Source organism: Streptomyces sp. WMMB303, from assembly GCF_029351045.1.
GTDB lineage: Bacteria > Actinomycetota > Actinomycetes > Streptomycetales > Streptomycetaceae > Streptomyces.
The window spans coordinates 111740-168371 of the sequence record NZ_JARKIN010000001.1; the positions used below are offsets into that span (position 1 = coordinate 111740).

The window sequence follows — 56632 nt, forward strand, 5'->3', positions numbered from 1 at the left end:
AGCTCCGCTCCGGGTCCGCTGCCCGGCTCGGCCCCCGGACGACCGCGGAACTGGCCCGCACCCTGGCCCTGGCGGGCAGCGACGCGCTCGTCCTCTCGCGGCGCGACCGGCTCGCAGCCGCCAAGGCCGCCGAGCGGACGGGGGACGCCGAACTGACCGCCCGGGTCGTCGGCGCCTACGACGTGCCCTCGATCTGGAGCCGTGCCGACGACCCAGAACAGTGCCGCTGCGTCGTGGCGCTCGCCGAGCGCACGCTCCGGGCGCTGGGGCCCGACGGCCCGCCGGCGCTGCGGGCGCGGCTGCTGGCCACCGTCGCCGTCGAGAGCCGCAGCGGCGACCTGCGCGGGGCCGCGTTGCGGGCCGGGTACGAGGCCGCGCACCGGGCCGAGGCGCTCGCACGGGACCTGGACGATCCCGCGCTGCTGGCCTTCGCGCTCAACGGCGTCTTCCTCCAGTCCTTCGGGCGCCCGGGGCTCGCGGCGCGGCGGGATGCCATCGGCGCCGAACTCGTCGCGCTGGCCGCGCGGCACGAGCTGCCGACCTTCGCCATCCTGGGCCGGCTCATCCGTATGCAGTCCGACTCGGCCGTCGGTGACCTGGCCGGCGCCACCGGGCACGCGGCCGCCGCCGAAGAGGTCGCCGCCGTCCACGAGGCCCCGCTGGTCCCCGTCCTCACCGCCTGGTTCCGGGCCCGGGTCGCCGCAGAGCGGAGCACCGCACCCGACGGGCCGACCGCCGCGGCCGCCGCGGGCGCCTACCGCGCAGCCGACAACGCCCTCCGCACGGCAGGGATGCCGGGGCTGCACCGCGGCCTGCTGCCGCTCGCGCTGCTGGGTCTGCGCCTGCTGCACGGCCGCCCAGCGCCCACCGACCCGCGGCTCGCCTGGGGCCCCTACCTGCCCTGGGCTGCGCCGCTCCTGCTCCTCGCCCGGGACCGCCCCGCGGAGGCCCGAGCGGCCCTCACCACCGTCCCGGAGCCGCCGTACGACCACCTCCAGGAAGCGCTCTGGTGCCTGACAGCGCACGCCGCCGTCCGCCTGGAGGCGCCCGACGCCGCCGAGCGCGCAGCGGCGGCGCTGCGCGGCGCCCGCACCGAACAGGCGGGCGCGGCCAGCGGCATGCTCACCCTCGGCCCGGTCGAGCGCTACCTCGCGGAGGCCGAAGCGTGCGCGGGCCGTGCCGGATGAGGCTCTGCAGGAAGTCGCCCAGCACTCCACCGCTCCCGGCGCCCAACGGCGGTGACCGGGCCAGGAGCCGGTCCACCTGGTCAGCTGCCAGGGGGGGCATGGCCCGGGGTATGTGCACGTGACCACATGCGCCGTACCGGACGCGGCGGTCCGCCGGGTCCGGCAGTCATAGGGGTGGCTCGTGCTGTGGAGGGCGAACTGCCCGGACGCACGGTCGCGGACACGATCACGACAAGTCGGGGGCACGGCCGTGTCGTCTCGGCCACACGGAGAACGGATGGCGCGCAGCAGGGCCTGTCGCCCGACCGGGCCGGGCCCCGGACCGCGGCCCGGGGTCAGTTGCCCGTGCCGAGGCCGGCCATGAGTGCGGACGGGTACCGGTCTCCGCGGGCGGCGCCCGGCGGTACGGCGCGCTCGACGGCGGCGAGGTCCTCCGTGGTCAGGGTCAGTTCCGTCGCGGGGAGCGCTTCGGCGAGCCGCTCGCGGGTGCGGGCGCCGGCCAGGGGCACGATGTCCTCGCCCCGGGCGGCCACCCAGGCGATGGCCAACTGCGCGACGCTGCATCCCTTGGCCTCGGCGACCCGGCGCAGCGCCTCCACCAGGGTGAGGTTGTGTTCCACGTTGCCTGTGGAGAACCGGGGACTGAAGCCGCGCATGTCGCCGGGGCCCGCGGTGCGGCCGGGGGACCAGTGTCCGGAGATGAGTCCGCGGCTGAGGACGCCGTAGGCGGTCAGGCCGATGCCGAGCTCTCGCAGGGTGGGCAGGATGTCCGCCTCCACCGCGCGGGAGATCAGCGAGTACTCGATCTGCAGGTCGGCGATGGGATGCACGGCCTGAGCCCGGCGGACCGTCGCCGCGTCGACCTCCGAGAGACCGATGTGCCGTACGTATCCGGCGTCGACCATGTCCTTGATCGCGCCCACTGTCTCCTCGATCGGTACGGAGGGGTCCAGCCGGGCCGGGCGGTAGAGGTCGATGTGGTCGGTGCCCAGCCGGGTGAGTGAGTAGGCCAGGAAGTTCTTCACCGCCTCCGGCCGGGCGTCGCATCCGCCGAAGCCCGCGCCGGGCCCGCGCAGCATGCCGAATTTGACGCTCAGTGTGTAGGTGTCCCGGTCCCGGCCGCGCAGCGCCTCGGCGAGCAGCAGTTCGTTGTGTCCCATGCCGTAGAAGTCGCCGGTGTCGATCAGTGTGACCCCTGCGTCCAGCGCGGCGTGCACGGTGGCGATGCTCTCCTCCCTGTCGGCCGCACCGTAGGCGCCCGACATGCCCATGGCCCCCAGGCCCAGCGTGGAAACGGTCGGGCCGGTACTGCCCAGGGTTCGTGTCTGCATCGGGCTTCCCCTTCGTCGCCTTCGACGTGTCCGTCGCGTGTTCTCGTGTTCGTCGTCGATCGGCTTTCCACTGTGCTCCGGCAGCGCGGCTCGCGGGAGCGGAGCGTGCATCCTGGGAGCGGCGCTCCCTGGATCGGCGCATCCGCCGAGAGGACCATGGAGCCATGCAACGCGAACAGCTCGCCGCCTTCCTGCGCCACCGTCGCGCGACGATCGATCCGGCCGAGGTCGGCATCGCTGTCGGGCCCCGGCGCCGTACCACTGGTCTGCGCCGGGAAGAGGTGGCCGGACTCGCCGGGATGTCGGTGGACTATGTGATCCGCCTCGAGCAGGGACGCAGCAGTCAGCCCTCGGCCGGGCTGTTGGAGGCGCTGGCCCGGGCGCTGCGCCTGTCCGACGACGAGCGCGAGTACCTCTTCCATCTGGCCGGGCACCAGCCCGCGCCCGCCGACAGGGCGGCCAGGCAGGCCCGGGCCGGCCTGGTGCGGATGCTCGGCCTGCTCGGCAGCACCCCGGCACTGGTGCTGTCCGATCTGGGTGAGGTCCTGGCCCAGAACCGGGCAGCCGTCCTGTTGACGGGCGATCACACTCGCCACTCCGGTGACAGCCGCTACCTCGTGCACCGCTGGTTCACCGATCCCGCCGTGCGTGCGGTCCATCCGCCCGAGGAGCACGAACACCACTCCCGTCAGCTCGTGGCGGACCTGCGCGCGTCCGTCGGCCGCCGGTCCGGGGACCCCGCGGTGACCGGCCTGGTCGATCGGCTGCGGGAGGCGAGCGACCACTTCCGGCGGCTGTGGGCGGAGCACGAGGTCGCGGTCCGGCGCGCCGACCGCAAGACCCTGCTCCATCCGCGGGTGGGCCGGCTGCTGATGGACTGCGAGACCCTGGTCACCCCCGACCGGCTGCAGCAGTTGCTGGTGCTCACCCCGGCGGACGCGGAGACCCGCGAGCGGATGGAACTGCTGTCGGTGCTCGGTACGGAGACGTTCCCCGCCCAGGCCGAGGGCTCCTCACTCCGGTGAGACGGACGCCCGCGCACCGGGCGGGCATCCGGAATCCCCAACACCACTGCCCCAGCAAGGTGTTGTCCACGCGCCCGCCGCGGGCGAGCGGCCCGGGCGGGGGTCGACACCGGGGGGAAAGCGCTCCAGGATGGACGGCCGACGGCGTGATCACGGGGGAGGACCGATGAGTGACGCGGACAGCGGCGCGGTGGCGGTCGTCGGCATGGCGGGGCGGTTCCCGAAGGCTCCGGACACGGAGGCGTTCTGGGAGCTGCTGATAGGCGGCGGCGACGCGGTGGGGCCGGTGCCGCCCGAACGCTGGGATCCGGCAGAGGTGTTCGACGCGACCCGGGAGATCCAGCGGGTCGGCGCGTTCCTGGAGGACATCGACGCGTTCGACCCGGCCTTCTTCACGATCTCACCGCGCGAGGCCGAAGTGCTGGACCCACAGCAGCGGTTGATGCTGGAGACGACCTGGCGGGCGCTGGAGGACGCCGGTGCGCCGGCGGCCGGGCTGCGCGGCTCCCGCACCGGTGTCTACGTCGGCGGGCTCTGGCACGACTACGAGCTGCTGCGCAAGGACCGGGGCGCCGCGGTGACCCAGCACAGCATCGTCGGGAACTCGCTGGACATCGTCTCCTCCCGGGTCTCGTACCACCTCGGGCTGACCGGCCCCAGCCTGACGCTCATGAGCAGCTGCTCGTCCTCGCTGGTCGCCGTGCACCAGGCCTGCCAGGCGCTGCGCTCCGGCGAGATCGAGGGAGCCCTGGTCGGCGGCTCCAATCTGATGCTCACCCCCGAGGTGACGGTCGGCCTCAGCCACTTCGGTGGCCTGTCCCCCACCGGCCGCTGCCACGCCTTCGGCGCCGACGCGGACGGGTTCGTCCGCGGCGAGGGCGTCGCCGTCGTCTACCTCAAGCGGCTGGCGGACGCCCTCCGCGCGGGCGACCGGATCCGCGCGGTGGTGGCGGCCAGCGCCGTCAACAACGACGGCGGCGGCGAGAGCCTGGTCACTCCGCATCCGGCCGCGCAGCGCGACCTGCTGCGCCGCGTCTACGCACCGGGCCGCGTCCCGACGGACCGGCTCGCCTACGTCGAGGCGCACGGCACCGGCACCGCACGCGGCGACACGGCCGAGGCGCAGGCGCTCGGCGAGGTGCTGGGAGCGGCCCGGCACGGCCGTGTACTGCACATCGGCTCGGTGAAGACCAACATCGGGCATCTGGAGCCGGCGGCCGGACTCGCCGGGCTCGTCAAGGCCGTCCTGGCCCTGGAGCACGGCACCGTTCCGCCCAGCCTGCACGCGCGGGTGCCCAATCCGGCCATCGACTTCGCCGGGCTGAACCTCGCCGTCGCCCGGGACCCGCTGCCGCTGGAGCCCGGCAGCTTCCTCGGCGTCAACTCCTTCGGCTGGGGCGGCACCAACGCCCACGCCGTCGTCACCACGCTGCGGGCCGCGACCGCGCGGCCGCCCGCCCGGGCCGCGAAACCCCCCGCCCGGGCGCGGGAGCAGGAGCCACGCACCGTACGGGAGGAACCCGGGGCGGCGGAGCGGCAGAAGGCCGGTGAGCCGTTCCTGCTGCCGGTCAGCGGGCACACCCCCGGGGCGCTGGAGGAACGCACCCGCGGCCTCCGCGAGCGGCTGGCCGCGGGTACGTCCGCACCGGACCTGGCGCAGGCCATGGCCTGGCACCGGGACCACTTCGCCGAGCGGTGCGCCCTGCTGGGCCCCGGGCTGGCGGAGGTCGCGCGGGGCCGGGCCGGGCGGCGGGGCAAGGTCGCCTTCGTCTTCCCCGGCCAGGGCGCGCAGTGGGCGGGCATGGGCGCCGGCCTCTACGGGCGCGACGCCGCGTTCACCCGGGCCATGGACCGCTGTGCACAGGCGCTGGCCCCGCACGCACCGCGCGACGTACGTGAGATGGTCACAGGCGGCCCGGCGCCGCGGGACGTGGCGGAGGTGCAACCCGCGCTGTGGGCGATGTCGGTGTCGCTCGCCGCGGCCTGGCGGGCGGCCGGAGTGGAGCCGGACGTCGTGGTCGGGCACAGCCAGGGCGAGATCGCCGCCGCCACGGTCGCCGGGGTGCTCACGCCGGAGGACGGGGCGCTGGTGGTCTGCCGCCGCAGCGACCTGCTGCGCGAGATCGCAGGCGGCGGGCGGATGCTGGCCGTGGACCTGGATCCGGAGGCGGCCCGGCAGGCCGTCGCGGGCTTCGAGGGGCTGGTCGAACCCGCGGTGTACAACGGGCCGCGCTCCTGCGTGCTGTCCGGGGACGCCGACTCGGTCCTGCTGCTGCGGGAGATCCTGGAGGCCGACGGGGTGTTCTGCCGACTGGTCGATGTCGACTACGGCTCGCACAGCCCGCAGGTCGATCCCCTCCTCGGGCGTATCCGCGAGGCGCTCGCAGCCGTCGCGCCGGGCCCGGCGGACACGCCGCTGCTCTCCACGGTCGACCTCACCTGGCTGGACGGGCCGGGGGCCGACGCCCGCTACTGGGCCGGGAACCTGCGCCGCCCGGTGCGGTTCGCCGAGGCGGTGGACACGCTGATCGACGAGGATGTCACCCACCTGGTGGAAGTCAGCCCGCATCCGGGACTCGGTGCGGCACTGCGGCAGCTCGCGCAGGAGCGGCCGGAGCCCCCGGTGGTGCTGGGCACGTTGCGCCGCGACGAGGGCGAACACACCGACCTGCTGCGCGCGTTCGCAGAGGCCTACGTCTCGGGGCTGCCCGCGCTCGGTCCGCGCCCGGCTCGGCGGCCGGACGCCGTTCCGCCGCCCTACCCCTTCCAGCGGGAGCGCTACTGGGTCGCGCCGGGGCGGCACAGCGGCGTCCGCAGCGGGCGGCTGGCCCTGACCGAGGTCCCCTCGACCGCGGCCGGCGTGTGGGAGGGCGCCGTCGAACTGGACACCGGCACCCACCCGTGGCTGGCCGACCACCGGGTGCACGGCACGGTGCTGTTCCCGGCGGGCGGCTTTCTGGCGCTGCTCCACCAGGCCCTGCACGGCGGAGCCCCCGACTCCGGATCCGCCGGGCACGGGACGCCCGTGCTGCGGGATGTGCAGCTGACGGGCGCGCTGGCGGTGGGCGAGGACCCGGTCCGCACCGCCCTCGTCTGGCGGCCCGGCCCCGGGGACTCGGGCGTGTTGGAGGTGCGGTCCCGGGAGGAAGGCGCGACCGGGTCCGCACCCGGTCCGGAGGCGGGCGCGGGCGCCCGGACGCGGCACTGCCGTGCGACGGCCTCCCGCGGCGGCGCTCCGCCGACCGGCGGGTTCCCCGGACATCTGCTGGGTGCCGCGCCCCTGGACGCGGACGGCTTCTACCGGGACTGCGCGGCGAAGGGCCTCGACTACGGACCCGCCTTCCGGCCCGTGACGGGCGGCCACGTCGCCGAAGCCGCTTCGGGAGGCGGGCGGGATGCGCTGGTCCGGCTCCGGCTGCCATCCGGCAGCCGCTCCGGTGCGCTGTCCGGGACGCCGCACCCGGTGCTGTGGGACGGCGTGCTGCAGGCCGCGCTGGTCGTGTGCGACGGTCCGGTCCTGCCCCGCCGGGTCCGGCGGGCGGCAGTCGCGGTGACCGAAGCGGACGAGGTGTGGGTGCACGCCCGGCCGGGCGCGGACGGCGAGGTCGACCTGGCGCTCTTCGATGCCGGACAGCGCCCGCTGGGACGGCTGGAGGGCGTGCTGCTGGCCGCGCTTCCCGGCGGCGACGGCGACTCCTTGGAGACCGGGCGGCTCACCTATCGGATGCGCTTCGTGCCCCGGCAGCGGCCCGCCACCCCCGCTGCGGAGCCGGGCGGCGCGGCCGGGGGCGGCGGACTGCCGGGCAGGGTGGTGTCCCGCGGGCGCCCCGGGGTGCTCCCGGACGCGGCCGGGGAGGATCTGGCCGGTGCCGACACCGTGGTGTTCGTCGCGCCTCAGGACGGCCGTACCGGGCTGCTGGAGCTGGCGGAACTGGTCAGCCGCTGCGCCGAGGAGAACCCGTCCGTGCGGCTCGCGGTCGTGGTCCGCCGGGACGACCCGGAGGCCGGGCTGTACCCGGGGTTCGTGGCGGTCGTACAGGCGGAGTACCCCCAGTTCGGGACGCGGCTGATCGAGACCGACACGTTCGGCGCCGAGCTGATGGCGGAGCTCGGTGCCGCGGAGGACCGGGTCGTGCTGTCCGGCGGCGAGCGGCTGGTCGGTGAGCGGGTGAGCGGAGGTTCGCCCGCCGCCGGCCCGCCGTGGCGGTCCGGCACCGGCGCCCGGTCCTTCCGGCTGGGCACTCCGCGGCCCGGCGACCTGGCGGCGCTGTGCGCCCGTCCGCTGGAGCGGCCCCGGCCGGGGCCCGGACAGGTCGAGGTGGCCGTCGAGGCCGCGTCGCTGAACTTCATCGACGTGATGAAGGCGATGGGCGTCTACCCGGACGACTCCCCCGACCGGGAACTGCTCGGCCTGGACTGCGCGGGCACGGTGACCGCGGTCGGTCCGGGGGTCGACACCGTGGCGGTCGGGGAGCGGGTGGCGGCCTGCGGCTTCGGAGTCCTCGCCTCGCACGCGCTGGTCGAGGCCCGGCACACCGCCCGCATCCCGAGCGAGTTGACCGCGACGCAGGCTGCCGCACTGCCGATGGTGCTCGTCACCGCCTGGCATGCGCTGATGGAGGTGGCCCGGCTGGAGCCGGGCGAGACCGTGCTCGTCCACTCGGCCACCGGCGGGCTCGGACTCGCCGCGCTGCACGTGGCCCGGCTCGTGGGAGCCGAGGTGCTCGCGACGGCCGGAACCGAGGAGAAGCGAGAGCAGCTGCGCACGTGGGGTGTCGAGCATGTCTTCGACTCCCGCACCCTGGAATGGGCCGAGGGGGTGCGGGCCGCGACGCGGGGGCGCGGGGTCGACGTGGTGCTCAACTCCCTGCCCGGTGCGGCGATTCCACTGGGCCTGGAGGCGCTGGCCGAGGACGGGCGGTTCGTGGAGGCCGGGAAGCGCGACATCCATCAGGACACGTCCGTCGAACTCGGTGCCTTCCGCAAGGCGGTGTCCTTCACCGCCGTGGACATCGCCGGGCTGCTCCGCCGCCGCCCCGAACGGTTCGCCTCGCTCCTGGCCACCGTGTGGGCTCGGGTCACGGGCGGGGAACTGCGCCCGCTGCCGGTGCGCGAGATGCCCTTCTCCGAGGCGCAGGAGGCCTTCCGCACGCTCTCCCGCGGGCGGCACACCGGCAAGCTCGTGCTCACCGAGCCGACCGGAGGCGGCACGGTCGCCGTCGCCCCGCAGCCGCTGCCCGAGGGACGGTTCCGGGCCGGGGGCGCCTACCTGATCACCGGCGGACTCGGGGCGCTCGGCATGTCGCTCGCCGAGTACCTGGCCGCCTCCGGAGCCGGGGCCCTGGCCCTGGTCGGGCGCTCGGCGCCCGGGGACCCGGCGCGGGTCGAGGCGCTGCGCGAGCGCGGCGTCCGGGTCGGGGTGTGGTCGGCGGACGTGGCGGACGCGGCGCGGATGCGCACGGTGCTGGCGGAGGTGCGCGCGCAACTGCCGCCGCTGTGCGGAGTCTTCCACGCCGCGGGGGTGCTGGCGGACGCGACCGTGGCGAACCTGGACGGCGCGCTGCTGACGCGGGTGCTGCGGCCCAAGGCCGACGGCGCACGCGTTCTGCACGAGTTGACCGAGGGGGATGCGCTGGACATGTTCGTCCTGTTCTCCTCGGCGGCCGTGTTCGTGGGCTCGGCCGGGCAGGCCGCCTACGCGGCGGCGAACAGTTCGCTGGACGCGTTGGCGGCGGAGCGGCGGGCGGCGGGGCTGCCGGCGCTGAGCGTGCAGTGGGGGCCGGTCGCCGGAACCGGACTGGCCGCCGGCACCGGGCGCGGGGACCGGCTCGCCGCCCGCGGGCTGGGCAGTCTCCCGCCCGAGGTGTGCTGGCGGGCGCTGCGGCACTACCTCGAGGCGGACGAGGCGCAGGTGGCCTGCCTCGACCTCGATCCGCGGCGCTGGCTGGAGTCCTACCCGGCGGCGGCCGCGCTGGCGAGCTGGCAGCCGCTCGCAGCGGCCGGCGGGACGGTCGCGCCGACGGAGCTGCGGAGCATCCCGGCGGCGCGGCGGCGCGAGGCGGTGGAGGCGGAGGTGCGCCGTACGGCCGCGGCGGTGCTGCGCCTGGCGCCGGAGAAGCTGCCGTCCGAGGTGCCGCTGCGCGCCCTCGGGCTGGACTCGCTGATGTCGCTGGAACTGCGCAACAGGCTCGAGGCGTTCCTGGGGGTGCGGCTGAGTCCGACGCTGCTGTGGAAGTACGGCACTCTGGCCCGGCTCGGCCCGGCGCTGTCCGCGCTGGTGGAGGCCGATCCGGAGCCGGAACCGGTGCCGGAAGGGGGGCCGGACGCGGGGGCGGGACCGGAGGCCGGACCGGGACCCCGCCCCTCGGCCGCCCCGGCTCCGCACGGGGCGGAGGCCCGTGGGTGACCGGCCGGTCCTCGGGCCGGCGGAGATCCGGGAACTGATCGCCGAATACCTGCCCGACCCGCCGGGGGTCGATCTCCTCGATGTCGGGCCCGGCGGGCTGGTGTTCACCGCCGACCCGGCGGGGCTCGCGGTGCGGCCCGGTGGCACCGTCTCCGGGCCCGCCCTGTTCGCGTTCGCGGACGTGGCGGGCTATCTGGCGGTCAACGCCTATCTGGGCAGGACACCGTCGGCGATGCTCACCTCCAGCAGCATCAGCTTCCTGGAGGCCACCGAGCCGGAGCGGCTGCACGCACGGGTCGCACCCGAGCGGATCGGCCGGCGTACGGCGGTCGTCTCGGCACGGGTCGAGAGCGTGGACGGGACTCCCGTCGCCCTGGCCACGCTGCACTTCTCGTTTCCGGGCAGGAGGAACCGGCCCGGCGCGGGCGCGCGCTGAGGGCGGAGGCGTACGTCCGCGCGGCGGTTGCAGAGCAGTTGCGCGGTGGGGCGGCGGCCGTTCAGCGGCTGGAGTAGGTCGTCCGCTCCCACGGGTAGCCCGGCAGCGCGGTCATGCTCGCGCGGGCCGGACGGTCCTGGGCGGTGCCGTCGACGCCGCCCCGTGCGGGGTGTTCGGAGGTCTCCAGCATCCGCACCCGCGGGTGGTCCCGGCCCGCCGCGAGGGCGCGCAGCGCGTCCGCGGCCTCCTCGGCGCCCGCCGCGGTGACCCAGGCGGCCCGCCGCAGGCGGGTGCGCCCGTGGTGCGCGGTCGCGGCGAAGGCGGCGTATCCGTCCCCGGCGGACGCGGCGTCCGCGGGCTCGGCCAGCCGTTGCGCGTACCTGCCTGCCAGGGTGCGCAGGGCCGCTTCGGTGTGCGCGTACACCGGGAACCCGCCGGCCGGTGCGGGAGCCGGTGCGGGCTCGGCGGTGGGGCGGGAGAGGACGACGTGCGCGTTGGTGCCGCTCATCCCGAAGGAGCTGACGGCCGCGCACCGGCCCGCCGACGGCTCCCAGGGCCGGGTCGCGGCCGGTACCGTCAGGCCGCTGCCGTCCAGGCGGATCCGGGGGTTGAGCGTCTCGAAGTGGGCCTGCCGCGGGATCTGCCGCCGCTCCAGACAGAGCAGCGCCTTGATCAGGCCGAGAATCCCGGCGGCGGCCTCGGCATGACCGAGGTTCGCCTTGACCGATCCGACATGCCAAGTGCGCCCCGGCGAGTCCAGGGCGGTCCTGGCGGCCTCGATCTCGATCGGGTCGCCCAGCGGGGTGCCGGTGCCGTGCGCCTCCAGGTAGCCGATGGCGGCAGCGGTGAGGCCGGCCGTGGTGAGGACTCCCTCGATCAGGGTCTGCTGGGCCAGCACGTTGGGGGCGGTGAATCCGGAGGAGCGGCCGTCCTGGTTGACCCCGCTGCCCTCGATCACCCCCAGGATCCGGTCGCCGTCGCGCTCGGCGTCGGCCAGCCGCTTGAGCACCACGGCCCCGGCACCCTCGCCCCGGACGAACCCGTTGGCGCGCGCGTCGAAGGGGCGGCACCGGCCGTCGGGCGAGAGTGCCTCGGTGCGCTGGATCTCCGCCGTCGACCGGGGTGCGAGCACCAGGTTGACGCCGCCGGCCACGGCCACGTCGCAGTCCCCCGCGGCCAGCGCCCGGCAGGCCGTGTGCACCGCCACCAGCGATGACGAGCACGCGGTGTCCAGCGCCAGGGCGGGGCCCCGGAGGCCGAGCGTGTAGGCGAGCCGGCCGGCGGCGAAGCAGTGGCCGTTGCCGATCAGCCAGGAGGCGTTGGGTTCGCCCTCGTCCCACAGCCGGTGGTCCTGGCCGGTGATGCCGACGTAGACCCCGGTGCGCTCGGCGACGTCCTCCGGTGGCAGGGCGGCGTCCTCGAACGCCTCCCACACCACTTCCAGCAGCAGCCGGTGTTGCGGGTCGAGGCTGCGCGCCTCCCGCGGTGAGATGCCGAAGAACGGGGCGTCGAAGCCGAGAACGTCGGGCAGATAGCCGCCGCGGGTCAGCAGCCCTTCCCAGCCGCCGGGGAAGGCGCGGCGGCGCTGCTCGGGCAGCTCGCCCACCAGGTCCTGCCCCGCCGACAGCGCCTGCCAGTAGGTGTCACGGTCGGCGATGCCTCCGGGAGCACGCAGACCGGTGCCGACGACGGCCGTCCGCTGCGTTCCCCGCAGTGCTGCCAGCTCGGCGCGCAGCGCGCGGATCGTCTCCATGGCACGGCGCAGCGGCCCGGCGGGCGTCTCGGCGGCCGCGCCGGGCGGGTGCCCGTCCGAGGGCTGGGAAGTTGACATCGGCCGCGACGCTAGCAGGTGGCGTCGGCATTTCCAGCCCCCCGCGTCGGCGATCGAACTCCGGCTGCACGGCACGCAGTTGAGGCGATGCATCCACAGCTCGGACCTCGATGTCAAGGCTGTTCCTGGCAGCATGCGTTGTGGCACTGTGTGGTTGAGGGACAACGGGGGGTCGGTCCGTGCCGTGCGCCGCATCGTGCGGCTGTCGCGATCGTGCTGCTTCCCGCGAGTCGGCACGAGGCAGAGCTGAAAGGTCGCTTATGACGATCGCGGTCCTGGACGACGAGGAAGTCGTGGTGCGCACCCCGGAGGAGTTCCGCCGGATGCCCCGTGACTACCAGAAGATGCTGATCAGTCAGGTCACCATCAACACCGAGGGCGAGCTCTCGGGCGGCGACGACTACGTACAGATGTTCCTGCCGCTGGCGCCGGACGCCGAGGAACGCCAGGTGTGCGCGGAGCGGGCCGCCGAGGAGTACGACCACTACAAGATCGGCAAGCGGGTGCTGGCCGACCTCGGGATCGACACCACCTACATGGAGACCCAGGCGGTCTCCGAGCGGATGCTGTTCGCGGACGAGCGGATGCACACCTGCACCACGTGGGCCGAGCGGGGGGTGTACTCCTACATCGGCGAGGAGACCGCGATGGTGATGCTGCGAGAGTTCGCGGAGAGCAGCTACAAGCCGTGGGCCGAGGCCGTCCGCACGATCATCCTGGACGAGAAGATCCATATCGCACACGGCGCGCGGGTCTGCCGCAACCTCGCCGCCACAGCGGAGGGCCGCGCCGAGCTGCAGGCCGCGCTGGAGCGGCTGTGGCCGATGTTCGTGGGCATCTTCGGCAGTGCGAACACCAAGCGCTCGAAGCTGGCGGTGCGCTACGGGCTGCGCAGGACGACCAACGGCGAGGCGATCGAGCTGTGGCGGCAGAAGGTCGGCCCGCGCGTCGCCAACCTGGGCCTGCGCGTGCCGGAATGAGCCGGGAGGCAGCCATGACCACAGCAGTACACATCACCCCGCGCCCGCCCTCCCGCGCGGAGGCCAAGGCGCGGCTGCGGGGGTATCTGGCGGACCGCCCGGACCTCGCGGCCCGACTCAAGGACGTGCGCAGGATGGGCACCCGGGTGCGCGGGTGCGAGGTGCACCTGACGACCGCCTGCAACATCCGCTGCAAGGGCTGCTGGTACTTCGAGGGCGGCTTCGACACCGCGGTCAGGGAGACCTCCGACCCGGGCCTGATCCGGGCCTTCGCGGAGAAGCTCGCCGCGGACGGGGTCACCCAGGCGACCCTCATCGGCGGAGAGCCGACCCTGGTGCTGGACCGGGTGCGCCCCTTCGTCGAACATCTGCCGTATCTGACGATCTCCACCAACGGGCTGCGGCCGCTGCCGATGGACGGTTTCGAGAACGTGGCCGTCGGCATCAGCCTGTTCGGTGGCGGGCCGCTGGATGACGAACTGCGGGCGCACCGGCCCAACGGCTCGTCGTTCACCGGCCTGTTCGAGAAGGCGCTGGGCCACTACCGGGATGATCCCAGGGTCACGTTCGTCTTCGCCCTCTCGGAGGAGGGGCTGCCCTACATCGAGCCGACGGTGCGGGCGATCCGGGACAACGGCAACCAGGTCACCTTCAACTTCTACAGCGAGCACGGCTCGGACAGCCCGCTGCGGATCGAGAACGAGCAGCGCACGCTCGCCGAGGCGCTGCGGGTCGCCGAGGCGTATCCGGAGGCCGTGGTCGCACACCCGTACTTCGTCGAGACGCTGATCACCGGGCGCACCCACTGGGGCGGGCGGTTCGGCTACGACGTGTGTCCCAGCATCAGCGTCGACCTGCCGGAGCACGAGCAGCGCGTGGCCAACGGCAATCCGGTGCTGGACGGTTTCGCGGTGTACGGCGCCGACTACGAGACCCTGCAGTTCTGCTGCACGTCGGGCGACTGCGGCGGCTGCCGCGACAGCCAGGCCGTCTACAGCTGGCTGATGGTCAGCTTCCACTGGTTCCTCGACAGCGTGCAGCGCTTGGAGACCTGGCTGGACCTCGCCGAGAGCTACTGGCGCCAGTGGTACTGGGCGCAGTCGCACGCCCCGGCCTTCGCCCGCTGAACCCCGCCGCACCGGCCCGCGGCACCGCCCCTGCGTTCGCCCCCCCCCCGTCAGCACCGCACCACATCAAGGAGCAGCCATGGCCGAACCTGTCACCGTCGAGGCCGTACGGGACCTGATCCGCACGGAGCTGGTCGATTCCGGAGTCGAGGAAGAGACCCTCACGCCCGATGCCAGATTCGACGACCTCGACATCGACTCGCTCGACGCCGCGGAGCTGATGTCCACCCTCAAGCGGGAGTACGGCGTCACCATCCCGCGGCCCGAACTGGCCGAGGTCACCGTGGACCAGCTCGCCCGGCGGGTCGTGGAAGCGGCCGCGCGTTGACGGTCGCGGTCGCCGTCACCGGCGTCGGCGCGGTCACCCCGCTCGGCGTCGGTGCCGCCCGGCTCGTCTCGCGGCTGGTCGCGGGCGGAACGGGGATCGACGGCGGTGAGGCGCGGTGCACGGATTTCGACGCACGCGACCACCTGGCGGCACGCGACCGCAAACGGAACGCCCGGTTCGCGCAGTTCGCCCTCGTCGCCGCCGACGAGGCGGTGCGGCAGGCGGGCTGGGGGGACGGCCTGCCCTATCCGGCCGAGGACATCCGCTGCGTGATCGGCAGCGGACTGGGCGGCGGCCCCGAAGTCCTGGCGGCGGGGGCGGCGAGCCCGCTGACGGTGCCGCTGATGATGCCCAACAGCGCCGCGGCGAGCCTCAGCCGCCGCTTCGGCATCCGCGGCGAGACCTCCGCGCCCTCGGGGGCTTGCGCCGCCGGGGCCCAGGCCATCGGCCTCGCCGCCGGGGCGATCCGCCGGGGCGAAGCCGCGGCGGTGCTCGCCGGCGGCGCCGAGGCCGCCTGCGTGCCGCTGGTGCGGGACTCCTTCGCGCAGGCCGGCGCCCTCTCCCCCACCGGGCGCTGTGCGCCCTTCGGCGCGGATCGGGACGGCTTCGTGATGGGCGAGGGCGCGGGCGTGCTCGTCTTGGAGGACGCGGCCGGGGCCCGAGCCCGGGGGGCCCGGGTCCTGGGCCATGTCCGGGGCTACGGCGCCGGTTCCGACGCCCACCACGTCACCGCCCCGCCGCCGGACGGCGCGCCGGCCGCGCACGCCGTCTCGCTGGCACTGGCCGACGCCGGTGCCGTCCCTGAGGATCTGTGCTACGTCAACGCGCACGGCACGGGCACTCCGCTGAACGACGCCTCCGAGGTCCGCTCGCTGGAGCTGGCCCTGGGCGCGGCACTGCCATCGGTGCCGCTCTCCTCCACCAAGGCCGCGACCGGCCACCTCTTCGGTGCCGGCGGCGCGGTGGAGGCCATCATCACGCTGGCCGCGCTGCGCGACGGGCTCGCTCCGCCCACCCTCGGCCTGACCGCGCCGGACCCGGAGCTGGGGCGGCTGTCGCACATCACGGCCGCCCGGGCGCTGAGCGCCGGGCCACGCGGCCGGCTGGGACTGTCGAACTCGCTGGGATTCGGCGGCCACAACAGTGTGCTGGTCCTGGAGGCACCGTGAGCACGTACGACCTCACCGGCCGCCGGTATCTGGTGACCGGCGTGACCAACCAGGAGTCCATCGCCTGGCATGTGGCGGCCGCACTGCAGCGGGCGGGCGCCGAGGTGGTGCTCAGCTCCTTCGGCCGCACGGCGCGGATCGCGCGCAAGGCCGCCGCCCGGCTGCCCCGCGAGGCGGACGTGCTGGAGCTCGACGTCACCGACGAGGACGGCTTCACCCGCCTCACCGAAGAGCTCCGGGCACGCTGGGGAGCCCTGGACGGGGTGCTGCACAGCGTGGCGTACGCGCCCGCCGACGCGGTGAGCGGCGCCTTCCTGGAGACCCCGGCGGCCGGCGCGCTGCGGGGCTTCCACGTCTCGGCCTACTCGCTGCAGCGCCTGGCGGCCGCCCTCGCCCCGCTGCTGACCGCCTCGGAGCACGGGGGCAGCGTCGTCGGGGTGACCGTGGACAGCTCCCGGGCCCTGCCCGGCTACGACTGGATGGGCGTCTTCAAGTCGACGCTGGAGGCGGTCTCCCGCTATCTGGCCGCCCACCTGGGGCCGCGCGGGGTGCGGGTCAACCTCGTCGCCTCGGGGCCGCTTGAGACGCTCTCCGCACAGGGCATCGGTTCGTTCGAAGCGCTCGCCGAGCACTACGAGCGCTGGGCGCCGCTGGGCTGGGACCGCACCGACCCGGGGCAGGTCGTGGGCGCGGTGCTCTTCCTGCTCTCCGATCTCGCGGCGCACACCACCGGCCAGATCCTGCACGCCGACGGCGGGCTGCACGCCGTCGCGGGCGGAATCGGCGAACCCCCTCGGTGACGTACCGCTTAACGGTCATTAACATCGACCGGGTGACGTCGGTGCGCGGCGTCGGCAGACACGAACATCGGCGGCGGTGCCCGCATCGCGACAGCCGCATCGGCGTAAGGAGTGGCCGTGGCCTCTGACTTCCCTCTCACCAGGACGACGAGCCCCGTTCCCGCGGCGGAGCGGGAGGAGATCCTCGCGGCGCCGGGCTTCGGCCGGTTCTTCACCGACCACATGTCCACGGCCACCTGGTCGGCCGGGCGCGGCTGGCACGGCCACCGCGTCGGCCCGCTGGAGCCGTTCTCGCTGCACCCCAGCGCCGCCGTGCTGCACTACGCGCAGGAGATCTTCGAGGGGCTCAAGGCCTACCGGCACGCGGACGACAGCGTCTGGCTCTTCCGCCCCGAGGCCAACGCGCGGCGCTTCGCGCGCTCCGCGCGCCGGATGGCCCTGCCGGAGCTGCCCGAGGAGGACTTCCTGGCCGGGGTGGAGGAACTGATCCGGGCCGACGAGCCCTGGGTGCCGGCACCGAGCAACGAGGAGAGCCTCTACTTGCGGCCGTTCATGTTCGCCTCCGAGGCGTTCCTGGGGGTGCGGCCCGCAAAGGAGATCGTCTTCTCGGTGATCGCGAGTCCGGCGGGTTCGTACTTCGAAGGCGGCCTCTCCGGGGTGACCCTGTGGGTCAGCGGCACCTACACCCGGGCGGGCAAGGGCGGTACCGGCACCGCCAAGTGCGGCGGCAACTACGCGGGCAGCCTGGCCGCCCAGCTGGAGGCCGAGGAGCACGGCTGCGACCAGGTGCTCTATCTGGACAGTGCGGGCGAGGGGTATCTGGAGGAGTCGGGCACGATGAACCTGTGCCTGGTCACCGCGGACGGCAAGCTGATCACTCCCGCGCTGGGCACCATTCTGGAGGGCGTCACCCGGGACACCATCCTCACCCTGGCGGCCGAGTCCGGACTGACCTGCGAGGAGCGCCAGATCACGCTGGCGGAGCTGCGGTCCGGAGCCGCCGACGGCACCGTCACGGAGGTGTTCGCGGCGGGAACGGCCGCGGTGGTCACCCCGATCGTCGGCTTCAAGGGCGAGGGCTACGCCTTCACCATCGGCGACGGGGAGCCGGGCAAGCAGACGGCGGCCCTGCGCGCGCGGGTGCTGGACATCCAGTACGGCCGCGCCGAGGACAACCACGGCTGGCTGCGCCGGGTGCTCTGAGCCGGGATCGGGGCGGCGGCGAGGTGGCAGCCCGCCTCGCCGCCGCCCCGCGCGGGAGGCGCCGGGTGCACCGGCGCGGCGCCGGGCTTCACGTCGCGGCGGAGCGGCGCGGTACGTGGACGGCACGGCTGAGGCGGCGGCCCACCAGTACGTATCCGAGCAGCGCGCCGGTCGCGTTGAGGAGCACGTCGTCCACGTCGAAGGCCCGGCCGGTCACCCACACCCCCTGCACGGTCTCCACGAGCAGCATCACCACGGCCGTGCAGAGGGTCACCTTCAGGAAGCCGCGCAACTGCGGCGCCATGACCGGCAGCAGGACGCCGAAGGGTGCTCCCAGCAGAATGTTCCCGCCCAACTGCTGGACGACGGCGAAGACCTCGGGCTGCTCCAGGTAGTCGCGGATCGAGTCTCCGGGCCGCAGGTTGGTGTGCGTCAGGCTCTCCGCCGCCTGCGAGGGCTGCAGCGTCGCGCGGGAGAGCAGGGCGGCGAACAGCACCATCGCGGCGAAGGCCAGCAGTACGGCGGACAGCCTGCCGAGAGCACGAAGCATCCCTCCGCGGGGCTTACCGGACGACACGGAACCCTTGGCATGAACGCTCTGAGTCATGCGCCACCGCTTACCCCGGGCGGCGGGGCGCACGCTCTCAGCAGTCGCGCCGGCAGTCGCCCGGGTCCGCCGCCGGGACCCGGGCCGGCGGGACCGGGCCGCCTCCCGGCAGGCGAGCGGGGCGGCGGCGACCCGGCCGGGCCCGCGGCCGCTCCGTCACTCCAGCCAGGCGCCGTCGCGCAGCAACTCGCGGCCGCGCAGTTCGTTCTCCTCGCGCCACGCCTGTACGCGGCGGGGGGTGATGCGGAACCAGCCGCAGGACGCGGCCGAGGCGCGCGGGTCGAATCCGGTGCGGGCGACGAACCGCTCGACCCGCTCCGGCGGCAGGGCGTCGATCTCCAGCACCTCCACCGTCCCTTCGATCATGGTCACGTCGCGGGTGGGGCCCAGTCCGAGCCGGGCCGTCCGGGTGGCGGCCAGATTCCTCCCCGTCGGGCTGCCGGCCGGGGTGGACACCAGCAGGGCCGCGCCGTCCCAGTCGAAGGACAGCGGCACGAGATACGGGGTGCCGTCCGGCGAGGCGCTGGCGAGCCAGATGTCCGCGTCGCTGCCGAGCCGCTGCTCGGTGTCCCGCCGGCGCCGGGCGCGGGTGCGGGGCGCGGCGCTCATCGGTCCTGCAGCAGGCCGAGGAGGTTGCCGTCCGGGTCGACGAGGGTGGCCACCAGCCGGCCGCCGCCCACGTCGTGCACGGGCTCCTTCACCACGGCGCCCGCGGCGGTCACCTCGGCGAGCCCGGCCTCGATGTCGGTCACATGCCAGTAGGCCAGCGGTGCGGTCAGGCCCTGCGAGCCCCCGTCCGGGACCAGGCCGATGTGCTGGTCCCCGACCTCGAAGCCGACGTAGTAGGGGCTGTCGGTCTGCGGCGGGACGCCGAGCAGGGCGGCATACACGGCCTTGGCCGCCGCCAGGTCCGATACGGGGTGCAGCACGGTCTTGATGCCGAGGGTGGCAGAGCCGCTCATGGTCGCTCCTGTCTCGCGGGTGGATCGCTCCGGTGGCCCCGGGCCGATCGCCGTGTCCGCAGCCTCTCTCGAACGGGGTTGCGGCCACCTCCGTACCGACCACGGAAGCCGCTACGGATAATGAGTCGGTGTCCACTCCAGTGATCTCGGCCCGCGAGGCCGAAGTACTCGGTCTGCTCGGGGAGCACCTCAGCAACGCGGAGATCGCCGCACGGCTGTTCATCTCGGTGCGCACGGTGGAATCGCACGTCTCGGCGCTGCTGCGCAAGCTGGAGGTGCCGGACCGGCGTGCCCTGTCGCGCCGAGCGGCCGAGTCGGCACGCGCCGGACGGCCCCGTCCGGCGCGTGCCCTGCCGGCGCCGCTGACCGCGTTCGTCGGCCGCGCGCGAGAGTGCGCGGAGTTGGCCGGCGCGCTGAAGGCGCATCGACAGGTGACCGCGGTCGGGCCGGGCGGGGTGGGCAAGACCCGGCTGGCGCTGGCGGTGGCCGCGGAGGTCGAAGGCGACTTCGCCGACGGCGTGTGGTTCTGCGACCTGGTACCGGTCACCGACCCACACCGGGTGGCCGCGGCCGTCGCCGCGGCCGTGGGAGTGGGAGAGCAGCCCGGTTCCGGCATCGAGGACACGGTGGTGGGGGCGCTGGCCGACCGGGAGGCGCTGCTGGTGCTGGACAACTGCGAGCAGATACCCGACGGGGTGGCGCCGTTCGTGGAGCGGCTGCTGCTGGCCTGCCCGCGGGTGCGGGTGCTCGCGACCAGCCGGGCCCGGCTGATGGTGCCCTTCGAATGGGTCTTCGCGGTGCCGCCGCTCTCACGGGTCGGCGGGGGCGACTCGGACGCCGCGGCCCTGTTCCTGGAGCGGGCGGCGGCGGTGGGCCGGACGTCGGACCCGGTGGCCGGCGAGCAGGTGGCGGCCCTGTGCGAGCGGCTCGACGGCATGGCGCTGGCGATCGAGCTGGCGGCGGCGCGGTGGGCCACGTTGGGGCTGGACGGTCTGACGGCCGGCCTCTCCGACCAGCTGCGCATCCTGTCCGGCGGCCCCCGCGCCGACGGCAGGCACCGGTCGGTGCGGGCTGTGCTGGACTGGAGCCACGAACTGCTGGAGCCGCAGGACCGGGCGCTGCTGCGGCGGATCTCGGTGTTCGCCGTGCCGTTCACCGCGCAGGCGGCGGCCGAGGTGGCCGGGGTCGCCCCGCTGGACACGGCCGCGGTCGCCGACGGGCTCGGCAGACTCGCCGAACAGAGCCTGCTCACCGTGGCGCGGTCCGGGACCGGCACCCGGTACCGGACCCTGGCGACGATCCGCCAGTACGGGGCGGAACGGCTTGCGGCCGCCGGTGAGTCGACCGCGATCCGCTCCCGCCATCTGGACTGGTGCCTGGCCGCGGCGGGCGGACTCACGCACTCCGGAAGCGAGGGTCTGCGTACCCGCTTCGACGCCCTGGCCGAGGAGCTGCGGGCCGCACTGACCTGGGCGGCGGAACAGCCGGAACGGCGTGCGGACGCCCACCGTCTCGCCCTGTGCCTGGCCGAGTTGGCCTTTGCCCGCAATCTGCTCGACGAGGCGCAGCAGCGGTTCGAGCAGGCGGCCGGGCTCGCCGGGGACGCCGCCGGAGCCGCGGCGCTGCGGAGCGCGGCCGGGGTGGCCGGCTGCCGCGGGAGCGGGGATGAGATGTTCCGCCTGCACCGGGCCGCGGCGGCAGCCGCCCGCCGGGCCGGGGACGCCGCCGCCGCGGGCCGGGACCTGGCCACCGCGGCCTGCGTCGCATACCGCTTCTCCACCACGTTCGCGCGGATTCCGGCGGTGAGCGAGGCGGAGGCGCTGCTCGCCGAGGCGCGGGAGCTGTGCCCCGAGGGCGACCCCGCGAGCGATGCGGCACTCGCGGTGGCCGAGACGGCCGTGGTCGCGGATGCGTACGGCGCGGTCCAGGGGGATGCGGACAACTCCGTGCCGGAGACGGCCGCAGCTGCCGAACGGACGGTCGAGCTGGCCCGGCGGGCAGGTGACCCGGTGATCGAGTCCGCTGCGCTGGACGGCCTCTCCGGCGCCCGGAGCTGGGCCGGGGACGCCTTCGCCACCGCCGCCGCGGTGCGGCGCCGCATCGAGGTGCTGGACCCGCAGCCGCGGACTCCGGCCGGTACGCACGAGTTGGTGGACGCCCTGGCCATGGCCGCGGGTACGGCGCTGGGCGTGGGCGCGCTGCCGGAGGCCCGCCGCCGGGCCGGGCAGCTCGCGGGCCAGCCACTGCTGGCCGAGGTGGGCCATCACGCCACGTCCTGGCTGCTGGTCGCTGACGCGTTCGCGGGCCGCGGGTGCGAAGTGCTCGACGGCAGCGCCCGGTTCCGCGACGCGTGGGAGCGCAGCGGCCGGCAGCGGTCCTCCTCGCTGGGGCCGGCTGCCGCCTCGGTGGCGATGGTGCACGGCCTGCGGGGCGACACGGAGGCCCGGGCGGAATGGCTCGCCGTCGTCGAGGAGGCCGGTACTCCGCAGGAGTACCGGCGCGGCTACGGCGCGGTCTGCGACGCGACGGTCCTGCTCCACCGGGGAGCCGCGGAGGCGGCCTGGGAGCGCGTGGCACCGGAGCCGGAGCAGGTGTGGAAGTGGGTCTGCTGGATCTGGCTGCACTGGTACGTGGGGCTTCGGACGGAGGCCGCGGTGCTGGCCGGACATCCGGAGGCCCGCGGCCGGGTCGAGGCCGCCCGGCGCACCGTCGCGGGCAACCCGGTCGCCTCCGCCCAGGTGGACCGGGCCGAGGCACTGCTGGAGGGGGACCGGGAGCGGCTGCCGGCCATCGCCGCGGCGTTCGAGGCGGCGGACTGCCGCTACCAGTCGGCACGCACACTGCTGCTCGCCGGGGGCGAGCACGCGGCGGCCGGATCGGCCGCGCTCGCCGCCCTCGGCCTCGCACCGCCCGCGGCCCGGTAGCCGCCGCGCACACGCACCCGGGGGCGGGCGGCGCGGACGCGGCGTCGACGAGCCGCTCGTTCACCCGGCCGCCCGGGGCCGCCCGGTGTGCGCCGGGCTGCGCCTCAGCTCACCGCCCGCTCGACGAGCGCGGCGATCCGCGCCTCCACCTCGGGCGTCACCTCGGTCAGCGCGAAACCCGCCGCCCACATCGGCCCGTCGTCCAGCCGCGCCTGGTCGCTGAAGCCGAGAGTGGCGTACCGCGCCTTGAACTTGGCCGCGCTCTGGAAGAAGCAGACGATCTTTCCCTCCAGCGCGTAGGCGGGCATCCCGTACCAGAGTTTCGGTGCGAGGACCGGTGCGGCGGCCGTGACGACGGCGTGGACGCGCTCGGCCATGACCCGGTCGGAGTCCTGCATCTCGGCGATCTTCGCCAGGACGTCCCGTTCCGCCTCCGCGGCCTTCTCCGCCTGGGAGGCGCGGCGCGCCGCCTTCTTCTGCTCCTGTGCGTGATCCTTCATCGCGGCCCGCTCCTCGGCCGTGAACCCCTGGTAGGCGCTGCTCTTGGTGCTGGTCATGGCCGGCCGTCCTCGTCGTCGTGGGTCCTGTCGGCCGCGCGCTCCGCTCCGCGGCCGATCGCTGTGGTCACAGCCTCTCCCCGGCAGCATGCGCACCGCATCCGTGCTCAGCACGGAGACCGGCACGGACGCGGGTGCGGTACCGGCCCCGCACCGGGGCACGCGGACCGGGCGTGCCCGCGGCGTCCGGTGCCGTCGGACGGCCGTCCCGAGGCTCGCGCTTGGGGCGGGCGCCGACGGCACGCGACGGGGGAACGGGGCTCACCCCTCGGCCGGGGTCCGGGGGGCGGCTCGCAGCGCGGCCAGAGCGGCCAGTTCGGCCGGGGTGCGCGGGGCGGAAGCGGCATCCTCCAGCACGTCGTACGCCAGCAGCAGCTCCCGGGCGGCGATGCCCCAGGGCAGTCCCAGACCGGCCTCGCGCAGCAGTTCCGGGCGCGCGAGGACGGCGTCCACCGGCCCGGAGCGCACCCCGCCCGGGGTGAGCAGCGCGGCGTCGTCGGCCCAGCGCAGCGCGAGGTCCACGTCGTGCGTGGCCATCACCACCGTGGTGCCGCCGTCCCGCAGCTCGCCGAGGGTCGTCAGCAGCCGCTCCTGGCCGTCCGGGTCGAGCCCCGCGGTCGGCTCGTCCAGGATCAGCACCCGCGGGCGCATCGCGACCGCGCCGGCGATCGCGGCCCGTTTGCGCTGGCCGTAGGAGAGCAGGTGGGTGGGCCGGTCGGCGAGTGCCGCGATGTCCAGCGCGGTGAGCGCCTCCTGGACGCGCTCGTGTACCTGCGGAGCGGGGAGCCCGAGGTTGAGCGGCCCGAAGGAGACGTCCTGGGCGACGGACGCGGCGAACAGCTGGTCGTCCGGTTCCTGCACGACGAGCTGCACCGCCGTGCGGAGCCGGGTGAGGCCCGTGCGGTCGTGCCGGACCGGGTCGCCCGCCACCGCCAGTTGCCCGGTCCGAGGCCGCAACCCGCCGCTGAGCAGCCGCATCAGGGTGGTCTTGCCGCTGCCGTTGCGACCCAGGAGGGCGAGGGCGCGGCCCTCGTGCACCTCGAAGTCGAGGGCGCCGAGCACGACCGGGCCGTCCTCGTACGCGAAGGACACGCCCCGCAGGGCGACCAGGGCCGGCTCGTTCATGACAGCGGGTTCTCCAGTGCGAGGGTGGCTGCGGTGACGGCGGCGAGCAGCAGCAGGCTCGCGGCGGTGAAGCGGGGGGAGACGCGCGCTTCGGGCACCAGGACGCGCAGGGTTCCCTCGTAGCCCCGTCCGACGAGGCCGGCCTGGAGCCGGGCCGCCCGGTCGAAGGCGCGTACGAAAGCGATCGCACCGAGCCCGGCCGCAGAGCGCCACTGCGCGGACCGTGTGGTGTGTCCGAGCCGGGCGGCCTGCGCCTCCCGGACGCGGCGCACGGAGTCCAGGAGCAGGAAGCCGGTGCGGTACGTCATCAGCGCGACGTCCACCACGGGCGCGGGCACTCCGGCCCGGACCAGGCGCGGCAGCAGGTCGGACATCGGCGTGGTGAAGGCGAACAGGAGCACGCCGAGCGAGGCCGCGGAGGTGCGCAGCAGCAGCCGGCCCGCGCGGGCAGGGCCGCCGTCGGCCAGGGAGACGAACGCGTCCGGGCCGCCGACCTGGAACAGCAGAGTGACCGCTCCGGTCACGCAGAAGCCCAGCGGCACCCGGTAGGCCCGCCAGAGCCTGCGCGCCGGCACCCCTGCCGGGCCCAGCAGCACGGTGAGCGCCGTCCCGAGCACGAGTGCCGCGCCGGGCCAGGGCGGCAGCGAGATGGCCAGGACGGTCAGCCCCAGCCCGAGCACGGCTTTGTCCACGGGGTGGCGGCGGCGCCAGCGACTGCTGTGCGCCGCCGCGTCGATGGGCAGCACAGCGGCTCAGACCCGCCCGATGGCGGATTCGTCGGCGCCGCTGTCGGTGCGCTCGCCCGCCGGCCGCGCCCGGGCGGCCCGCTGCTCCCCCTGGCGGCGACCCCGGCGCAGTCCGAAGTAGTAGGCCAGGACACCCGCACCGAGCGCTGCCTGCAGCGCGAAGAGCGCCGACTCGATCTCGCCGGAGGGTGGTTCGTACAGCGGCGAGAACCACGGCTCGTAGTCGGGCTCCAGCTCGGTGATGGCCGTCTCGGCCTGCGCGTCGGATCCGGTGAACGGCTCTTCCTTGTCGTCGCCGAGCCCCAGGGCCAGCGGCAGGACGGCGAGTGCCGCCACGAGGACGAGCAGCAGCGCGTTGATCCTGGTGTTGCGCTTCATCGTGCCGCCGCCTCCGTCTCGGTCCGCTTCCGCCCGCCCGACAGGAGCACGCCCAGCCGGGTCAGTTCGCCCTTGCTGGACTGCACCAGCAGGCGCATGACGAGCACCGTGAGGAGCCCCTCGCTGATCGCGAGCGGAATCTGGGTGACCGCGAAGATGGAACCGAACTTGCCCAGTGCGCCGAGGAAGCCGCTGCTCGGGTCGGGGAAGGCGAGCGCGAGCTGCACGCTGGTGACGCAGTAGGTGGACAGGTCGGCGACGAACGCGCCCGCGAACACTCCGACCATCAGCGGCGCGCCGAAGCGCCGCAGCAGCCGGTAGGCCCCGTAGCCGGCCCACGGACCGACGATCGCCATCGAGAAGACGTTGGCGCCGAGCGTGGTCAGCCCGCCGTGCGCGAGCAGCAGCGCCTGGAACAGCAGCACGATGGTGCCCAGCACGGCCATGATCGGCGGTCGGAACAGGATGGCGCCCAGACCGGTACCGGTGGGGTGGGAACAACTGCCGGTGACCGATGGCAGCTTCAGGGCCGACAGGACGAACGTGAAAGCACCCGCGGCTCCCAGCAGCAACGTGCTCTCGGGATGCTCCCTGACCTCACGGGTCAGGGACCGGGCTCCGTGGACGACGAACGGCGCCGCCGCGACGCCCCAGGCGACCGCGTGCACCGGAGGCAGAAAACCCTCGGCTATGTGCATGGCTCAGCAGACCCTCTCCAGCACCTCGTGGATGGACGACGTGCCTTGGCCGGTCTCCTGGCTCACGGGTACACCGCCCGCACTCCGCCTTCCCGGGTCCGAGGACCCAGTGGCTGCCCGCAAGGGCCGGAGCCGGCATTCCCGATCACAGTGGCGAGGGCCGCACCGGTATCGCACCGGATTTCCCGTTCACCAAGGCGTGGCGACACTAGTCGCACACACGCCAGGTGACAAGCCGGGGGCAGGGAGTGCGAAGGCTGAGGTCACCTCCGCGTCCCGGGCCGCGCACCCCGGCGGGCCGCGCACCGGCGCGGACCGGCACGGGCGTTCACACGCGGGCGGAGTGCTCTCGCGGCACCGATCGCACACGTGCGCGGCGGACCGGGTACGGCCGGCCGGCGGCGACGCGTGCACGGGGTGCGGGAGGGGCACGATACGCGGCGATCCGCCCTGAGAGATCCCCGGGCCCGGCTCGTCCCGCCGCGGTACCCGCCGAGCCGGAACCCCCGGTTCAGGCCGCTGACGCCTGGGCGCCACCGGCCGGCCCGCCCGCGGCGCTACTCATGACCTGGCGGGACGTGCTCCCGGAGGACGCCGGGCGAGCCCCACCGCCCGGGAACCGGGGTCCCGTGCCGCCGCGAGAACGCCGGGCCCGCACGGGCCCGGGCACGCGCACCACGCGGCCCGGCCCGCCGGGCCGGGCACGAGCCTGCTGAGGGGACACCACTGATGACAACCTCATCCACAGCAAGGGAAAGCGCCGCCTACACCGCCGCCGTCGCCGACTCCGCGGCCGAGGTGCGGGCCGCGCAGCGGCTCCGCCACGAGGTGTTCGGCCGGGAGATGGGAGCCGCTGCCGGGTCCCGCTCGTCCGGCCTCGAGAGGGACGCCTTCGACTCCGTCGCGGACCATCTGATCGTCACGGAAACCGCGACGGGCGATGTCGTCGGCACCTACCGCCTCCTGCCGCCGGGACGGGTCCGGCTCTCCTACGCGGACGGCGAGTTCGACCTGGGAGCGCTGGCAGGGCTCCGCACGTCGATGATCGAGGCGGGACGGTCATGCGTGCATCCCGGCCACCGGTCCGGAGCAGTGATCAACCTGATGTGGTCGGCGCTCGCCCGCTACGTGCTGCTGTCGGGGCATCGCTACCTGGCGGGCTGTGCCTCGGTGCCGCTGGCGGACGGCGGGCGGAGTGCGGCGCACACGTGGGCGCTGTGCGCCGCACGCCATGCGCCGCCCTCCGGCATGGAGGTCTTCCCGCACCGCCCGTGGCAGCCGTCGGCGCCGGCGCAGGTGACGGAGCCTGCCGGGGCCCGCACCGCGCTGCTCCCGCCGCTGCTGCGCGGCTACCTGCGGCTCGGCGCGTGGGTGTGCGGAGCTCCCGCCCACGACCCGGAGTTCGGCGTCGCCGACTTCTTCGTGATCCTCGACATGGAGCAGTTGAACGACCGCTACCACCGCTACTTCCTCGGGGAGCCGGGATGAGCTGCTGGACCGTGGCCTCGCCCTGCACCGTGCGGTGCGCAGCCCACCGGGTGCCGCCGGTGGCCACCGGCGTGCGGGCCCGCCGGTACGCGGCACTGGCCGGTGCGCTGCTCCGGGGGCTGGCGAGCGGTCCGCGCCTCGCCTCCGGGGAGGTGCTGCGCACCCAGGCCAAGGGGGTGATCCGGGCGCTGGGTGCCACGCTGGAGGCCCCGGCATCCGTCTCGGGCCCGCGCCGGCGTCCGGGCGAGGCGGGTTCGCTGATCGTCTCCGACCACATCTCCTGGCTCGACGCGCTCGCGCTGCTGGCGGTCGAACCGGCGACCGCGCTCGCCAAACGGGAGGTGGCGCAGTGGCCGTTGTTCGGACCCCTGGCGGAACGCGCGGGGGTGCAGTTCATCGACCGGGACCGGATCCGCACGCTGCCCGACACGGTGGCGCAGGTGGCGGCCGTGCTGCGCGCGGGCCGATCGGTCCTGGTCTTCCCGCAGGGCACGACATGGTGCACCGAGTCGGGGAGTGGATTCCGGCGCGCCCTGTTCCAGGCCGCCGTCGACGCCGAAGCGCCCGTGCGGCCGGTGACGGTCAGCTACCGGCAGTGCGGCGAGCCCAGTACGGTGGCGGCCTTCCTCGGCGAGGACACGTTCGCCGCTTCGCTGCACCGGGTGATCAGCGCCCGGGACCTGGCGGTACGCGTCACGCCGCATCCCGCGCTGCACCCGGCGCGGGATCGTCGTGCCCTGGCGGCGGCCGCACATACGGCGATCCGCGGCACCGGCGCGCCCGCCCACCCGTGAAGCGTACGGCTGCCCGGGACCGGTCCGACTCCGAGGAGCGGCCGTGCGGCTCCGCGGAGTCCGGGCCGCGGTCGGCGGCAGAGGAGCCCGCGCGGGGTGACCGGCGCGATCGGATCACCCGTCCGCGGGTGCCGCGGGGACGGCCCGCCGATGGGCGCCCAGGCGGGTGCGGACCGCAGCCGCGGCGCGCTGTGCCGACTCGCACGCAGCAGCCGGGGGACCGCGCTGATCTGCCGACGCGGATCGCTCAGCCTCGCCCAGCGCCCACCGGTCCGGATCCGGAGCGCTCTGGGCAAGGCGTGCAGCCGCAGCCGTTCGAGGTCGGCCTGCCGGGCGAGCTGAGGATACCCGGTGTTGAGCAGCTGGAAGCCCCGGTCCAGCAGGAAGCCGTCCACCGCGTCGGTGCGGATGCGCCCGCCCACTCCGTCGCCCGCCTCCAGGACGACGACCTCCACGCCGCTGTCCCGCAACCGGCGCGCCGCCGCAAGACCCGCGAGACCGGCGCCGACCACGACGACGTCACAGTGCCGGGGCAGTGATCCGCCGGCCTGTCCGGCCGGGCCCGGTCGGCTGCGGGGTCGCGTCATCGTGCGGGCTCCTTCGTGCGGCGCGGTGGCCCAGGACCGGTTCCCGCCCGCCGAGTGCCCGAAACCGCCGATCGTGCCCGCGGCCGCGGGTCGGCACCGCACCGCACGGCCGCGGGACGCCCGGTCTCAGGCGCTGCCGCTGCGCAGCTCCGCCAGGGCGCTCGCGGTCAGGGGCCGGGGCGTGCTGTCGGGGTCGATGAGCACGACGGTGCTCGTGGCGGCACGGGTGAGGGCCGTGGTGAGGCTGCCCTCGCCGAACTGGGTGACGGCGCCCAGCGGGGAGCGTCCCACGGCGACGGTGGTGGCGCCCGCGTCGGCGGCGTGCCGCGCCAGGGCGCGTCCGGCGGCGGCGCGGTCGCCGACGCTGGTGAGGATCTGGCCGGTGGCGGGGACTCCCCGCCCGGCGAGCCGGTCGAGGTGTGCCGTGACCGCGGCGCGGGCCTGGTCATGGGTCTCGGTCTCGACGGCCTGCTCCTCGACGACGGCCGTCTGCTGTACATGGACGATCTGCAGCGGGCTGCCGGAGTCCCGGGCGAGCCGTGCCGCGGCCTCGACGACGGCCGTGGCACGGCCGTGGGCGCCGACAGCGACGATGAGCGGGGGTTCGGCGCCCGCGGCCTGCGGGCCGACGGGGGTCAGCGTGGGGCCGACGGACTCGCCCTCGACGGTGCGCTGTTCGGCCTGTCGGACCAGCCGGTGGCCGCTGGCCAGCACCGGGATGGCGAGCAGGAAGGCTGCCGCGCCGATGTAGAAGGGCACACCGAGGTCGGTGGCCTCGGCGACCTTGCCCGCCACGTAGGGGGCCAGGCCGCCGCCGATGAAGCGCAGGAACCCGTACGCCGAGGAGGCCACCGACCGCTCGACGGGCGAGACGAGCATGACCGCCTGGGTGGTGAGGGTGTTGTTGATCCCGATGAAGGCACCGCTGACGATGACGGCCACCACGACCACGGTGGGGGTCTCGACGCCGGCGGCGATCAACGCCATCACGATGCCGAGGCCGAGCAGATTGGCGTACAGGACCGGGGCGGTGCCGAACCGGGCCTGCAGCCGGGGCGCCACCAGCACGCTGAAGGCGGCGACCAACAGCCCCCAGCCGGTGAAGACCAGTCCGAGCTGATGGGCGTTCAGCTCCATCGGGTAGGGCGCGTAGCCGAGCATGGTGAAGAAGCCCCAGTTGTAGAGCAGAGCCATGATGCCCATCGTCAGCAGCCCGCGGTGGCGCAGCGCCTTGAGCGGGGCGGCCGGCGAGATGGGGCGCTTGGGCTTCGGCGGGTCGGAGACGAACGCCAGGGTCGCGATCAGCGCCACGGCCATGAGAGCGGAGACGCCGAAGAAGGGGCCGCGCCAGCTGATGGCACCCAACTCACCGCCCAGCAGCGGGCCCACGGCGATGCCGAGGCCGAGCGCGGTCTCGTAGAGGATGATGGCACCGGCGAATCCGCCGCTGGCCGAGGCGACGATCACCGCCAGGGAGGTGGCGATGAACAGCGCGTTGCCCAGGCCCCAGCCCGCGCGGAAGCCGACGATCCCGTTGATGGAGTCGGTGGCCCCGGCCAGTGCCGAGAAGGTGACGATGACGGCCAGCCCGACCACCAGGGTGCGCTTGGCACCGACTCGGCTGGAGACGGCGCCGACGACGAGCATGGCCACGGCCGTGACGATGAGGTAGCTGCTGAACAGCAGGGAGACCTGGCTGGGCGAGGCGTCCAGGCTCTCGGCCAGGGCGGGCAGGATCGGATCCACCAGGCCGATCCCCATGAAGGAGATGACGCAGGCGAAGGCGACGGCCCAGACGGCTTTCGGCTGCCTGAACGGGCTCGCGGCCTTTCCGGGCTTCGCGTGATCGTCGTGCGAGGCACTCATGTCCGTTTCTCTTCCGCACAGTTGGGGGCAGGGGCCGCGCAGGGTGCAGGGTCGGCAGGAGCCGGGAGCGACCCGGGACGGGGCCGGGAGGGGCTACCGCCGGGAGGGGTCAGGACCGCGACCAGTGGCCCTGGATCGCGCGCGCCAGGGCCGGAAGTGCGACGTCCACCGCCTGCCGCTCCGGCTCCGCCAGCTCGTCGATCAGCTCGGTCAGGGCGCGAGTGCGCTCGGCCCGCCGCCGGTGGAAGACCTCCAGCCCGGTGTCGGTGGCCGCCACCAGGACACCTCTCCCGTCACTCCGGTCGGCGGTGCGCCGCACCAGTCCCGCCCGCTCCATGCGGGTGACCAGTTGCGTCATGTTCGGCTGCGAGACGCCCTCGGCCCGGGCCAGTTCGGAGAGGCGCTGCGCGCCCTCGCGGCCCAGCCGGCCCAGCGCCGAGGAGGCCGCGGTACTCAGCCCGCCCGCGGTCGCGCTGTGCCGCACATGGCGCACGATCCGCTCCACGGCGCTCATCAGCTCCTCCGGCGACACGTTCCGAACGGCGCCGGTGTCCATAACCCGCTTATGCATAGCCGCATTATGCATGTAGATGTAGAGGGAATCAATCTGTTGGTCCGGCGGACCGTCGAGGCAGCCCGAGCGCCCCCTCTACCGGCGGCGGTCAGACCCCGGTTCCTCCCGCCGAGCGGCCCGGCTCTCGTCGGCGCCGGGGCCCTGCCGCGCCGCCTGCCTGCGGGCACGGTAGGCGGCAGCCTTGACGCGGTTGCCGCAGGCGTCCATACCGCACCAGGTACGGCGCGCCCCACGCGAGCGGTCCAGGTAGAGGCGGGTGCAGCCCGCGCGGCCGCACTCCTTCAGCGGCACGCTGCGGTCGGCCAGCACGGCGATTGCGCCACGGGCGACCTGGACCAGCGCGGAGCGCAGATCTCCCGACCGGCGCAGGCCTCCGTCGCCGAGCTCGACCGCGGGTACCGGCCCCGCGGCTGCGCTGTTGACGACGTCCAGCTCGGCCGGCGCGAAGGGGCGGCCCGCCAGGCGGTCGAGCGCCAGGCGGTGGACGGCCTCCCGCAACCGCAGCGCGAAGGCGAGGTCCGCGGCATCGGCGGTCACCCGGTCGGGCAGCTCCTCGCACTCCAGGACCCACTGCTCAAGGGCGGCAGGGGCATCCAGCAGGTCCACGGGCTCATCCCGTCGGTACCCCACGGTGCCCACCAGGTCCAAGGCCGCGTTGCCGCTGACGAAGGCGAATCTCACATCACCATCTTGACCGGTGACGCGGAGCGGCGCAACAATCGCCGAGCGACTCCCGTCACCAGTTGAACCAGTGACGGAGACGTCCGGTGCGCCGGACCGTCCGCCGTACCCGTCCTCCGCCTCCACGCGGAGCGTGCACGGGCACCGGGCGGCCCCCGGGCGCACCGGTGTCCGTGAAGCGAGCCGGGCCCACCGCCGGACCGGCGCCAGGAGCAGGAGACCGGATGGCCGGGACACCCGATATCGAGGTCGTCGTATGCGACGTGCTCGGAACGATGGTCGACGAGCCGGGCGGGCTCCGGGCCGCCGTCCGCGAGGCGGTGCCCGACGCCGACGACGCGTCGGCGGACCGGCTGCTCGCGGTATGGCACGAGCACGTCGCGTACGAGCAGGAACGCGTCAAGGAGGGGCGCCGGGCCTACGCCGGCACCGACGTCATCGACCGCGAGGCGGCGCACCGGGTGGCCGATCGCGCCGGAGTCACCGATCCGTCGGCCGTCGAGCGGCTGGCCACCGCGGGGCGACGGCTGCCCCCATGGGGGGACTCACAGAGCGGACTCGCCCGCATCGCGCGGCACTTCCCCGTGCTGGGCCTCTCCAACGCCGCTCGCGCCGTGCTCCCTCGGCTGAACCAGTTCGCGGGCCTGCGCTGGCACCAGGCGCTCTCCGCCGAGGACGCCCGCGCCTACAAGCCCGCACCCGAGGTCTACCGGCTCGCACTCGAGGCGGCGGGCTGCCCGCCGGAACGGGTGCTGATGGTCGCCGCACACGCCTGGGACCTCCGGGGCGCCCAGGCGGCGGGGATGCGCACCGCCTACGTCCAGCGGCCGGTCGGGGATCCTCCGGCGCCGGGCGACACCTTCGAACTGCGGACGCACGGCCTGGAGGAACTGGCGACCGCCCTCACCGCGGGGTAGCGGCCTCCGCGCCGGTGCCGCCCCGCCGATCGGCGGGGCGGCACCGGCGTCCAGATCGCAGGACGGACGGCGAGCTGGGCGTACGGCCGGCGGCGCGCCCCTCCCCCGCGCTCCTGCGCGCCACCGCTGAAGGGACCGACGTGTGCGGCGCACCGGGACCGCGATGGGCGGCCGACCGCCTCATCCGCCGACGATCGCCCGCAGCGTCACGTACAGCAGCGAGGGGCCGAGCAGGCAGCCCACGCCGGTGTAGAAGGTGGCCGTCATGGCACCGTAGGGCACCAGCCGCTTGTCGGTGGCCGCCAGGCCGCCCGCCACGCCGGAGGTGGTGCCCATCAGACCGCCGAAGGCCATCGCGGACTTCGGGTTGTTCAGGCCGATCATGGGCGCGATCAGCGGCGTCCCCACCATCACCACGACGGACTTCACCAGACCGGCCGCCACCGACAGCGCGATGACCTCCGAACCGGCGCCCACCGCCGTGCCGGTCACCGGCCCGACGATGTAGGTGGCCGCGCCGGCTCCGATGGTCGCCATCGACGCGGCGTCCGTGTACCCGAAGGCCGCCGCGACGACGGACCCCGCCGCGAACGAGACGAGCACTCCCAGCAGGACCGAGAGCGCGCCCGCCGGCCCGGCCCGCTTGATCTGCTGCAGGTCGACGCCGTACGCGGTGGCGACGATGGCGAAGTCCCGCAGCATCGCACCGCCCATCAGGCTCAGCCCGGAGAACGCGGCGAAGTCGGCCAGCCCGTCCTCACCGCCGGTCGCCGCGCCTCCCCAGTAGGCGAGCACCAGGCCGAGGAGGATGGCGATGGCGGACCCCTGCAGCCGGCCCCGGGTCAGCGCCTTCGAGAGCCAGCCGGAGAGCATCATCAGCCCGCCGATCAGTGCGAAGGCCACCAGGAGACCGTTGTCCTCGAAGACGGAGACGAGCGTGTCCATCTCAGACCTCCTGCTTTTCCTCGGAGGCCTGCGGCGGCAGCGGCTCCGCCGTCCCGCCCATCCGTCCCAGCACCGGCACCAGAGCGCCTCCCGCGAGGAGCGCGGCGAGGCCCGCCACGATGGCCATCGGACCGCCGGTGACCGCCTTGACCACGTTCTGGGTGGCGGCCATGGCGATGACGATCGGTATGTACAGCGCGCTCCAGAAGAGGACTCCCTGCTCGCTGGGTTCGGGGAACCGGCCCTTCCTCCGGAGCCAACTGGTGACCAGCACCAGCATGATCATGGCGAACCCGACTCCGCCGACGTTGGCGTCGACACCGACAGCGGCGCCGAGCACCTCACCGACGAGCGTGCCCGCGAGCAGGCACAGCGCCAGTGCTGCCACTCCATGGATAACCATCGTCTTCTCCGCACTGAGAGACTGTTGAAACCGGAAACTTCAAGAGGCGGGGGGCGGCGGCCGTCCGGTCCGCGTGGCGCCCCCTGGGGGCGTGGAAACCGCCGAGGCGGGACTCGCCGCGAGGCGTGGGGACATGGGGGCTGCGGGCTCCTGGGGTCAGGCGCCCACCCTGGCGAACAGGTCTCCGTAGCGTTCGCGCAGTTCGGCCTTCTGCACCTTGCCCATGACGTTGCGCGGCAGCGTCTCGACGACGCGGACGGCACGCGGGTGTTTGAACCGGGCCAGGTCGCCCGCGATGAAGTCCAGCAGTTCGCCGTCCCGGGGCCGCCGCCCCGGGACCGGGACCACTACGGCGACCACGGTCTCGCCGTAGTCCGGGTGCGGAACCCCGATCACGGCGGACTCCTGCACCTGCGGGTGGGCGTCGAGCAGTTCCTCGACCTCCTTGGGGTAGATGTTGTAACCACCGGAGATCACCAGGTCCTTGCCCCGACCGACGATGCTCAGATAGCCGTCCTCGTCGAAGCGGCCCAGGTCGCCGGTGACGAAGAACCCGTCGGCACGGAACTCCGATGCGGTCTTCTCGGGCATCCGCCAGTAGCCGGTGAAGACGTTGGGCCCGCGGACCTCGATGCTGCCGACCTCGCCGTGGGGCAGCACCCGGCCGGATTCGGGGCCCACCACCCGGATCTCGGTGCCCGGGAGCGGCCTGCCGACCGTACCGGGCTTGCGCGGGCCGCCGGTGCAGGGGTTGGTGGCGTTCATCCCGGTCTCCGTCATCCCGTAGCGCTCGAGGATGGCGTGGCCGGTACGGGCCTCGAAGGCCACGTGGTCGCTCGCGAGCAGCGGAGCCGAGCCGGAGACGAAGAGCCGCATGGCGGCGCAGGACTCCGGGGTGAGGCGCTCGTTCTTCAGCAGCCGGGTGTAGAAGGTGGGCACGCCCATCAGCACCGTGGCCGTCGGCAGCAGGTCCAGGACCTGGTCCGGGTCGAACTTCGGCAGGAAGTGCATGGAGGCACCGGATGTCAGCACCATGTTCGCCGCGACGAACAGCCCGTGGATGTGGAAGACGGGCAAGGCGTGGATCAGCCGGTCCTCCGCGGTGAAGCGCCAGCTCTCCAGCAGCTCCCGGCAGTTGGAGGCCAGGTTGCGGTGGGAGAGTACCGCGCCCTTGGAACGGCCGGTCGTACCGGAGGTGTACAGGATCGCCGCCGGGTCGTCGGCCGCCGCCTCGTGGGCCTGTGCGCCCTCACTGTCCTCCGGGGCGTCGAGGAGGCTGCCGTCGCCCGCGGTGCCCAAGGTCTCGATCACGAGTCCGGCTGCTTCGTGGTGCGCGTGTGCGGTCCTGTGCCGCGGGGCGCAGACCAGCACCCGGGGTTCGGCGTCGCGGAGGAAATAGTCCGTCTCCGCACCGGTGTAGGCGGGGTTGAGCGGCAGGAAGACCCCACCGATCCGCAGTGTGGCCAGATACAGCGCGACGGCCTCCGGGGACTTCTCCACCTGCATGGCGACCCGGTCACCCGGGACGACGCCGTCGGCGACGAGCCGGGCGGCGATCCTGCGCACGGCCTGTGCGGTGTCGCCGTAGGTGAGGACCCGCCCGCCGGGCAGGTCGAAGAGGGGCTTGTCCGGCCGCCGCTCCGCCTGCTCGGCGAAGGCCCGGTGGATGGTCGGGAAGGGTGCCATCCGGGGTGCTCCTTTCTGTCGGTATGCGTGGTCGGCACAGGTGCGCTGAGCGGTCCGCCCGGCACGCGACGCGGAATGGGCCGCCGATATGCGGGCGTCAACTCCCGGGGGGCGGGGACCCGCCCTTCGCGGCCGAGTCGTCGGCCGCGTCGGTTCCCGCCGCCGGGGACCGGGCGTGGTGCGGCAGGGCGGCCCGCAGCGGGCCGCCCAGTGCCACGGTGCGGTGGCGGACGAAGTCCTCGTGCCGCTGCTCGACCTGCTCCGGTTCGTAGCGGTAGTTGACCATCGCGCCGAAGGACTGCCGCCAGGCTTCGGGGGCGTTGTTCGCCGGCCAGTTGGCCTGCCAGGCGGCGGCCCCGTTGCCCAGATGGAACCGGGCGACCGGGTCGAGCGGGCGCCCGTCCTCGTGCCGTTCGAGGGCGATGTACCGGGCCAGCACCGGGAGGAGCCGGGAGCGCGTCCCTCCGGCGTCCGGCGGCGCGGGGTCCGCCCGTCGCCCCGCGGCCTCCAGCTCCGCGAGCAGCGTCCGCAGTTCGGCCTCCCGCCCGGCCTGTTCGGTGAGCCAGCGCCGGAAGCCGGGGACGGGCGAGAGTGTGGCGAACTGCCGCAGCTGCGGAAGCTGCTCCCCCACGTCTTCGATGACCTGCTTGATGAGGAAGCTGCCGAAGGAGACTCCGGCCAGGCCCTCCAGGGCGTTGTTGATCGAGTAGAGAGCGGCCGTGTCCGCGTGCGCGGGGTCCAGTACCGGTCCGGGCTCCAGCAGCGGCGCGATGCTGTCCGGCATCCCCCGGACGAGGGCGACCTCCACGAAGATCAGCGGCACGTCCCCGGTGGCCGGGTGGAAGAAGGCGTAGACGCGGCGGTCCTCGGGCTGCAGGCGGCGCCGGAGTTCGGCCCTGCCCGCCATCGGATGCACCTTCTCGCCGCGCAGCAGGTACTGGTGCAGTTCCTCGGGCGCCTCCCAGCCGACCTCCGACATCCGCAGGAAGCCGCGGTTGAACCAGGAGGTGAGCAGGTGGTGGAAGTCGTGGTCGAGGGGCCGCAGCCGCGGGTCGGAGCGCATCAGCCGGCGCAGATCCGCACGCATGCCGACCAGGGTGAGGGTGGCGCCGGGAGCGTGGTTCATCCGGCGGAGCAGCAGCTGACGGGGCGGCTCGACCTCGTCGAAGAGCTGGACCAGTTCCTCCTCGCCACCGGATCCGCGGCTGCGGGCCGCCTCCCATCGGTGGAAGGCGCTCCGGATCCGGTCGGGCGAGGCGTCGTAGGCGCTGGTGATGCGGGTGAAGAACTCCCGCTTCCCCTGGTCGTCGAGCTCGCCGTAGGCAGCGAGGGCGTCTGCCGCCACCGTGCGCATCGAGGCTTCGCCCGCATGCCCCATCAGCATCTCGCAGGCCGCCGACAACCGGTCCAGGGGGCGGTGGCGGAGATCCCCGGCCACCGGGGGGTCGTCCGGGCGGCTGCCGGCATTCCGGAACTGCTCGGTCAGCAGCCTGCCGTCCTGGGGTTCCATTCCCGCCCTCCGCGCGCCGCCGCCCCTGGATATGCATCATGGGGCGTGATGTATATAACAGCCGCACCGTAGAGCACAGGAGTGAGGCGCGCTACCCCCTGGGCGTCCCGGATGACGGGATAACCTGACCGTTCGGAGGTGCGCATGGCTCGAGTCCCGGAATCCCAGCGTGTACGGGACGCGCTGGAGAACGCCGTCGTCGACGGCCGCTACCGCCCCGGCGAGCGGCTGGACCCCGCGCGGCTGGAGAGGGAGTTCGGCTGCTCCCGTACCCCGGTCCGGGAAGCCCTCCAGGCGCTGGAGCGGTCCGGCCTGGTGCAGATCCGCGCCAAACAGGGCACCTACGTCACCGAGTTGAGCGTCTCCGAACTGGCCGAGCGGTTCGAAGTCATGGCGGAACTCGAGGGGATGGCGGCGCGGCTCTCCGCCCGGCGCATCGAACAGGAAGCACTGGACGAGCTCGGACACGCGCTCCGCGAGTGCGAGGTCCACGCACTGGCCGGGGACGCCGACCGCTACTACTACGCCAACGCCTGCTTCCACGGCATCGTCTACGACTCCTGCGGCAACGAATATCTGCGCCAGCAGGTACACGCGCTCAAACGGGTCCTGCAGCCCTACCGGCGGCTGCAGTTGCGGGTGCCCGACCGTATGCGGCGCTCCCTGACCGAGCACCGCCGGATCGCCGAGGCGATCGCGAGCGGCGACGCCGAGACCGCCGAGAACGCGGCGCGGGACCACGTCCTGGTCCAGGTCAAGGAGTTCAGTCAGCTGATACGGACGTGGAGACACCTCAACCGGTCGGCACTCGGCACCGGTTGAGCCCGCCCCCGGTCCGGACGACGGCGCGGGCGATCGGTGCGCGCGGACGCCGCAGGCGCCGCGGGGCCGGGCGGACCGATCGGACGTCGAGGGCGCGCGCTCCGGGCGTCGGGGCGCATGCCCGGGGGGCAGCCGCGGGCGGCCGCCCCCCGTGATACATCGCATCGCCGCGGTCGTCGGCTGCTCCGCGGCGGATCCGTGCGGTGCGGGGCGGCCCACCTCACCGCACGGAAGGCCGCCCGGACCCGGCGGCCCGGCGGGGGAGCTGCCGCGCGCCGGTCACTTGTCCACGGCGAAGCGCATCAGGGACTGCTCGTTGCCCTGCTTGACCTTCCCGGTCTCGTTGATCACCTTGAGCTTCCAGCCGGTACCGACCCGCATCGCCTTGGCCACAGCGCAGGCGTTGTCGTCGGTGAGCAGACTCGGCCAGATGTCGGCGACCTGCTGGGAACTGCCGCCGGTCGCGTCGTACACCTTGAAGCTGATGTTCCGCGCCCGCTGGAACGCGCTGCCCCTCTTGTAGGCGGCCGCGACGAAGACGACGGAGGTGATGTTGGACGGGATCCGTTCGAACTCGACGGTCACCGTCTCGTCGTCCCCGTCCCCGTGGCCGGTCTGGTTGTCCCCCGTGTGCAGCAGCGATCCGTTCCCCAACGGGTCGAGGGAGTCCAGACCGGCTATCCGTACCGGGTCCTGTCCCTGCATGGCGATCGCGATCAGGTCCAGGTCGGTGCCCGCCTTGCGGCGGATCTTGCCCAGCACGCCTCCGCTGCTTCCCGCGGTGGGATCCCAGGACGCGCCGATGGACAGGTGCGTGACGCCGTCCAGGTCGGCCGGCTCGTCTTCCTTCGTCAGCGTGATCATGCGTAAGCCTCCAGGTTGGGACGGTGGAGCCCGGGCGACTGCTCCGGCTCGCTTCTCGGCCGGCGGTCTTGACAACCGGCGTCTACAGCACTGTAGAACTGCCGACCGTGCGCGAAGGTTCCGGCCCCGCACGGAAGACCGGCCGGAACGACGACAGCCCGACACCGCCTCCGCATGCCTGCGCGGCGTCAGCCGAGGGGGGCCGCTGTGCGCGTCGACGGTTCCGTACCACAGGGGCAGGGCCGGTACTCCAGCCCCAGTTCGCCGTCCACGGCACGACTGGAGCGGGTCGCGGCGTCACTGACCGCTCGCCAGGAGCCGTACTTGGCGTGCAGCTGGTCCGCTGTGGGGCCCAGCGGGTTACCGTACTTCTCCTGGTTGCGCTCCTCCAGCCGGCTGGTCTCCTCCGGGGACATACCGGCGCGGGTGATCTCCTTGGCCTCGTTGCGCATCCGCACCAACTTCCGGGCGATCTCCTCCTCCGAGCGGCCCTGGGCGCGCATCTCGCACTCCGTACGATCCATCTCGCCCAGCAGCGCGTGGTAGCGCATCCGGACCTCGCGGGACTCTGCGCGCTCCGCCGGAGTCTCGGCCCGGATCATGCACACGACCTTCTCCGGGCTGGTGCACGGGCCCGGGTCGGACGGTTCCTGGGACAGCGGAGCCACGACGACGGAACCGCCGCAGGCGCTCCCGGGGCACGCGGCGGCCGGAGCGGCGGCGGCCGCGCCGAGAGCAGCCTGGGCGACCAGGACGAGGGGCAGCGCCCGGCGGGCGAGAGAGCGAAGACGCGATGACGACATGGCCGCATCCTGGCGGTCGGCGCCCGGGCGAGGGCGGTTTCGCCCACGCGTTCCCTCGTTCGGGGCGACATCCTCATCCCCGCAGGTGACGGGGGGCTGTCCACGCGTGCCGCGCCTCCGGGCGGTGTGCTCGGCCGGCAGCGCCCCCCAAGTGCTCAGGACGCGGTGCCGGCGAGGGTCGAGGAACCGACGGAGAGGCCCTCCGCGGATACCTGCCGTGCGAGCGGGCGCGGGCACGAAAGCCCCCCGGAAGCATCGGAGCGCTCACGCGCTGTGCAGCGCGGTCCGGCTCGCCGGGCTCCCGGCGACGTCCGGGCCGAAGTCCGTATGAGGCCCCCTTGCGATGTGCCGTTGTGCGCCGTGCCCGCACGAATCAGCCCAGAAGCTGCACGGAGCCGACCGAACTGCCCCATGATGGTGATCCATTACTGCCGCAGGTGAGGAGTACACGATGGACGAGGCAGGTCACCAGGTTCCGCAACCGGGTACCAAACCCCACACCGCCCGCCTGTACGACTACTTCCTCGGCGGGAAGACGCACTACGCCGTGGACCGCGAGGCGGCGGTGCCCGCGCTGTCCGCGAATCCGCACGCGATGGTCGCCGCCCGGCAGAACCGGGAGTTCATGCACCGGGCCGCCCGGTTCGTCGCCGAGGACCTCGGCATCCGCCAGTTCCTGGACATCGGAACCGGCATTCCGACCGAACCCAACCTGCATCAGGTGACCCAGGCGATCACCCCCGAGGCACGCGTCGTCTACTCGGACAACGATCCGATCGTTCTCGCGCATGCCCGTGCGCTGATGAGCAGCACGCCGGAGGGCAAGACGGACTACATCGAGGCGGACATCCGCGAACCGGAGCGGATCCTGGAACGCGCGCACCTGACCCTCGACTTCGGTGCCCCGATAGCCCTGTCGGTGGTGGCGCTGCTGCACTTCATCCCGGACGAGGACGATCCGTACGCCCTCATGCGCCATCTGCTCACGCCCCTGGCGCCGGGCAGTGCGCTGGTGCTCTCGCACGCGGCGCTCGACATGGACGACGGCCGGATGGCTGCGCTGGCCGAGCACTACCGCAAGGCCGTCACCCCCACCCAGTTCCGGACCCGCGAGGAGACCGCGCTCTTCTTCGACGGCCTGGACCTGCTGGATCCCGGTATCACTCCGACGTGCGAATGGCGGATGGACCTCGACGTGGGGCCGATCCGGCAGCTCCCCGGCACCATCTCCGCGGCCGAGGCCGGAGTATGGGCCGGGGTGGCTGTCAAACGCTGAGCGCGGAGGCGCTCCGTCAAACGCTGGGCACCCTCGCGCCGTTCGTGCCCGCCGGGTCCGCGTGTCACCTCATCAGCAGCAGGCTGTTGACGAATCCGACGACGGCGAGGCCGCAGAACGCCCAGCCCACGACTCTCCGTTTCAGCACGGCGTACCGGTCCTCGTATTCGCGGCGCAGGGAGTCGGCGCGCTGCGCCGTCTCCCGCAGGGCGGCACGGGAGGTGTCCGCGAGGGCCTCGGCGAGGCGGCGGACCACATCCTCGCGTTCCGCTCCGGTGAGCCAGTCCAACGGGGCGACGGCGTGCTCGGCCCGTGCCCGGGCGTCGCTCAGATGCCGCTGCCACAGCAGATAGCCCTCGATCCGCCGGACGCCGTCGCCGGCCTCTTCTTCGGGGGGCTTCCTGACGCCCACGGTCTGTCTCAGCTCTCGGCTTCGGGCAACTGCCCTCGGCCATGCCGCCCCGGACCGGAACCGGTCGCCCGGGGCCGGTCGAGGTTCTCGCTGTCGTCGAGTGCCGAGATGTTCGGATGGTGGAAGTCGAAGGCGGGCGACTCGGACCGGATCTTGGGCAGGGTGACGAAATTGTGCCGGGGCGGCGGGCAGGAGGTGGCCCATTCGAGAGAGCGGCCGAAACCCCAGGGGTCGTCCTCGTGGACGCGCTCGGCCGTCCTGGCGGTCTTCCACACGTTGTAGAGGAACGGGAGCATCGACGAACCCAGGAGGAAGGAGCCGATGGTCGAGAACGTGTTCAGCGCGGTGAACCCGTCGGCCGCCAGGTAGTCCGCGTAGCGGCGGGGCATACCCTCGGCGCCGATCCAGTGCTGGACCAGGAAGGTGGCGTGGAAGCCCACGAACAGGGTCCAGAAGTGGATTTTGCCGAGGCGTTCGTCGAGCATCCTGCCGGTCCACTTGGGCCACCAGAAGTAGAACCCGGCGAACATCGCGAAGACGACGGTGCCGAAGACGGTGTAGTGGAAGTGGGCCACGACGAAGTACGAGTCGGAGACGTGGAAGTCCATGGGCGGTGACGCCAGCAGCACGCCGGTCAGGCCGCCGAAGAGGAAGGTCACCAGGAATCCGACCGACCACAGCATCGGGGTCTCGAAGGAGAGTGATCCCTTCCACATGGTGCCGATCCAGTTGAAGAACTTCACCCCGGTGGGTACGGCGATCAGGAAGGACATGAAGGAGAAGAACGGCAGCAGCACGCCGCCGGTCACGAACATGTGGTGTGCCCATACCGTCATGGACAGCCCGGTGATGGTGATGGTGGCGCCGACGAGTCCGACGTAGCCGAAGACCGGTTTGCGGGCGAACACCGGAAAGATGTCCGAGACGATGCCGAAGAACGGCAGCGCGATGATGTAGACCTCCGGGTGCCCCCAGAACCAGAACAGGTGCTGCCACAGCAGCGCTCCACCGTTCGCGGCGTCGAAGATGTGCGCTCCGAACTTGCGGTCGGCCTCGAGCGCGAACAGCGCCGCGGTCAGGATCGGGAAAGCCATCAGCACCAGCACGGCGGTCAGCAGCACGTTCCAGGTGAAGATGGGCATCCGGAACATCGTCATCCCGGGAGCGCGCATGCAGATGATGGTGGCGAGGAAGTTGACCGACCCCAGAATGGTGCCGAATCCCGAGAACGCGAGCCCCATGATCCACATGTCCGCGCCGACGGCCGGTGTGTGCACCCCGTCGGAGAGCGGCGAGTAGGCGGTCCAGCCGAAGTCCGGGGCGCCCTGCGGCGTGAGCAGCGAACCGAGCACGATGAGCGAGCCGAAGAGATACACCCAGTAGGAGAAGGCGTTCAGCCGGGGGAACGCCACGTCCGGCGCCCCGATCTGCAGGGGCATGATCCAGTTCGCGAACCCGGTGAACAGGGGCGTCGCGAAGACGATCAGCATGATGGCGCCGTGCATGGTGAAGGCCTGGTTGTACTGCTCCGGCGAGATGATCTGCAGGCCCGGACGCGCCAGCTCCGCCCGCATGACGAGCGCCATCACACCGGCGATCAGGAAGAAGAGGAACGACGTGATGAGGTAGAGGCTGCCGATCGTCTTGTGATCGGTTGTCGTCAGCCACCGCACCACGGTGTGGCCAGGACGCCGCTGACCGGACGGGCGCGAACCGGACGGCCGCGAAACCAGCGAGGTGGACATGTCTGCTCCTGGCGGGTGAACATCGACCCGTTGATGACTCACTGCATTTGAATACCTACTCTAAGTGACGCTACTGAGGTCTCCGGCCCTCTCCTCCGCGTGTCTCGCCGACCCCGCGCACCCGAGCCCGTCCGGGCAACGGTTCGACACGCCCGCCGACTTCCGGCTCCGCGGCACATCCGCACGTAAGGGCCGGACGCCCGAACGGGGTTCAGGCACCGACAGGAGGGCGGACCGGCGTCGCAGCCGTCCCTCCCGGGCCGAGGCGCGTCCGCTGCCCGGCCGATGGCGGAAAACCGACGCAACATTGGCATGGACCTGTCCATGATCCGTCGCTAATCTGCGCAGCGGCATCTCCCGGGATCGTTCCCAGGCTTTGCTGTTCCACCCCCACGACAGACTGGAACAACGAAAGGCCGATCCATGAGACGCACCAGAACCCCGCGCGCCCTCCTGTCCGCGCTGCTGGCCGGAGGAGCCCTCGTGGCCGCCGGTCTGCTCCCGGCGACGGCGGCGGACGCGCGACCGCAGACCGAGAAGACCCCCGCGTCCGACGGTGTATTGAACGCCATGCAGCGGGACTTCGGGCTCAGCGAGCAGCAGGCCGTCAAGCGGCTGGCCGCCGAGAAGCAGGCGCGGACCACCGAGAAGCGGGCGCAGCGAGCGGCCGGGAGCGCCTACGCGGGCTCCTGGTTCTCCCCGAAGACCCGGAAACTGACCGTGGCGGTCGCCGACAGCGAAAGAGCCGCGGCGGTGCGGGCCACCGGCGCGACCGTGAACCTGGTGGACCGCACCGCAAAGCAGCTGGACGCCGTACAGAAGCGCATCGACGCCCTCGACGCGCCCAGCGGGGTCAGCAGTTGGCGGGTCGACTGGAAGACCAACCGCGTCGTGGTCGAGGTCCTCAGCTCCCACCAAGCTGACAACGATGTCAAGAAGTTTCTGGCCCGGGCACGCAAAGCGGGACCGGTGACGGTCCGCACAACGGACCACGCGCCCTCGACCCTCTCCGCCGGCACCGTCGGCGGAGACCCCTACTACACCGGCAACGTCCGCTGCTCCATAGGTTTCTCGGTCCAGGGCGGCTTCGTCACCGCGGGCCACTGCGGCGGGGCGGGCCAGGCGGTCAACGGCTGGGACGGCTCCTACATCGGCGATTTCCAGGGCTCCTCGTTCCCCGGCAACGACTACGCCTGGGTCAACGTCGGCAGTGGATGGTGGACGGTTCCGGTCGTCCTGGGCTGGGGCACGGTCTCGGACCAGCTCGTCCGCGGCTCCGCCGAGGCACCGGTCGGGGCCTCCATCTGCCGGTCGGGGTCGACCTCGCACTGGCACTGCGGCACCGTCCTCGCCAAGAACGAGACCGTCAACTACAGCCAGGGCGCCGTCCACGAGATGACGAAGACCAGCGTGTGCGCCGAGGGCGGGGACTCGGGCGGCTCCTTCATCAGCGGCGACCAGGCACAGGGCGTCACCTCCGGTGGCTGGGGCGACTGCTCCGGCGGCGGCGAGACCTGGTATCAGCCGATCAACGAGATTCTGAACCACTACGGCCTGACGCTGCACACCGCCTGACCCGCCCGCGACCGGCAGCCCGGCGGACGGCGCGCGGGACGGCCACGGCACGCCGTGGCGGTGGCGCGGCATCGCACGGCGTCCGCCGGAATTACCGGGAGGGCCCCAGGGGGTACCCCTCCCGGTGCCGGACCCCCGCCGGTGCGTGCGGCGCGTACGCCGCACGCACCGGCGGTCGGACCGGGCCGACTGCGCTCGCGGGCCGGAGTCCCTCGGCCGTCGGAGTGGGCCGCCAGGGTCCGGGAATGCCGGGCCGCGGTGTCGTCGTTGCCCCTTTTGTGGCTGACTCACCGCACGATCCGGCACTCTCCCCCGCGGCACGGGCCGCGGCACGGGAGGTGCTCCTGGCGGAACGCGCCGGAACCGGACAGCAGATCGCGGCCCTGAGCCGGGAGTTCGAGCAGATCGTCGAGGCCAACGCCCTGATCGCGATCGACGACGAGCACGACCCCGAGGGGTCGAGCACGGCCTTCGAGCGGGCGCACGTCGCCGCGCTGCTGACCCGGGCACGGGAGCACCTGGTGGAGGTGGACCGGGCGCTGGAGCGCCTGAAGCGGGGCGACTACGGACGCTGCACGGAGTGCGGGGTGCCGATCCCCGAGGAGCGCTTGTCGGCACGTCCCGCGGCGATCACCTGCGTGCGCTGCGCGGCCGCACGACACACCTGACCCCGCGGCGGGCCGACGACTCGCCACTCCTTGCGGGCCCGGTCCTGCCTCCGAGCGATCGAGTCCAGGACATCGCACAACAGCGCGTGGTCACAGGTGGGAAACAGTGTCCGCTCGGGCGACGGGCAGAAGAGTTTCAGCGTGCACTTATCTCTATGATCCGGTTGGCCGACTCGCAGTCACACACGGAATGATCGCCCGGGTCGGCAGGTTTCTCCTGCCATCCGCGCTCACAGTCACGGGGAAGTACATGCGCTCTGTTCGTGCCATACCTGCCGTAACCGCCCTCGTCGCGGTGCTGATCCCGCTGGCCGCCTGTGATCCGGCGGCGGACACCTCCGCGGGCGACGGTACGGCGTCCTCCGCGAGTCCCGGGCCGGCCGCACGGGACGGAAAGGACAGGGAGGACGGAAAGGACGAGAAGGGTAGCTCCTGCCCCACCCCGGCACCGGGGCACAAGGTCATCTGGATCCACCACGTCGAGGGGGCGATGAACACGGTGGTCGCCAAGGAAGCAAAGGCGGAATGCCGGGACGGTTCCCAGGAAGGGGCTTCCTACCACCCTGTCGGGGAGTTCGAGAACTACCACCCGGCATCCGGAGGCACACAGATCACGGTGATCAGCAAGAAGGAATCCAAGCAGAAGAAACTCACCGCGCGAAACGGCGGAATCGCACATGTCAAAACCTGCGCGGACCCTGACGGCAAGCAATTCGACGGCGGTCAGCGGAAGGCGGACACCAGCGACTGCTGGGGCTTGAACTTCTACGATGTGAAAATCGACTCGGAGAACCGCATCACCAGTATGACCGAGGTGTACTCGTCGTAGGCGGGCCGCGGGGCGAGGCGCCCGGAAGGGGGCGCGGCCCCGAAGGACCGGGCACGAGCCGCAGCGCAGCCATGTCGGACGTCGAGGAGGAGACCGTGCGTTTCACCGCTCCGGCCGACACTGCGCCACACCCCGCCGTCGACGCGTTCCTCTCGGCTGTGGACCGGTCGATGAACAGCAACACCCTGCTGCTGGAGTTCGGTGCCGAAGTGCCCGTCACTCCGGACAACAGGCAGCATCTTCTCCACGCCTTCCTCGGCAGCGACCTGTTCGAGGAACTGCTGCGGGCCGCCGACCGCCTGCGCGGCTGGCACAACCTGTCCGACCACGGGGACGGAGGCGACGAGGAGCGGCCGCTCCGCCGTGCGGGTTTTCGCGCCGCGATCCGGCCGCTGGACGGCCCCGGGCTGCTGGCGAGCCTGGAGTGGATGCTCTGCCGGGCGCCCAGCCCCTATCGGCAGCACTGCTCGGCGGCGGATGCCGACCGCCTCGTCCGCAGCGCCGTACACGAACTGCTGGGCCCCGACCCGTCCTCATGGGGGTTCGGTTCGGTGGAGCCCGACTTCCTGCGGTCGAGCGGGTACTTCAGCGGCGAGGAACCGCTGCGGCCGGTGTACTTCGACGGCGGAGACGCCGACACCGCCACACTCCTGCACCGTGACCGCACCTGCTGTCTGCTGCTGACCAACGGCTCGCCCTGACCCGCCAGCCGCGTGTGCAGCCGAGGACGGCTACGCACCCGGGCACCGTCCGGGAGGAGCCTGCCGATCCGGCGCGGCCGCACGGGGGCTGGGCCGGGCCCGCCGCATCACCTCCCCGGCAACAGCCGTGCGGCGGTCGCGGTGATGGTCTCGACGGCGTGGGTGAGGACCGGGATCTCCCGTGCGCCCATCCGCGTGACGGCCACGATGCGGCGGGCCGGTGCCGGCTCACCGTGCAGCGGCAGCCGCGCGACCAGAGCCTCCTCGCCCAGTTGCGCGAGGCGCGGTACGAGGATGACGCCGAAGCCGTGGGCGACCAGTGCCGTGCCGGTCCCCCACTCGTCGGCGTGATGGGCGATGTGAGGGGTGAAGCCGGCACTCATGCAGGCGGCGAGCACCAACTGGTGGTAGCTGGTCCCGGGGTTTCCCAGGATCCACGGCTCTCCGGCCGCGTCGGCCAGCGTGACCCGCCCCCGCCGGGTCAGCTCGTGCCCCTGGGGGACGATCAGGTCCAGGGGGTCGTCCAGCAGCGGCTGCTGGTCGAACCGCTCGTCCGTCAGCGCCGGGGAGTCCGGGGTGACCACCAGCAGAGCCAGGTCGGCCTCTTCCGAGAGCAGCAGGTCGAAGCACCGGGCGGGTTCGGCTTCGATGAAACGCACCGTCAGATGCGGGTAGCTGTCCCGCAGCCGCGCGGCCGCGGGCGGCAGCAGACGGCTGGCCGCCGTGGAGAAGCCGCACAGCGTGACCCGTCCCGCGGGCTCGGTACCGAGGGAGGCCAGTTCGGCGCGGGCCAGCTCCCACTGCTCATGCAGATGCTCCGCGTGCCGCAGCAGGACGTGGGCCGCGTTGGTCAGCCGGATGCCCCGCCCCTGATGCACCACCAGGTCGGTACCGACCTCGGCGGCGAGTTGCCGCAGTTGGTAGGAGACAGCGGAAGGCGTGTAGTGCAGCGCCTGGGCGGCGGCGGTCACCGTCCCGTGCCCGGCGACCATCTGAAGGATCCGGAGCCGGTGGTCGATCATGCGACCAGTGTGCACGGGCCGGTGCCGGGCCGCGGCCGGTGCGGGGCCGCGGCCCGGCACCGGCCGCGGCAGCCTCCGCCGTCCACGCACGTCACCGCCGGCAGGAGCGTGTACCGGCCTCCGATGGTGCTCAATGCGCCCCCCTCGCTTCCCGGCCCGTCACCGCGCGGCCGCTCGTCCAGGACCGGGTACGAACCGGCCGTCAGGCGTCGATGACCAGATTCTCCAGCGGCGAGGCACAGCACAGGAGGATCTTGTTCTGCGCGCTGTCCCGCGGCCGGAGGCCACCTTGGTGCCACATGGTGACCGACCCCTGGTGCACGGTCGTCACGCAGGTGCCGCACAGCCCCTCGCCGCAGGACGAGGGGAGGGTGATGCCGGCGCGGGCCGCGGCCTCCAGAACCGGCATCCCGGCGTCGCACTCGATGGTCGCTCCGCTGCGGGACAGTTCCACGGTGAACGTCGGCGCGGGCCCGGAGTCTTCCGCGGAGTGGAGCGGATCGGGGGCGGGAGCAGGCGCGGGCACCGGGCCGGGCGCGGGTCCGGGCGCGGGAGCCTCGAAGCTCTCCTCGTGGTAGCGGGCCTCCGGCAGGCCCGCCGCGTGGAGCAACCGGCGCATGGCCCGCATGTAGCCCGCGGGTCCGCAGCAGAACACTTCGCGGTCCAGGAGATCGGGGACGAGTTCCTGGAGCATCCCCGGAGAGAGCCGTCCCCGGTGGCCGTGCCACCGCTCGGTCCTCCCGGCGTCCTCGCAGACGTGGGCGACCCGGAGAGCGGGAGCGGTAGCGGTAGCCGCCATCAGCGCGAGTTCCTGCCGGAACGGGATGTCGCCGGGGGTGCGTGCGCTGTGCACGAACACCACATCCGCCGGCGACGCGAGGTCGTAGAGGGTCCTGGTCATCGACATCAGCGGCGTCACCCCGCTGCCCCCGGACAGGAACAGGTAGGCGGACGCCGGATGCCGGGCCGTGGAGAACCGGCCCATCGGTCCCCTGGCGCGGACGACGGACCCGGGAGCGAGAACGTCGTGCAGCCAGTTCGACACCCGGCCGCCGGGCACACGCTTGACGGTGATCGCGGCCAGGTGCGGACGCGAAGGCGGCGAGGAGAGTGTGTAGCAGCGGGAGAACTCCCTGCCGTCGATCTGGAAGGTGAAGGCGAGGTACTGGCCCGGGTCGTGCCGGAAGAGCCCGGGGCCGGCCGGTTCGAACGCGAAGGTCTTGGTGTCGTGGGTGACGTCGTGGACCTGCTTGCAGACCAGCACATGGTCCGCCGCGGCGCCGGCAGCTGCGCCGTCCGCCGTGCGGAAGGCCGTCGGCTGCCGCAGGGCTTCCCGGCCGGGGTCGGTGAGCACCTCGTTCATCGGTTCAGCTCCTCGCGCAGACGGGCGATGTACCAACTGCAGAACGCCTCGACCTGGTATTCCGTCGGGGCGTAGGGGCCCGGCCGGTACGCGGGGCCGGAGACCCCGCGCTGGGCCAGCGCGACCAGGCGCGCGTCCTGTTCGTTCGTCGCGCGCCAGACCCGCTGGAGGGTCTCCGGGTCGTAGTCGACGCCCTCCCGGGCTTCCGGATGGACGAGCCAGGTGGTGCGCAGCAGCGTCCTGTCCGCGGCGAGCGGCAGCACGCTGAAGGCGATGGCGTGGTCGGCGAGCACGTGGAACCACGAGTTGGGCTGCAGGTGCAGGGCCAGGTGCCCGAGGCGGGCAGTGGGCAGGTCGCCCAGGAGCCGTCGGCAGGCGGCCGTGCCGTCGGGGGTGAAGGACTCACCGGCGAGGTCGAGCGCGTCCCGCTGGATACGGAAGCCGGTGCTCCGGTCGTCCAGTTCCTCGATGAGCGCGTAGGGCAGCCCCAGTTTCTCGTAGGTGGCACGCAGTTCCGCGTCGGCCCGCAGGTAGCGTTCGTGCGCCGGCCGCAGCCGCGGGGGAAGGTCCGTCTCGGAGTAGCCGTAGGTGGGAAAGAAGGTGCGCAGCAGTTCGGGGTGCTCGTCGCAGTGGTAGCACTCTCGGTTGTTCTCCATCACGAGCTTCCAGTTGCCCTCCTCCACGAGTTCGCTGCGGGCCGCCACCTTGGCCCGGCGCAGGTCGTGGGGAAGGAGGTAGGGCTCGATGCGCGAGGCGACCTCGTCGAAGTCGGCCGGGGGCTGTTCGGCGAGGCAGACGAAGACGAGTCCGCCGACGCTGCGCAGGTGCACGGGGGCCAGGCCGAAGCAGTCGCGGTCGAAGCCGGCGGGCTGGGAGGGTGCGTGCAGCAGCCTGCCGTCCAGACCGTAGGTCCACTTGTGGTATCCGCAGACCAGGTTCCCGGCCGAGTCGTTCCCTGCCTCGACGAGACGTGCGCCCCGGTGCCGGCACACGTTGTGGAAGGCACGCAGCTCCTCCGCGTCGTCGCGGACGAGCAGAACCGAGTACGGCCCGATCTCCACCGAGATGCGGTCGCCCGGCTCGGGCAGCTCGGCGTCGACGGCCACACAGATCCATTGGCGGGCGAAGACGGCGGCGATGTCGAGGTCGAAGAAATCCCGGTCGGTGTAGAACGGTCCCTCCAGGCTGCGCCCGGGGGCCCGGCGTGCCACCGCGTTCCGGATACGGTCGGCTCGGGTGACGGATGTGCTTTCCAGTGAGGTCACGGTTCTCCTTTCGGCGCCGGCACGGCCTTCCGTGGCGCGGTCGGCGGCGCCCGGTGCCGGTGGGCCCGACGGCCCGTTTCGGCGGCGGAAGCAGCGGCGCGGGGTCACATCGGCAGGCAGAGGCGCAGGCCGTCCAGCACCGCGGAGTGGATGTTGCGGCTGGTGACCGCGTCCCCGACGCGGAAGAGCTGGTAGCGGCCCGCGGGATTGGCGTCGGTGGGCTGCGGCTCACCGGCCAGGAGCGCGCGGTGGTCCAGTCGGCCGAGGTTGCGTGAGCCGGGGAGCAGTTCGTGGTGAAGGTCCGCGTTGGGCAGCGTGCCGTGCTCCACCACGACGTGGTCCACGACCCGTTCGGTCTCCGTCGCCGCGTACGCACTGCGCAGCGTCGCGGCGAGCCGGCCGTCCCCGGTGCGGCGCACGCAGGTGAGGCGGTGCGCCAGCGTGGTGTGTACCTCGTGTTCGGCGAAGACCCGCAGATAGGGGGGCGCGTTCATGCTGCCGACGTCGGGAGCGGGCATCCGCTCGGGGGTCACGTACTCGACGGGGACGTCCTGGCGCGCCAGCACTTCCACCGCGTCCAGGGCCGGGTAGGCGCCGTTGTCGTCGTAGACCAGCACCCGTCCGCGGGGGCGCAGGGCGCCGCTGAGCACGTCCCAGGTGTCGGACACGAGGTCGGCGCCGCCGGCGAGGAAGGAGGTGTCGGGTGTGCCGCCGGTGGCGATCAGGACGAGGTCGGGATCCTCCGCCAGCACGTCCGCCACTTCGGCGAGCACGTCGAACCGCAGTTCGACGCCGAGCACGCCGCACTCGGCGACGCGCCAGTCCACGATGCCGAGCAGGTCCCGCCTGCGGGGATTCGCGGCGGCGAGACGGACCTGGCCGCCGGGCTGGTCCGCCGCTTCGAACAGGACGACCTCGTGGCCGCGTTCGCCCAGCACCCGGGCCGCCTCCAGCCCGGCGGGCCCACCGCCGACGACCACGGCCTTCCGCCGGGAGGCCGCCGCCGGGACGGTGTGCGGCAGCCGCAGCTCCCGGCCGGTGGCGGGGTTGTGCAGGCACTTGGTGTCCCCGGAGTCGTAGATGGCATCCAGGCAGTAGCTCGCTCCCACACACGGCCGGACCCGGTCCTCGCGCCCTTCGGCCACCTTGGCGACCAGGTGGGGGTCGGCTATCTGGGCCCGGGTCATGCCGACCAGGTCCAGCTGGTCCTCCCGCACGGCGTGCCGCGCGGTGGCCACGTCGGCGATCCGTCCGGCGTGCATCACCGGGATCTCCAGGCTGCGTCTGACCTCGGCGGTGAAGTCGAGAAACGGCGCGGAAGGCGTCCCCATCGAGGGGATGACCCGGGAGAGCGACGCGTCGCTCTCGATGGAACCCCGGATGGTGCTGACGAAGTCGACGCCGTCCGCGAGGTAGTCGCGGAGCGCGCTCAGCGCCTCGCCGAAACCGAGTCCGGCCGGCCGTTCCTCGTCCAACGACATGCGGATGCCCACGACGAAATCGGGGCCGACGGCGGACCGGATCGCGCGGATCACCCGGCGCGGAAAGGCCGTGCGGTTCGCGAGCGTTCCGCCGAACCGGTCGTCGCGGTGGTTGGTGGCCGGAGACAGGAAGCTGTCCAGCAGGTGGCCGTAGTGCTGGATCTCTATGCCGTCGAGGCCGCCGGCCCGGCAGCGGGCGGCGGCGTCCGCGTAGTCCTGCACGACGCGGTCCAGGTCCCACGGCTCGGCCTCCTTGGGAAAGGCGCGGTGGGCGGGTTCCCGTACCGGCGAGGCGGACAGCACGGGCAGCCAGTCGCCCGCGTAGTTGCTGGTGCGCCGTCCCAGGTGGGTGACCTGGCACATGACCGCGGCTCCGGCTTCGTGTACCTCGTCGGCCAGCCTGCCGAGGGAGGGCACGATCTCGTCGCGGTAGAGCAGCAGGTTGCCGAACGAGGGCGGACTGTCGGGTGACACGACCGCCGAGCCGCCGATCATGGTCAGCCCGACCCCGCCGCGGGCCTTCTCCACGTGGTACATCCGGTAGCGGTCCCCGGGCAGGCCGTTCTCACCGAACGCCGGCTCGTGCGAGGTGCTGACCACTCTGTTGCGCAGCGTGATGTTCTTGAGGGTGAAGGGTTGGAGCAGGGGGTCCGTGACTCGCGTTCGCATGACACTCCTTGTGAACCCGTCGGCGGCCCGGGGGGATGTCGCCAGGATGTCCGCGTGGTCGGGGCGTGCCGCCCTAGGCGTGCGGTCTGCCGGGAACGGACGCACCGGACCGGACGCAGCGTGCGGCAGACGTGTGCGCCCTGAGCGGTACTCCCCCAGCGTGCGGGCGGCGCTCCTGGCGGACAATCAAGCGGTGTCACAGGAAACCGTGCAAAGCGCCTGCATGATCGACGGGTGCGGCGTCCCTTCCCGGGAGGCACCGGGCCTGCTAGAGGTCCGCACCGGCTCCTGCCGCCGCGGAGCTGCGCGGTGGCGGCGGAGCCGGGTGCGGGCCCATCCGTCAGGCGCCTGCCCGCCCGGGGGCGACCTTCTCGATCGCGGCGGCGAGGATGTCGACTCCGGTGTGGAGTTCGTCCTCCGTCACGGTCAGCGGCGGCGCGATGCGGAAGATGCCGCCCATACCGGGGAGCTGGACGATGTTGAGGTGCAGCCCGCGGTCGAGGCACTCCTGGGTGACGGCCTGCCCGGCCTTGTCGGCGGGTGTCCTGCGCCGCCTGTCGGTGACCAGTTCCACGCCTTGGAGCAGGCCGCGGCCGCGTACGTCGCCGACGATGTCGTAGCGGTCGTGCAGATCCTCCAGCCGCGCGGTGAGCTGCCGGCCGAGCGCGGCCGCCCGGTCGACGAGTCCGTCGCGCCGGATCACCGAGAGCACCGTGGCCCCCACGGTCGCCGCGAGCGGGTCGGAGACGTGCGTCGTGAAGAAGAGGAACCCCCGCTCGTGGCACACCCGCTCGATGTGCTCGCCGGTGAGCACCGCGGCCACCGGCAGGCCGGAGCCCAGCGTCTTGGAGAGGGTCAGCAGGTCCGGGACGACGCCGTCGCGTTCGAAGGCGTACATCGTCCCGGTGCGGCCGAGCCCGGTCTGGGCCTCGTCGAGGATGAGCAGCATCCCGCGCTCCTCGCACAGCTCCTTGAGGCGGGCGAGGTAACCGGGCGGCAGCTCGATGATGCCGCCCGAGGAGAGCACCGGTTCCACCAGGCACGCGGCGAGGCTGCCGGCGGACTGCTGGTCGATCAGTGCGAAGCCGTACTCCAGTTCCGCCTCCCAGTCGTAGGAACCGTCCGGGGTGCGGAACGGGGACCGGTAGGCGTTCGGCGTCGGCAGCGAGAAGTTGCCGGGGGCCGGGGGCCCGTAGCCGCGCCGACCGGCCGAGTAGGTCGCCGAAGCGGCACCGTGGGACATCCCGTGCCAGGAGCGGTCGAAGGAGACGATCTCGTACCGGCCGGTGTAGAGCTTGGCCAGCTTGATCGCCGCCTCGTTCGACTCGGCGCCGGTGCTCAGCAGCAGCATCTTGCCCAGCTCGGGCGGCAGGGTCTCGGCGAGCGCCGCGGCCAGGTCGAGGACGGGGCGGCTGAGCATGCCGCTGAAGAGGTGGTCCAGCGACCCGATCGCCGTCGAGACCGCCGAGACGATGTCGGGGTGCGAGTGGCCGAGCACGGAGCTCATCTGGCCGGAGGTGAAGTCCAGTATCGCCTTGCCCTCGTCGTCGTAGACGTAGGCTCCGGCGGCGCGTTCGACGACGCGTGGGCTGAAGGGCGCGCCGTAGCGGATCAGCAGGCGATCGGCATCTGCCCAGAAAGGGGTGTCCATATGCACTTCCTCACCGACGGGCGCCTCGCGGAGGAGGCGCCGGTTTCCGACACGCACCACCATCACCTTCGGACATCGCCCATAACAAGCACACAAAACCGATGGACCATTCGGCACCGGCTTACGATGAGTCCATGCTCAGCGCCCGCCGCCTCGAGATCCTGCACGCCGTCCTCGCCGCCGGGTCGGTCAACGCCGCCGCCCGGAACCTCAACTACTCGGCGGCGACGATCAGCCAGCACCTCGCGGCCCTCGCCAGGGAGACCGGGCTGGTGCTGTTCGAGAAGGAGGGCCGCGGGATCGCCCCCACCGACGCCGCACTCCACCTGGCGGAACAGGCGCAGAGCGTACTCGCGGACTTCGCCCGGCTGGAGCGCACCGTCGCGGACCTGCGCGCGGGCCAGGGCGAGCATCTGGCGCTGGCCTGCTTCGCCTCGGCGGCGGAGGAGCTGATCCCCGAGGTGGTGCGCGCGGTCCGGGAGCTGCGGCCCAACATCACCACGGAGGTCAGTCTGAACGAGCCCGTCGACGGACGCGGCCGCCGCCGGCCGGACCTCGACATCCGGACCGAACCCGTCGACGGAGCCGAGATCCGGCTGGAGGGGTACCGACGCCACGAGCTGCTCACCGAGGAGCTGCTCGCGGTCCTTCCGGGCGCGCATCCGCTGGCGGGCGCACGCTCCGTCGCGCTCGGCGAGCTGCGCACCGAGCCGTGGATCGACCACGACATCTACGACAGCCCGACCGGGCAGATCATTCTGGGTGCCTGCACCGCGGCCGGGTTCGCGCCGCGCTACGTCGCCCGGCTCGACAACCATCACGCCGCGCTCAACCTGGTGCGGGCCGGCATCGGCATCACCGTGCTGCCCCGGCTGGCGGTGCCCGATCCGCCCGGCACACTGGTGGCCGTGCCACTGACTCCAGCGGTCAGGAGGCGCATCGTGCTGCACGCCCGGCTGCATCCCCGCCGCGGAGGCCTCGTCACGGCTGCGGCCGCGCGGCTGCGTGCGGCCGCCGGGGACTGGGCGGCCCGGCACGGCGAGGAGGCGCCCGGCGAGGGCGGGGGCTGACCGGATCGGCTCCCCGAGGCCACAGGGGGCGGGAGACGGAACGGGCCCGGACCGGCGAACCGGCCCGGGCCCCGCCGCCGGGGCACCCGCGTCGGGTGCGGCGGCCTGCGGCGTCAGCGCAGGTCGAACCGGTCCAGGTTCATCACCTTGTCCCAGGCGGCGACGAAGTCGCGCACGAACTTCTCGCCCGCGTCGTCGCTCGCGTAGACCTCGGCGAGCGCGCGCAGCTCCGAGTTGGAGCCGAAGACCAGGTCGGCGCGGCTGCCGGTCCACCGGACCTCGCCCGTGGCCGCGTCCCGGCCCTCGAAGGTGCTCTGGTCCTCCGACGTGGCCCGCCAGGTCGTGCCCAGGTCGAGCAGGTTGACGAAGAAGTCGTTGGTCAGCCTGCCGGGGGTGTCGGTGAACACGCCGGGCTTCGTGCCTCCGGAGCTCACGCCGAGGGCGCGCAGACCGCCGACGAGGACCGTCATCTCGGGCGCGCTCAGGGTGAGCAGGTTGGCCCTGTCCAGCAGCAGGTACTCGGCGGGCAGCCGGTTGCCCTTGCCCTGGAAGTTGCGGAACCCGTCGGCCGTGGGCTCCAGCGCGGCGAAGGACTCCGCGTCGGTGTGCTCCTCGGTCGCGTCCACCCGGCCCGGCGCGAACGGCACCTCGACCGGGTACCCGGCGTCCCGGGCGGCCAGCTCGACCGCCGCACAGCCGCCGAGGACGATCAGGTCGGCCAGCGAGACCTGCTTGCCGCCGGAGTTGAACTCCCGCTGGACGGACTCCAGGGTGCTCAGCACCGCGGCGAGCTCGTCCGGGTTGTTGACCTCCCAGCCGCGCTGCGGCTCCAGGCGGATGCGGGCGCCGTTGGCGCCGCCGCGCTTGTCGCTGCCGCGGAAGGTCGAGGCCGCCGCCCAGGCGGTGGTGACCAGCTGCGTCACGGTCAGGCCCGAGTCGAGCAGCCGAGCCTTGAGTGCCGCGACATCCTCGGCTCCGAGGACCTCTCCCGGTGCCTCGGGCAGCGGGTCCTGCCACAGCAGGGTCTCCTCGGGGACCTCGGGGCCCAGGTACAGCGACTTGGGTCCCATGTCGCGGTGGGTGAGCTTGTACCAGGCGCGCGCGAAGGCGTCGGCGAACTCCTCGGGGTTCGCGTGGAAGCGGCG

Annotated in this window: 48 protein-coding genes, 1 pseudogene and 1 riboswitch (2 of these 50 cut by a window edge); of the genes and pseudogenes, 21 read left to right on the top strand and 28 right to left on the bottom strand. The window is 73.3% G+C overall.

Features of this window, described 5'->3' with window-relative positions:
• On the top strand, positions 1-1187 hold the 3' portion of the coding sequence (locus P2424_RS00550; protein ID WP_276473826.1) for an AfsR/SARP family transcriptional regulator. The gene continues 754 nt to the left of window position 1, outside the view; the window shows 1187 of its 1941 coding nt (coding positions 755-1941); the start codon falls outside the window, past its left edge; it ends in the stop codon at positions 1185-1187.
• Between the two features lie 335 nt (positions 1188-1522).
• On the opposite strand, the gene P2424_RS00555 is transcribed toward P2424_RS00550, so the two are convergent.
• Complete coding sequence (locus tag P2424_RS00555) at positions 1523-2518, bottom strand: aldo/keto reductase (RefSeq protein WP_276473827.1); 996 nt, start codon at positions 2516-2518, stop codon at positions 1523-1525.
• A gap of 164 nt (positions 2519-2682) precedes the next feature.
• On the opposite strand from P2424_RS00555, the gene P2424_RS00560 reads away from it, so the two are divergent.
• The 3 genes from P2424_RS00560 (at position 2683) to P2424_RS00570 (ending at position 10385) form a co-directional block, all read left to right on the top strand.
• Positions 2683-3543 (top strand): helix-turn-helix transcriptional regulator, encoded by an 861-nt coding sequence (locus P2424_RS00560; RefSeq protein ID WP_276473828.1) that lies wholly within the window; start codon positions 2683-2685, stop codon positions 3541-3543.
• A 166-nt stretch (positions 3544-3709) separates the two neighbouring features.
• Positions 3710-9949: a type I polyketide synthase gene (locus P2424_RS00565; RefSeq protein WP_276473829.1), complete on the top strand. Its 6240-nt coding sequence runs from the start codon at positions 3710-3712 to the stop codon at positions 9947-9949.
• Complete coding sequence (locus tag P2424_RS00570; protein WP_276473830.1) at positions 9942-10385, top strand: PaaI family thioesterase; 444 nt, start codon at positions 9942-9944, stop codon at positions 10383-10385. The genes P2424_RS00565 and P2424_RS00570 overlap by 8 nt, the downstream gene beginning before the upstream one ends.
• Before the next feature lie 61 nt (positions 10386-10446).
• Here the strand turns inward: P2424_RS00570 and P2424_RS00575 are convergent, their stop codons facing one another.
• On the bottom strand, positions 10447-12216 hold the full coding sequence (locus tag P2424_RS00575; protein ID WP_276473831.1) for a polyketide synthase: 1770 nt from the start codon (positions 12214-12216) through the stop codon (positions 10447-10449).
• A gap of 260 nt (positions 12217-12476) precedes the next feature.
• Between P2424_RS00575 and P2424_RS00580 the strand changes: the two genes are divergently transcribed.
• The 6 genes from P2424_RS00580 to P2424_RS00605 all read left to right on the top strand — a co-directional run bounded on the left by P2424_RS00580 (position 12477) and on the right by P2424_RS00605 (position 17823).
• On the top strand, positions 12477-13196 hold the full coding sequence (locus P2424_RS00580; protein WP_276473832.1) for a Phenylacetic acid catabolic protein: 720 nt from the start codon (positions 12477-12479) through the stop codon (positions 13194-13196).
• Positions 13197-13210: 14 nt separating this feature from the next.
• Positions 13211-14323 (top strand): radical SAM protein, encoded by a 1113-nt coding sequence (locus P2424_RS00585; RefSeq protein ID WP_276473833.1) that lies wholly within the window; start codon positions 13211-13213, stop codon positions 14321-14323.
• A 79-nt stretch (positions 14324-14402) separates the two neighbouring features.
• Positions 14403-14651: an acyl carrier protein gene (locus P2424_RS00590; RefSeq protein WP_276473834.1), complete on the top strand. Its 249-nt coding sequence runs from the start codon at positions 14403-14405 to the stop codon at positions 14649-14651.
• Positions 14648-15820: a beta-ketoacyl-[acyl-carrier-protein] synthase family protein gene (locus P2424_RS00595; protein ID WP_276473835.1), complete on the top strand. Its 1173-nt coding sequence runs from the start codon at positions 14648-14650 to the stop codon at positions 15818-15820. The genes P2424_RS00590 and P2424_RS00595 overlap by 4 nt, the downstream gene beginning before the upstream one ends.
• Entirely contained in the window at positions 15817-16620 is an 804-nt protein-coding gene (fabI, locus tag P2424_RS00600) for an enoyl-ACP reductase FabI (protein ID WP_276473836.1), read from the top strand. The genes P2424_RS00595 and fabI overlap by 4 nt, the downstream gene beginning before the upstream one ends.
• A 117-nt stretch (positions 16621-16737) precedes the next feature.
• Positions 16738-17823 (top strand): branched-chain amino acid aminotransferase, encoded by a 1086-nt coding sequence (locus P2424_RS00605; RefSeq protein ID WP_276473837.1) that lies wholly within the window; start codon positions 16738-16740, stop codon positions 17821-17823.
• Positions 17824-17911: 88 nt separating this feature from the next.
• On the opposite strand, the gene P2424_RS00610 is transcribed toward P2424_RS00605, so the two are convergent.
• From P2424_RS00610 to P2424_RS00620, 3 genes are all read right to left on the bottom strand, one after another.
• Positions 17912-18373 (bottom strand): VanZ family protein, encoded by a 462-nt coding sequence (locus tag P2424_RS00610; protein ID WP_276473838.1) that lies wholly within the window; start codon positions 18371-18373, stop codon positions 17912-17914.
• 213 nt (positions 18374-18586) lie between these two features.
• Positions 18587-19039, bottom strand: a complete 453-nt coding sequence (locus P2424_RS00615; protein WP_276473839.1) for a pyridoxamine 5'-phosphate oxidase family protein — start codon at positions 19037-19039, stop codon at positions 18587-18589.
• Positions 19036-19392 (bottom strand): VOC family protein, encoded by a 357-nt coding sequence (locus tag P2424_RS00620; RefSeq protein ID WP_276473840.1) that lies wholly within the window; start codon positions 19390-19392, stop codon positions 19036-19038. Before P2424_RS00620 ends, P2424_RS00615 begins: the two co-directional genes overlap by 4 nt.
• Positions 19393-19520: 128 nt before the next feature.
• On the opposite strand from P2424_RS00620, the gene P2424_RS00625 reads away from it, so the two are divergent.
• The gene (locus tag P2424_RS00625; RefSeq protein WP_276473841.1) at positions 19521-22316 is read left to right on the top strand and encodes a LuxR C-terminal-related transcriptional regulator; all 2796 of its coding nucleotides are present in this window, start codon (positions 19521-19523) and stop codon (positions 22314-22316) included.
• A 104-nt stretch (positions 22317-22420) separates the two neighbouring features.
• On the opposite strand, the gene P2424_RS00630 is transcribed toward P2424_RS00625, so the two are convergent.
• The 5 genes from P2424_RS00630 to P2424_RS00650 all read right to left on the bottom strand — a co-directional run bounded on the left by P2424_RS00630 (position 22421) and on the right by P2424_RS00650 (position 25820).
• Positions 22421-22873, bottom strand: a complete 453-nt coding sequence (locus P2424_RS00630; RefSeq protein WP_276473842.1) for a DUF1801 domain-containing protein — start codon at positions 22871-22873, stop codon at positions 22421-22423.
• 261 nt (positions 22874-23134) lie between these two features.
• Positions 23135-23998: an ATP-binding cassette domain-containing protein gene (locus P2424_RS00635; protein ID WP_276473843.1), complete on the bottom strand. Its 864-nt coding sequence runs from the start codon at positions 23996-23998 to the stop codon at positions 23135-23137.
• Positions 23995-24744, bottom strand: coding sequence for a cobalt ECF transporter T component CbiQ (gene cbiQ / locus P2424_RS00640; protein WP_276473844.1), 750 nt, complete (start codon positions 24742-24744; stop codon positions 23995-23997). Before cbiQ ends, P2424_RS00635 begins: the two co-directional genes overlap by 4 nt.
• Positions 24745-24750: 6 nt before the next feature.
• The gene (locus P2424_RS00645) at positions 24751-25122 is read right to left on the bottom strand and encodes an energy-coupling factor ABC transporter substrate-binding protein (RefSeq protein WP_276473845.1); all 372 of its coding nucleotides are present in this window, start codon (positions 25120-25122) and stop codon (positions 24751-24753) included.
• Positions 25119-25820: an energy-coupling factor ABC transporter permease gene (locus tag P2424_RS00650; RefSeq protein WP_276473846.1), complete on the bottom strand. Its 702-nt coding sequence runs from the start codon at positions 25818-25820 to the stop codon at positions 25119-25121. The genes P2424_RS00645 and P2424_RS00650 overlap by 4 nt, the downstream gene beginning before the upstream one ends.
• Before the next feature lie 29 nt (positions 25821-25849).
• Positions 25850-26032: riboswitch (cobalamin riboswitch) on the bottom strand.
• A gap of 517 nt (positions 26033-26549) precedes the next feature.
• Here P2424_RS00650 and P2424_RS00655 point away from each other — a divergent pair.
• The gene (locus P2424_RS00655) at positions 26550-27308 is read left to right on the top strand and encodes a GNAT family N-acyltransferase (RefSeq protein WP_276473847.1); all 759 of its coding nucleotides are present in this window, start codon (positions 26550-26552) and stop codon (positions 27306-27308) included.
• A complete protein-coding gene (locus tag P2424_RS00660) occupies positions 27305-28102 on the top strand; it encodes a lysophospholipid acyltransferase family protein (protein ID WP_276473848.1) in 798 nt (265 codons plus the stop codon). Before P2424_RS00655 ends, P2424_RS00660 begins: the two co-directional genes overlap by 4 nt.
• Before the next feature lie 215 nt (positions 28103-28317).
• On the opposite strand, the pseudogene P2424_RS00665 reads toward P2424_RS00660, so the two are convergent.
• The 4 genes and pseudogenes from P2424_RS00665 to P2424_RS00680 all read right to left on the bottom strand — a co-directional run.
• Positions 28318-28689: pseudogene (locus P2424_RS00665) on the bottom strand (FAD-dependent oxidoreductase); the annotation flags it as partial.
• A gap of 126 nt (positions 28690-28815) precedes the next feature.
• On the bottom strand, positions 28816-30555 hold the full coding sequence (locus P2424_RS00670) for an MFS transporter (RefSeq protein WP_276473849.1): 1740 nt from the start codon (positions 30553-30555) through the stop codon (positions 28816-28818).
• 109 nt (positions 30556-30664) lie between these two features.
• Complete coding sequence (locus P2424_RS00675; protein ID WP_276473850.1) at positions 30665-31126, bottom strand: MarR family transcriptional regulator; 462 nt, start codon at positions 31124-31126, stop codon at positions 30665-30667.
• Positions 31127-31204: 78 nt separating this feature from the next.
• Complete coding sequence (locus P2424_RS00680; RefSeq protein WP_276473851.1) at positions 31205-31810, bottom strand: ABATE domain-containing protein; 606 nt, start codon at positions 31808-31810, stop codon at positions 31205-31207.
• Positions 31811-32034: 224 nt separating this feature from the next.
• Between P2424_RS00680 and P2424_RS00685 the strand changes: the two genes are divergently transcribed.
• Positions 32035-32727, top strand: coding sequence for a haloacid dehalogenase type II (locus P2424_RS00685; protein WP_276473852.1), 693 nt, complete (start codon positions 32035-32037; stop codon positions 32725-32727).
• A gap of 180 nt (positions 32728-32907) precedes the next feature.
• Here the strand turns inward: P2424_RS00685 and madM are convergent, their stop codons facing one another.
• The 4 genes from madM to P2424_RS00705 all read right to left on the bottom strand — a co-directional run bounded on the left by madM (position 32908) and on the right by P2424_RS00705 (position 37271).
• Positions 32908-33672, bottom strand: coding sequence for a malonate transporter subunit MadM (madM, locus tag P2424_RS00690; protein WP_276473853.1), 765 nt, complete (start codon positions 33670-33672; stop codon positions 32908-32910).
• 1 nt (position 33673) lies between these two features.
• Positions 33674-34075 (bottom strand): malonate transporter subunit MadL, encoded by a 402-nt coding sequence (gene madL / locus P2424_RS00695; protein WP_276473854.1) that lies wholly within the window; start codon positions 34073-34075, stop codon positions 33674-33676.
• Positions 34076-34231: 156 nt separating this feature from the next.
• On the bottom strand, positions 34232-35761 hold the full coding sequence (locus P2424_RS00700; RefSeq protein WP_276473855.1) for an AMP-binding protein: 1530 nt from the start codon (positions 35759-35761) through the stop codon (positions 34232-34234).
• A gap of 97 nt (positions 35762-35858) precedes the next feature.
• Complete coding sequence (locus P2424_RS00705) at positions 35859-37271, bottom strand: malonyl-CoA decarboxylase family protein (RefSeq protein ID WP_276473856.1); 1413 nt, start codon at positions 37269-37271, stop codon at positions 35859-35861.
• Positions 37272-37415: 144 nt separating this feature from the next.
• Between P2424_RS00705 and P2424_RS00710 the strand changes: the two genes are divergently transcribed.
• Positions 37416-38093 (top strand): GntR family transcriptional regulator, encoded by a 678-nt coding sequence (locus P2424_RS00710; RefSeq protein WP_276473857.1) that lies wholly within the window; start codon positions 37416-37418, stop codon positions 38091-38093.
• Between the two features lie 279 nt (positions 38094-38372).
• Here P2424_RS00710 and P2424_RS00715 read toward each other — a convergent pair whose 3' ends face one another.
• Both P2424_RS00715 and P2424_RS00720 read right to left on the bottom strand, forming a co-directional pair.
• Positions 38373-38957, bottom strand: coding sequence for a TerD family protein (locus P2424_RS00715; protein WP_276473858.1), 585 nt, complete (start codon positions 38955-38957; stop codon positions 38373-38375).
• Positions 38958-39145: 188 nt separating this feature from the next.
• Entirely contained in the window at positions 39146-39760 is a 615-nt protein-coding gene (locus P2424_RS00720) for a hypothetical protein (protein WP_276473859.1), read from the bottom strand.
• Between the two features lie 451 nt (positions 39761-40211).
• Here P2424_RS00720 and P2424_RS00725 point away from each other — a divergent pair, with 451 nt between their 5' ends.
• Entirely contained in the window at positions 40212-41036 is an 825-nt protein-coding gene (locus tag P2424_RS00725) for an SAM-dependent methyltransferase (RefSeq protein ID WP_276473860.1), read from the top strand.
• 64 nt (positions 41037-41100) lie between these two features.
• On the opposite strand, the gene P2424_RS00730 is transcribed toward P2424_RS00725, so the two are convergent.
• On the bottom strand, positions 41101-41448 hold the full coding sequence (locus P2424_RS00730; RefSeq protein WP_276473861.1) for a cytochrome C oxidase subunit I: 348 nt from the start codon (positions 41446-41448) through the stop codon (positions 41101-41103).
• An 8-nt stretch (positions 41449-41456) separates the two neighbouring features.
• Positions 41457-43193: a cytochrome c oxidase subunit I gene (gene ctaD, locus P2424_RS00735; protein ID WP_276473862.1), complete on the bottom strand. Its 1737-nt coding sequence runs from the start codon at positions 43191-43193 to the stop codon at positions 41457-41459.
• Between the two features lie 423 nt (positions 43194-43616).
• Between ctaD and P2424_RS00740 the strand changes: the two genes are divergently transcribed.
• The 4 genes from P2424_RS00740 (at position 43617) to P2424_RS00755 (ending at position 46966) form a co-directional block, all read left to right on the top strand.
• Positions 43617-44768, top strand: a complete 1152-nt coding sequence (locus P2424_RS00740) for a S1 family peptidase (protein ID WP_276473863.1) — start codon at positions 43617-43619, stop codon at positions 44766-44768.
• A gap of 278 nt (positions 44769-45046) precedes the next feature.
• A complete protein-coding gene (locus tag P2424_RS00745) occupies positions 45047-45436 on the top strand; it encodes a TraR/DksA C4-type zinc finger protein (protein WP_276473864.1) in 390 nt (129 codons plus the stop codon).
• Between the two features lie 190 nt (positions 45437-45626).
• On the top strand, positions 45627-46265 hold the full coding sequence (locus tag P2424_RS00750) for a hypothetical protein (protein ID WP_276473865.1): 639 nt from the start codon (positions 45627-45629) through the stop codon (positions 46263-46265).
• Positions 46266-46336: 71 nt separating this feature from the next.
• Complete coding sequence (locus P2424_RS00755) at positions 46337-46966, top strand: hypothetical protein (protein WP_276473866.1); 630 nt, start codon at positions 46337-46339, stop codon at positions 46964-46966.
• Positions 46967-47073: 107 nt separating this feature from the next.
• Here P2424_RS00755 and P2424_RS00760 read toward each other — a convergent pair whose 3' ends face one another.
• From P2424_RS00760 to P2424_RS00780, 5 genes are all read right to left on the bottom strand, one after another.
• Complete coding sequence (locus tag P2424_RS00760; RefSeq protein WP_276473867.1) at positions 47074-47988, bottom strand: LysR family transcriptional regulator; 915 nt, start codon at positions 47986-47988, stop codon at positions 47074-47076.
• Between the two features lie 202 nt (positions 47989-48190).
• Complete coding sequence (locus P2424_RS00765) at positions 48191-49351, bottom strand: hybrid-cluster NAD(P)-dependent oxidoreductase (RefSeq protein WP_276473868.1); 1161 nt, start codon at positions 49349-49351, stop codon at positions 48191-48193.
• Complete coding sequence (locus P2424_RS00770) at positions 49348-50616, bottom strand: aromatic ring-hydroxylating dioxygenase subunit alpha (protein WP_276473869.1); 1269 nt, start codon at positions 50614-50616, stop codon at positions 49348-49350. Before P2424_RS00770 ends, P2424_RS00765 begins: the two co-directional genes overlap by 4 nt.
• 104 nt (positions 50617-50720) lie before the next feature.
• The gene (locus tag P2424_RS00775) at positions 50721-52766 is read right to left on the bottom strand and encodes an NADH:flavin oxidoreductase (protein ID WP_276473870.1); all 2046 of its coding nucleotides are present in this window, start codon (positions 52764-52766) and stop codon (positions 50721-50723) included.
• Between the two features lie 340 nt (positions 52767-53106).
• Complete coding sequence (locus tag P2424_RS00780; protein WP_276473871.1) at positions 53107-54417, bottom strand: aspartate aminotransferase family protein; 1311 nt, start codon at positions 54415-54417, stop codon at positions 53107-53109.
• Between the two features lie 134 nt (positions 54418-54551).
• Between P2424_RS00780 and P2424_RS00785 the strand changes: the two genes are divergently transcribed.
• Complete coding sequence (locus tag P2424_RS00785) at positions 54552-55487, top strand: LysR family transcriptional regulator (protein ID WP_276473872.1); 936 nt, start codon at positions 54552-54554, stop codon at positions 55485-55487.
• 113 nt (positions 55488-55600) lie between these two features.
• On the opposite strand, the gene katG is transcribed toward P2424_RS00785, so the two are convergent.
• Positions 55601-56632, bottom strand: the end of a protein-coding gene (gene katG, locus P2424_RS00790; RefSeq protein ID WP_276473873.1) for a catalase/peroxidase HPI. It continues 1182 nt past the right edge of the window; 1032 of the gene's 2214 nt are visible here — the last part of the coding sequence; its start codon lies off the right edge, out of view — the gene reads right to left on this strand; the stop codon is at positions 55601-55603.

Bases quoted from the DNA above. Each gene is read 5' to 3' on its own strand.
- P2424_RS00555 (WP_276473827.1), bottom strand. From the start codon at position 2,518: ATGCAGACACGAACCCTGGGCAGTACCGGCCCGACCGTTTCCACGCTG.
- P2424_RS00560 (WP_276473828.1), top strand. From the start codon at position 2,683: ATGCAACGCGAACAGCTCGCCGCCTTCCTGCGCCACCGTCGCGCGACG.
- P2424_RS00565 (WP_276473829.1), top strand. From the start codon at position 3,710: ATGAGTGACGCGGACAGCGGCGCGGTGGCGGTCGTCGGCATGGCGGGG.
- P2424_RS00575 (WP_276473831.1), bottom strand. From the start codon at position 12,216: ATGTCAACTTCCCAGCCCTCGGACGGGCACCCGCCCGGCGCGGCCGCC.
- P2424_RS00580 (WP_276473832.1), top strand. From the start codon at position 12,477: ATGACGATCGCGGTCCTGGACGACGAGGAAGTCGTGGTGCGCACCCCG.
- P2424_RS00585 (WP_276473833.1), top strand. From the start codon at position 13,211: ATGACCACAGCAGTACACATCACCCCGCGCCCGCCCTCCCGCGCGGAG.
- P2424_RS00590 (WP_276473834.1), top strand. From the start codon at position 14,403: ATGGCCGAACCTGTCACCGTCGAGGCCGTACGGGACCTGATCCGCACG.
- P2424_RS00610 (WP_276473838.1), bottom strand. From the start codon at position 18,373: ATGCTTCGTGCTCTCGGCAGGCTGTCCGCCGTACTGCTGGCCTTCGCC.
- P2424_RS00615 (WP_276473839.1), bottom strand. From the start codon at position 19,039: ATGAGCGCCGCGCCCCGCACCCGCGCCCGGCGCCGGCGGGACACCGAG.
- P2424_RS00620 (WP_276473840.1), bottom strand. From the start codon at position 19,392: ATGAGCGGCTCTGCCACCCTCGGCATCAAGACCGTGCTGCACCCCGTA.
- P2424_RS00630 (WP_276473842.1), bottom strand. From the start codon at position 22,873: ATGACCAGCACCAAGAGCAGCGCCTACCAGGGGTTCACGGCCGAGGAG.
- P2424_RS00635 (WP_276473843.1), bottom strand. From the start codon at position 23,998: ATGAACGAGCCGGCCCTGGTCGCCCTGCGGGGCGTGTCCTTCGCGTAC.
- P2424_RS00645 (WP_276473845.1), bottom strand. From the start codon at position 25,122: ATGAAGCGCAACACCAGGATCAACGCGCTGCTGCTCGTCCTCGTGGCG.
- P2424_RS00650 (WP_276473846.1), bottom strand. From the start codon at position 25,820: ATGCACATAGCCGAGGGTTTTCTGCCTCCGGTGCACGCGGTCGCCTGG.
- P2424_RS00655 (WP_276473847.1), top strand. From the start codon at position 26,550: ATGACAACCTCATCCACAGCAAGGGAAAGCGCCGCCTACACCGCCGCC.
- P2424_RS00660 (WP_276473848.1), top strand. From the start codon at position 27,305: ATGAGCTGCTGGACCGTGGCCTCGCCCTGCACCGTGCGGTGCGCAGCC.
- P2424_RS00670 (WP_276473849.1), bottom strand. From the start codon at position 30,555: ATGAGTGCCTCGCACGACGATCACGCGAAGCCCGGAAAGGCCGCGAGC.
- P2424_RS00675 (WP_276473850.1), bottom strand. From the start codon at position 31,126: ATGCATAAGCGGGTTATGGACACCGGCGCCGTTCGGAACGTGTCGCCG.
- P2424_RS00685 (WP_276473852.1), top strand. From the start codon at position 32,035: ATGGCCGGGACACCCGATATCGAGGTCGTCGTATGCGACGTGCTCGGA.
- madM (WP_276473853.1), bottom strand. From the start codon at position 33,672: ATGGACACGCTCGTCTCCGTCTTCGAGGACAACGGTCTCCTGGTGGCC.
- madL (WP_276473854.1), bottom strand. From the start codon at position 34,075: ATGGTTATCCATGGAGTGGCAGCACTGGCGCTGTGCCTGCTCGCGGGC.
- P2424_RS00700 (WP_276473855.1), bottom strand. From the start codon at position 35,761: ATGGCACCCTTCCCGACCATCCACCGGGCCTTCGCCGAGCAGGCGGAG.
- P2424_RS00705 (WP_276473856.1), bottom strand. From the start codon at position 37,271: ATGGAACCCCAGGACGGCAGGCTGCTGACCGAGCAGTTCCGGAATGCC.
- P2424_RS00710 (WP_276473857.1), top strand. From the start codon at position 37,416: ATGGCTCGAGTCCCGGAATCCCAGCGTGTACGGGACGCGCTGGAGAAC.
- P2424_RS00715 (WP_276473858.1), bottom strand. From the start codon at position 38,957: ATGATCACGCTGACGAAGGAAGACGAGCCGGCCGACCTGGACGGCGTC.
- P2424_RS00720 (WP_276473859.1), bottom strand. From the start codon at position 39,760: ATGTCGTCATCGCGTCTTCGCTCTCTCGCCCGCCGGGCGCTGCCCCTC.
- P2424_RS00725 (WP_276473860.1), top strand. From the start codon at position 40,212: ATGGACGAGGCAGGTCACCAGGTTCCGCAACCGGGTACCAAACCCCAC.
- ctaD (WP_276473862.1), bottom strand. From the start codon at position 43,193: ATGTCCACCTCGCTGGTTTCGCGGCCGTCCGGTTCGCGCCCGTCCGGT.
- P2424_RS00740 (WP_276473863.1), top strand. From the start codon at position 43,617: ATGAGACGCACCAGAACCCCGCGCGCCCTCCTGTCCGCGCTGCTGGCC.
- P2424_RS00750 (WP_276473865.1), top strand. From the start codon at position 45,627: ATGATCGCCCGGGTCGGCAGGTTTCTCCTGCCATCCGCGCTCACAGTC.
- P2424_RS00755 (WP_276473866.1), top strand. From the start codon at position 46,337: ATGTCGGACGTCGAGGAGGAGACCGTGCGTTTCACCGCTCCGGCCGAC.
- P2424_RS00760 (WP_276473867.1), bottom strand. From the start codon at position 47,988: ATGATCGACCACCGGCTCCGGATCCTTCAGATGGTCGCCGGGCACGGG.
- P2424_RS00765 (WP_276473868.1), bottom strand. From the start codon at position 49,351: ATGAACGAGGTGCTCACCGACCCCGGCCGGGAAGCCCTGCGGCAGCCG.
- P2424_RS00775 (WP_276473870.1), bottom strand. From the start codon at position 52,766: ATGCGAACGCGAGTCACGGACCCCCTGCTCCAACCCTTCACCCTCAAG.
- P2424_RS00780 (WP_276473871.1), bottom strand. From the start codon at position 54,417: ATGGACACCCCTTTCTGGGCAGATGCCGATCGCCTGCTGATCCGCTAC.
- P2424_RS00785 (WP_276473872.1), top strand. From the start codon at position 54,552: ATGCTCAGCGCCCGCCGCCTCGAGATCCTGCACGCCGTCCTCGCCGCC.